This window comes from Paenilisteria portnoyi (assembly GCF_014322795.1).
Lineage (GTDB): Bacteria > Bacillota > Bacilli > Lactobacillales > Listeriaceae > Listeria_A > Listeria_A portnoyi.
Genome location: NZ_JAASTT010000024.1, coordinates 1 through 57671 on the forward strand (window position 1 = coordinate 1; position 57671 = coordinate 57671).

At 42.2% G+C, this 57671-nt stretch carries 52 protein-coding genes (1 of these 52 running past the window's edge); 34 read left to right on the plus strand and 18 right to left on the minus strand.

All coding sequences use genetic code 11. The annotated features are described in order from the left end of the window. Positions 1-921: 921 nt before the first annotated feature. The 4 genes from HCJ66_RS13895 (at position 922) to HCJ66_RS13910 (ending at position 4936) form a co-directional block, all read left to right on the plus strand. On the plus strand, positions 922-1674 hold the full coding sequence (locus HCJ66_RS13895) for a DeoR/GlpR family DNA-binding transcription regulator (protein WP_187133681.1): 753 nt from the start codon (positions 922-924) through the stop codon (positions 1672-1674). Then, positions 1671-2582 (plus strand): 1-phosphofructokinase, encoded by a 912-nt coding sequence (pfkB, locus tag HCJ66_RS13900; RefSeq protein ID WP_187133682.1) that lies wholly within the window; start codon positions 1671-1673, stop codon positions 2580-2582. Before HCJ66_RS13895 ends, pfkB begins: the two co-directional genes overlap by 4 nt. Before the next feature lie 19 nt (positions 2583-2601). Next, on the plus strand, positions 2602-4479 hold the full coding sequence (locus HCJ66_RS13905) for a PTS fructose transporter subunit IIABC (protein ID WP_187133683.1): 1878 nt from the start codon (positions 2602-2604) through the stop codon (positions 4477-4479). A gap of 106 nt (positions 4480-4585) precedes the next feature. Then, the gene (locus HCJ66_RS13910) at positions 4586-4936 is read left to right on the plus strand and encodes a helix-turn-helix domain-containing protein (protein ID WP_187133684.1); all 351 of its coding nucleotides are present in this window, start codon (positions 4586-4588) and stop codon (positions 4934-4936) included. Between the two features lie 43 nt (positions 4937-4979). Here the strand turns inward: HCJ66_RS13910 and HCJ66_RS13915 are convergent, their stop codons facing one another. Further along, positions 4980-5633 carry a competence protein ComK gene (locus HCJ66_RS13915; protein ID WP_187133728.1) on the minus strand — a complete coding sequence of 218 codons (654 nt, stop codon included), beginning with the start codon at positions 5631-5633 and terminating at the stop codon, positions 4980-4982. 269 nt (positions 5634-5902) lie between these two features. Between HCJ66_RS13915 and HCJ66_RS13920 the strand changes: the two genes are divergently transcribed. The 6 genes from HCJ66_RS13920 (at position 5903) to HCJ66_RS13945 (ending at position 15687) form a co-directional block, all read left to right on the plus strand. After that, complete coding sequence (locus HCJ66_RS13920) at positions 5903-6139, plus strand: IDEAL domain-containing protein (protein WP_187133685.1); 237 nt, start codon at positions 5903-5905, stop codon at positions 6137-6139. Positions 6140-6301: 162 nt separating this feature from the next. Continuing rightward, the gene (gene addB, locus HCJ66_RS13925; protein ID WP_187133686.1) at positions 6302-9778 is read left to right on the plus strand and encodes a helicase-exonuclease AddAB subunit AddB; all 3477 of its coding nucleotides are present in this window, start codon (positions 6302-6304) and stop codon (positions 9776-9778) included. Beyond that, positions 9775-13500, plus strand: coding sequence for a helicase-exonuclease AddAB subunit AddA (gene addA / locus HCJ66_RS13930; RefSeq protein WP_187133687.1), 3726 nt, complete (start codon positions 9775-9777; stop codon positions 13498-13500). The genes addB and addA overlap by 4 nt, the downstream gene beginning before the upstream one ends. 2 nt (positions 13501-13502) lie before the next feature. Further along, the gene (locus HCJ66_RS13935; RefSeq protein WP_187133688.1) at positions 13503-14363 is read left to right on the plus strand and encodes a fumarylacetoacetate hydrolase family protein; all 861 of its coding nucleotides are present in this window, start codon (positions 13503-13505) and stop codon (positions 14361-14363) included. A gap of 24 nt (positions 14364-14387) precedes the next feature. Continuing rightward, entirely contained in the window at positions 14388-14747 is a 360-nt protein-coding gene (locus HCJ66_RS13940) for a YisL family protein (RefSeq protein ID WP_187133689.1), read from the plus strand. A 34-nt stretch (positions 14748-14781) separates the two neighbouring features. After that, positions 14782-15687 (plus strand): YitT family protein, encoded by a 906-nt coding sequence (locus HCJ66_RS13945; protein ID WP_187133690.1) that lies wholly within the window; start codon positions 14782-14784, stop codon positions 15685-15687. Positions 15688-15929: 242 nt separating this feature from the next. On the opposite strand, the gene HCJ66_RS13950 is transcribed toward HCJ66_RS13945, so the two are convergent. Further along, a complete protein-coding gene (locus HCJ66_RS13950) occupies positions 15930-16739 on the minus strand; it encodes a Cof-type HAD-IIB family hydrolase (protein WP_187133691.1) in 810 nt (269 codons plus the stop codon). Between the two features lie 161 nt (positions 16740-16900). On the opposite strand from HCJ66_RS13950, the gene yjfP reads away from it, so the two are divergent. After that, positions 16901-17653, plus strand: coding sequence for an esterase (gene yjfP, locus HCJ66_RS13955; RefSeq protein WP_187133692.1), 753 nt, complete (start codon positions 16901-16903; stop codon positions 17651-17653). Positions 17654-17714: 61 nt separating this feature from the next. Next, positions 17715-18023, plus strand: a complete 309-nt coding sequence (locus tag HCJ66_RS13960) for a metal-sulfur cluster assembly factor (protein ID WP_187133693.1) — start codon at positions 17715-17717, stop codon at positions 18021-18023. A 73-nt stretch (positions 18024-18096) separates the two neighbouring features. Here HCJ66_RS13960 and HCJ66_RS13965 read toward each other — a convergent pair whose 3' ends face one another. Then, entirely contained in the window at positions 18097-18450 is a 354-nt protein-coding gene (locus HCJ66_RS13965) for a PTS lactose/cellobiose transporter subunit IIA (protein WP_187133694.1), read from the minus strand. A gap of 149 nt (positions 18451-18599) precedes the next feature. Between HCJ66_RS13965 and HCJ66_RS13970 the strand changes: the two genes are divergently transcribed. Together HCJ66_RS13970 and HCJ66_RS13975 are read left to right on the plus strand one after the other, a co-directional pair. Further along, positions 18600-18797, plus strand: a complete 198-nt coding sequence (locus HCJ66_RS13970) for a hypothetical protein (RefSeq protein WP_181677935.1) — start codon at positions 18600-18602, stop codon at positions 18795-18797. An 833-nt stretch (positions 18798-19630) separates the two neighbouring features. Then, positions 19631-20149, plus strand: a complete 519-nt coding sequence (locus HCJ66_RS13975; RefSeq protein WP_187133695.1) for a type 1 glutamine amidotransferase domain-containing protein — start codon at positions 19631-19633, stop codon at positions 20147-20149. A 35-nt stretch (positions 20150-20184) separates the two neighbouring features. Here HCJ66_RS13975 and HCJ66_RS13980 read toward each other — a convergent pair whose 3' ends face one another. From HCJ66_RS13980 to HCJ66_RS13990, 3 genes are all read right to left on the minus strand, one after another. After that, positions 20185-20448 (minus strand): hypothetical protein, encoded by a 264-nt coding sequence (locus HCJ66_RS13980; protein WP_187133696.1) that lies wholly within the window; start codon positions 20446-20448, stop codon positions 20185-20187. A gap of 122 nt (positions 20449-20570) precedes the next feature. Then, positions 20571-20993, minus strand: a complete 423-nt coding sequence (locus HCJ66_RS13985) for a DUF805 domain-containing protein (RefSeq protein WP_187133697.1) — start codon at positions 20991-20993, stop codon at positions 20571-20573. A 128-nt stretch (positions 20994-21121) separates the two neighbouring features. Next, positions 21122-22411 carry an NCS2 family permease gene (locus HCJ66_RS13990; RefSeq protein ID WP_187133698.1) on the minus strand — a complete coding sequence of 430 codons (1290 nt, stop codon included), beginning with the start codon at positions 22409-22411 and terminating at the stop codon, positions 21122-21124. Positions 22412-22605: 194 nt separating this feature from the next. On the opposite strand from HCJ66_RS13990, the gene HCJ66_RS13995 reads away from it, so the two are divergent. Together HCJ66_RS13995 and HCJ66_RS14000 are read left to right on the plus strand one after the other, a co-directional pair. After that, positions 22606-23253, plus strand: coding sequence for an HAD family hydrolase (locus tag HCJ66_RS13995; protein WP_187133699.1), 648 nt, complete (start codon positions 22606-22608; stop codon positions 23251-23253). Between the two features lie 34 nt (positions 23254-23287). Further along, the gene (locus tag HCJ66_RS14000) at positions 23288-23578 is read left to right on the plus strand and encodes a hypothetical protein (RefSeq protein ID WP_187133729.1); all 291 of its coding nucleotides are present in this window, start codon (positions 23288-23290) and stop codon (positions 23576-23578) included. 230 nt (positions 23579-23808) lie between these two features. Here the strand turns inward: HCJ66_RS14000 and HCJ66_RS14005 are convergent, their stop codons facing one another. The 3 genes from HCJ66_RS14005 to HCJ66_RS14015 all read right to left on the minus strand — a co-directional run bounded on the left by HCJ66_RS14005 (position 23809) and on the right by HCJ66_RS14015 (position 27198). Then, entirely contained in the window at positions 23809-24948 is a 1140-nt protein-coding gene (locus HCJ66_RS14005) for a pyridoxal phosphate-dependent aminotransferase (protein ID WP_187133700.1), read from the minus strand. Between the two features lie 68 nt (positions 24949-25016). Beyond that, positions 25017-25739 (minus strand): ATP-binding cassette domain-containing protein, encoded by a 723-nt coding sequence (locus tag HCJ66_RS14010; RefSeq protein WP_181676113.1) that lies wholly within the window; start codon positions 25737-25739, stop codon positions 25017-25019. Continuing rightward, positions 25732-27198, minus strand: a complete 1467-nt coding sequence (locus HCJ66_RS14015) for an ABC transporter substrate-binding protein/permease (protein WP_187133701.1) — start codon at positions 27196-27198, stop codon at positions 25732-25734. The genes HCJ66_RS14010 and HCJ66_RS14015 overlap by 8 nt, the downstream gene beginning before the upstream one ends. Positions 27199-27465: 267 nt before the next feature. Between HCJ66_RS14015 and HCJ66_RS14020 the strand changes: the two genes are divergently transcribed. After that, on the plus strand, positions 27466-27912 hold the full coding sequence (locus tag HCJ66_RS14020) for a hypothetical protein (RefSeq protein WP_187133702.1): 447 nt from the start codon (positions 27466-27468) through the stop codon (positions 27910-27912). 63 nt (positions 27913-27975) lie between these two features. On the opposite strand, the gene HCJ66_RS14025 is transcribed toward HCJ66_RS14020, so the two are convergent. The 3 genes from HCJ66_RS14025 to HCJ66_RS14035 all read right to left on the minus strand — a co-directional run bounded on the left by HCJ66_RS14025 (position 27976) and on the right by HCJ66_RS14035 (position 30267). Further along, positions 27976-28494: a hypothetical protein gene (locus HCJ66_RS14025; protein ID WP_187133703.1), complete on the minus strand. Its 519-nt coding sequence runs from the start codon at positions 28492-28494 to the stop codon at positions 27976-27978. 138 nt (positions 28495-28632) lie between these two features. Further along, a complete protein-coding gene (locus tag HCJ66_RS14030; RefSeq protein ID WP_187133704.1) occupies positions 28633-29634 on the minus strand; it encodes an inorganic phosphate transporter in 1002 nt (333 codons plus the stop codon). Positions 29635-29646: 12 nt separating this feature from the next. Beyond that, positions 29647-30267 carry a DUF47 domain-containing protein gene (locus HCJ66_RS14035; protein ID WP_036079902.1) on the minus strand — a complete coding sequence of 207 codons (621 nt, stop codon included), beginning with the start codon at positions 30265-30267 and terminating at the stop codon, positions 29647-29649. 479 nt (positions 30268-30746) lie between these two features. Between HCJ66_RS14035 and HCJ66_RS14040 the strand changes: the two genes are divergently transcribed. From HCJ66_RS14040 to HCJ66_RS14050, 3 genes are read left to right on the plus strand one after another with little or no spacing between them, the layout of a single operon-like run. Continuing rightward, positions 30747-31616, plus strand: coding sequence for an aldo/keto reductase (locus HCJ66_RS14040; protein WP_187133705.1), 870 nt, complete (start codon positions 30747-30749; stop codon positions 31614-31616). A 55-nt stretch (positions 31617-31671) separates the two neighbouring features. Continuing rightward, positions 31672-32298 carry a DNA alkylation repair protein gene (locus HCJ66_RS14045; RefSeq protein ID WP_246438705.1) on the plus strand — a complete coding sequence of 209 codons (627 nt, stop codon included), beginning with the start codon at positions 31672-31674 and terminating at the stop codon, positions 32296-32298. Between the two features lie 12 nt (positions 32299-32310). Beyond that, the gene (locus HCJ66_RS14050) at positions 32311-32697 is read left to right on the plus strand and encodes a VOC family protein (protein WP_187133707.1); all 387 of its coding nucleotides are present in this window, start codon (positions 32311-32313) and stop codon (positions 32695-32697) included. Positions 32698-32739: 42 nt separating this feature from the next. On the opposite strand, the gene HCJ66_RS14055 is transcribed toward HCJ66_RS14050, so the two are convergent. The 3 genes from HCJ66_RS14055 to HCJ66_RS14065 form a co-directional block, all read right to left on the minus strand. Beyond that, entirely contained in the window at positions 32740-34062 is a 1323-nt protein-coding gene (locus HCJ66_RS14055; RefSeq protein ID WP_187133708.1) for a hemolysin family protein, read from the minus strand. 501 nt (positions 34063-34563) lie between these two features. Beyond that, a complete protein-coding gene (locus tag HCJ66_RS14060; RefSeq protein ID WP_187133709.1) occupies positions 34564-35448 on the minus strand; it encodes a cation diffusion facilitator family transporter in 885 nt (294 codons plus the stop codon). Positions 35449-35542: 94 nt separating this feature from the next. Then, on the minus strand, positions 35543-35962 hold the full coding sequence (locus tag HCJ66_RS14065) for a low molecular weight phosphatase family protein (RefSeq protein ID WP_187133710.1): 420 nt from the start codon (positions 35960-35962) through the stop codon (positions 35543-35545). A 359-nt stretch (positions 35963-36321) separates the two neighbouring features. Here HCJ66_RS14065 and HCJ66_RS14070 point away from each other — a divergent pair, with 359 nt between their 5' ends. From HCJ66_RS14070 to HCJ66_RS14085, 4 genes are all read left to right on the plus strand, one after another. Continuing rightward, positions 36322-38460 (plus strand): PBP1A family penicillin-binding protein, encoded by a 2139-nt coding sequence (locus tag HCJ66_RS14070; protein WP_187133711.1) that lies wholly within the window; start codon positions 36322-36324, stop codon positions 38458-38460. A 323-nt stretch (positions 38461-38783) separates the two neighbouring features. Beyond that, positions 38784-40142, plus strand: coding sequence for a class II fumarate hydratase (gene fumC, locus HCJ66_RS14075; RefSeq protein WP_187133712.1), 1359 nt, complete (start codon positions 38784-38786; stop codon positions 40140-40142). A gap of 97 nt (positions 40143-40239) precedes the next feature. After that, the gene (locus HCJ66_RS14080; protein WP_187133713.1) at positions 40240-41373 is read left to right on the plus strand and encodes a DUF445 domain-containing protein; all 1134 of its coding nucleotides are present in this window, start codon (positions 40240-40242) and stop codon (positions 41371-41373) included. 72 nt (positions 41374-41445) lie between these two features. Then, on the plus strand, positions 41446-41799 hold the full coding sequence (locus tag HCJ66_RS14085; RefSeq protein ID WP_036070534.1) for a YlbF/YmcA family competence regulator: 354 nt from the start codon (positions 41446-41448) through the stop codon (positions 41797-41799). A 56-nt stretch (positions 41800-41855) separates the two neighbouring features. Here HCJ66_RS14085 and HCJ66_RS14090 read toward each other — a convergent pair whose 3' ends face one another. Continuing rightward, positions 41856-42290, minus strand: a complete 435-nt coding sequence (locus HCJ66_RS14090) for an NUDIX domain-containing protein (RefSeq protein ID WP_187133714.1) — start codon at positions 42288-42290, stop codon at positions 41856-41858. A 161-nt stretch (positions 42291-42451) separates the two neighbouring features. Between HCJ66_RS14090 and HCJ66_RS14095 the strand changes: the two genes are divergently transcribed. The 3 genes from HCJ66_RS14095 to yhaM are packed head-to-tail and all read left to right on the plus strand — an operon-like array spanning position 42452 to position 47484. Continuing rightward, a complete protein-coding gene (locus HCJ66_RS14095; protein WP_187133715.1) occupies positions 42452-43690 on the plus strand; it encodes a metallophosphoesterase family protein in 1239 nt (412 codons plus the stop codon). Continuing rightward, complete coding sequence (locus HCJ66_RS14100) at positions 43687-46494, plus strand: ATP-binding protein (RefSeq protein WP_187133716.1); 2808 nt, start codon at positions 43687-43689, stop codon at positions 46492-46494. The genes HCJ66_RS14095 and HCJ66_RS14100 overlap by 4 nt, the downstream gene beginning before the upstream one ends. Positions 46495-46545: 51 nt before the next feature. Then, complete coding sequence (gene yhaM, locus HCJ66_RS14105) at positions 46546-47484, plus strand: 3'-5' exoribonuclease YhaM (protein ID WP_187133730.1); 939 nt, start codon at positions 46546-46548, stop codon at positions 47482-47484. Positions 47485-47594: 110 nt separating this feature from the next. On the opposite strand, the gene HCJ66_RS14110 is transcribed toward yhaM, so the two are convergent. Continuing rightward, a complete protein-coding gene (locus HCJ66_RS14110) occupies positions 47595-47984 on the minus strand; it encodes a tautomerase family protein (RefSeq protein ID WP_187133717.1) in 390 nt (129 codons plus the stop codon). A 20-nt stretch (positions 47985-48004) separates the two neighbouring features. Next, positions 48005-48757, minus strand: coding sequence for a DeoR/GlpR family DNA-binding transcription regulator (locus HCJ66_RS14115; protein ID WP_187133718.1), 753 nt, complete (start codon positions 48755-48757; stop codon positions 48005-48007). Positions 48758-49052: 295 nt separating this feature from the next. On the opposite strand from HCJ66_RS14115, the gene iolA reads away from it, so the two are divergent. The 7 genes in view from iolA to iolG are tightly spaced (at most 39 nt apart) and all read left to right on the plus strand, a layout consistent with a single transcriptional unit that may run on beyond the window. Continuing rightward, positions 49053-50519 carry a methylmalonate-semialdehyde dehydrogenase gene (gene iolA / locus HCJ66_RS14120; RefSeq protein ID WP_187133719.1) on the plus strand — a complete coding sequence of 489 codons (1467 nt, stop codon included), beginning with the start codon at positions 49053-49055 and terminating at the stop codon, positions 50517-50519. A gap of 16 nt (positions 50520-50535) precedes the next feature. Next, positions 50536-51345 (plus strand): 5-deoxy-glucuronate isomerase, encoded by an 810-nt coding sequence (iolB, locus tag HCJ66_RS14125; protein WP_187133720.1) that lies wholly within the window; start codon positions 50536-50538, stop codon positions 51343-51345. A 16-nt stretch (positions 51346-51361) separates the two neighbouring features. Continuing rightward, complete coding sequence (gene iolC / locus HCJ66_RS14130) at positions 51362-52339, plus strand: 5-dehydro-2-deoxygluconokinase (protein WP_187133721.1); 978 nt, start codon at positions 51362-51364, stop codon at positions 52337-52339. A gap of 20 nt (positions 52340-52359) precedes the next feature. Continuing rightward, positions 52360-54270, plus strand: coding sequence for a 3D-(3,5/4)-trihydroxycyclohexane-1,2-dione acylhydrolase (decyclizing) (gene iolD / locus HCJ66_RS14135; RefSeq protein ID WP_187133722.1), 1911 nt, complete (start codon positions 52360-52362; stop codon positions 54268-54270). Positions 54271-54291: 21 nt separating this feature from the next. Beyond that, positions 54292-55191 carry a myo-inosose-2 dehydratase gene (gene iolE / locus HCJ66_RS14140; RefSeq protein ID WP_187133723.1) on the plus strand — a complete coding sequence of 300 codons (900 nt, stop codon included), beginning with the start codon at positions 54292-54294 and terminating at the stop codon, positions 55189-55191. Then, the gene (locus tag HCJ66_RS14145; RefSeq protein ID WP_187133724.1) at positions 55188-56624 is read left to right on the plus strand and encodes a sugar porter family MFS transporter; all 1437 of its coding nucleotides are present in this window, start codon (positions 55188-55190) and stop codon (positions 56622-56624) included. Before iolE ends, HCJ66_RS14145 begins: the two co-directional genes overlap by 4 nt. Before the next feature lie 39 nt (positions 56625-56663). Further along, positions 56664-57671, plus strand: the 5' portion of a protein-coding gene (iolG, locus tag HCJ66_RS14150) for a bifunctional inositol 2-dehydrogenase/D-chiro-inositol 1-dehydrogenase (RefSeq protein ID WP_187133731.1). Its footprint extends 39 nt past the window's final position; only the first 1008 of its 1047 coding nucleotides appear in the window; the start codon lies at positions 56664-56666; its stop codon lies beyond the right edge, outside the window.

The window sequence follows — 57671 nt, forward strand, 5'->3', positions numbered from 1 at the left end:
TTAAAAATGAAAAATCATAAAATTGGATTCGTCTAATTTCGAATAAAAAGCGACTTATGAAATTGGTTCAATTTAAAATTATTCTGTATAAATGTGAATTCTATATAATCCACGTTTTTTTGCCAAATATCTCTTCTGAAAACATGCAATAAAAGGTTTTCATCGAACGCGGAAAGGGTTTGGAATTGGGGCTAGCGATGGTATCTGCTGTCCACCCGGTTGCAATACGCTTCCTCATAAGTGCTTTCGTTTCTGAATCGAGGGGAATAGCCTTATGTCTACATTTTATGGGCTTTGGTAGGTTTCGTTAAGTGTATCATCCCATGTCTCTTTTTGTGTCTCGTTTAATTATAGAATTCAGGTAATAACGTTGTAGAATGTACTAGATCTTGATATGTTACAAGCATGAAGTATTTATTTTTGTTAGATATTCGTATAAAATAGTTAGAATAATTTGTTTTTAAAACAATACTCTACAATTTATAAATTACATGCTTTTAGATTGATTATTTATGGCGGTGGAAAGACATGGATTCGACACATTTAGCAGAAATTATCCATAAAATACGGAGTTTTTGTTGTTATTTTATGGATAAAAGACACGATGTGACATCTTTATTTACTAGCACATTATAAAGTGTGAGTATATTGGTTAAAAAGTAACCTTTCAAATCCATTCAAACAGATATTAATGTGAAATATTATACGTGTTTTTTTATTCTATGCTACATATAATGCAAAGATTTAAGAGACATAGAAAAAACGAGAGTAAAGTCATGTATATAAAATATCTTTAAAAAGGATAATATTTCAAAATAGAGGACTAAAGATTATTTGTGCTTATTCAATGATTCTTTTTGAATGATTTTGGTTGACTTTGGACGTATATGGTGGTATTCTTTTGAGGAATGGAGGGATTCTATGTTGAATGCAGAGCGGCATAAACTCATAATGGATCTTTTGAAGCGTAAAGGTACAGTTAAATTAAAGAATTTAATTGAAGTGTCAGATTCTTCGGAGTCTACAATACGTCGCGATTTAGCTGAATTAGAAAATTTAGGAGTGTTGAGGAGAGTACATGGAGGGGCAATACTTAGTCAAGCTAGAACTATTGAGATGAGTATGCTAGAGAAATCAGTCAGAAACGTTCGAGAAAAAAAGCAAATTGCTAGATTGGCAGCTTCAACTGTTGTTGATGGGGATTGTATTTATTTGGATGCAGGTTCCACTACATTTGAAATGATTGATTTTTTAGTTGGTCGTGATATTACGGTGGTTACTAATGGGTTGATGCATGTGGAAGAACTCGTTAATTTAGATTTAAATGCGTACATTTTAGGTGGGAAAATGAAAGCGAAAACAAAAGCCATCATTGGGGGAATTGCTTTAGATAATATCATGAATTATCGATTTGATAAATCTTTTATTGGTGCAAATGGTATCCATATGGTAGATGGGTATACAACGCCAGATATGGAGGAAGCCCTATTAAAGCGCCGATCTATGGAGCTTTCTGATGAAACTTTTATTGTGGCTGATAACTCTAAATTGCATCATAGTCATTTTGCTAAGATGTTTGATTTGGAAGCCGCTGTGTTGATTACTAATAGCATAAATGAGGAAGAAAAGTTAAGTTTGATGAAAAAAACAAGTGTTATGGAGGTGCTAGATTGATTTATACAGTGACATTGAACCCGTCGATTGATTATATTGTGGAGGTTGATGATCTTGAATTAGGTCACTTAAACCGAATGAAAACTAGTATTAAGTTACCAGGAGGCAAAGGAGTTAATGTTTCTAGGATACTTAATCAATTAAGGATTGATAATTGTGCTTTAGGCTTTTTAGGTGGTTTTACGGGTGATTTTATTCAACAGTGGTTGGAGAATGAGGGGAGTACAAGCAGGTTTACACATATTGCAGATGACACACGAATTAATGTTAAGTTGAAACATGGTGAGGAGACTGAAATAAATGGATCTGGACCAACTATTAACTCTGCTGAAGTTGTAGATTTTTTTCAACAATTTGATGCTATGAAAAAGGGAGACATTGTTGTTTTATCTGGCAGTATTCCACCTTCTCTGGGCTCTGATTTTTATAATAGAATCATTGCAAAGTGTGAAGCTCAGGATATAGAGTTTATGATTGATACGACTGGAGCTAGTTTATTGGATACTTTAAAAAGGGGACCATTTCTTATTAAACCAAATCATCATGAGCTCGCTGAGTTATTTGGTGTAGAGCTAAATGGCATAGAGGATATCGTTATTTATGGTAAAAAGTGTTTAGAGCTAGGGGCTAAGCATGTGATTGTATCGCTTGCTGGTGATGGTGCCTTGCTTTTTGTAAAGGATAAGGTGTATCAGTCTAATACTCCGATTGGACAAGTGAAAAATTCTGTCGGTGCAGGGGATTCGATGATTGGTGGTTTTATTGGTACTTATATGGAAACAAATGATGTTCTAAAAGCATTTCGAGTCGCAGTAGCTACTGGTAGTGCAACTGCTTTTTCTATGGATTTGGCGACATATGATGCTATTCAAAAATTAATTCCAAAAGTTAAAATTTCAGAGATATGATAATTGGGAGGCTTACATTATGAAAATAACTGATATTATGAGTCAAGATACGATGATACTTTCCTTGAAAGCAACGACAAAAGAGGCTGCAATAGATGAAATGATTGCAAAACTGGCTGAAAATGAAAAAATTAATGATGTATCTCTTTTTAAAAAGGAGATTATGAAGCGAGAGCAAGAAAGTTCTACCGGTATAGGTGATGGTATTGCAATGCCTCATGCTAAAACAAAGGCAGTAAATACACCAACAGTAGTATTTGCTAAAAGTGAAGCTGGACTAGATTATGAATCATTAGATGGGCAACCTGCGTTTTTATTCTTTATGATTGCGGCAACTGATGGGGCGAATCAGACACACTTAGAAACACTTGCTGCTTTATCACGCTTACTTATCCATCCAGATTTTGTTGGAAAATTACGTAATGCAGCATCTACTGAAGAAGTAACAGCTTTATTTGATGAGGCGCAAGGAGAAAAAGAAGCATCTGATGGTATTGCGTACAGTGATATTTCTCGGGATAAGCCCTTTGTAGTTGCAGTAACAGCTTGTCCTACAGGAATCGCACATACTTATATGGCTGAGGACGCGCTGAAGAATAAGGCAAAAGAGATGGGTGTTGATATTCGGGTAGAGACAAATGGCTCGGATGGTGCAAAAAATAAATTGACAATTGATGAGATTGAACGTGCCAATGGTGTTATCGTTGCTGCGGATAAAAAAGTAGAAATGGCTAGATTTGATGGGAAGCATGTTCTAGAAACGCCTGTGAGTGATGGCATTAGAAAACCAGAAGAGCTTATTAATAAGGCAATTGCAAAAGAAGCCCCTGTATACCATCATAGTGGTGAAAAAGATAGCTCTGTTGGGAACGGTCAAAAAGTTTCGATTGGGAGTCGCATTTATAAAGATTTGATGAATGGTATTTCACACATGCTACCATTTGTTGTTGGTGGAGGTATCCTCTTAGCATTTTCTTTCTTGTTAGAACAGTATTTCCCGAGTGCTAAAACTTTTACAGATATGTTAGGTGCGATTAGTGGTGGAGAAACTGGGGCCTTTATGTTCCTTATTCCAATACTAGCTGGTTTCATTGCGATGAGTATTGCCGATCGTCCTGGTTTAATGCCAGGTATGGTTGGTGGTTTGTTAGCAGCGACATCGGATGCTGGTTTTTTAGGCGGACTACTAGCTGGTTTCTTAGCGGGTTATGTTGTACTTGGGTTGAAAATCCTCTTTTCTAAAATGCCTAAAACATTGGAAGGTTTAAAGCCTATTTTAATTTATCCTGTACTAGGATTACTTATTACCGGGGGATTAATGTACTTTATCTTTGATCCTATTTTCGCGACAATTAATGAGTTCTTGGTGGATCAACTGCAATCATTAGGGACAACAAATGCGGTTATATTAGGAACAGTGTTAGGCGGAATGATGGCTATTGATATGGGTGGCCCATTTAATAAGGCTGCCTATACCTTTGCAATTGGTGTATTTACAACGACTGGTAATACTGATGGTGCATTTATGGCAGCTGTAATGGCTGGTGGGATGGTTCCACCACTTGCTATTGCGATGGCTACGACGATATTTAAAAATAAATTTACATCCGATGAGCGGCAAGCTGGTTTGACAAACTATGTGTTAGGATTGTCATTCATAACAGAAGGGGCTATTCCTTTCGCAGCAGCAGATCCGTTGAGGGTTATTACGTCATGTGTGCTAGGTTCGGCAATTGCCGGAGGTTTAACGCAGTTCTGGCAAATTAATGTTCCTGCACCACATGGGGGGATATTTGTTGTAGGACTAGCTAACCATCCTATGTTGTTCTTGTTATCGATCCTTATAGGAACAGTCATTTCCGGGTTGATATATGGTTTTTGGAAGAAAGCAAAATAATAGAAATAACTGCTCTAGTGATAGGGCGGTTTTTCTTTGGTATGCACTAATAGTCGAAATAACTCTCATTTATTGCTATAATGAACGTATAGGAAGGGGTGAGGGTATGGACTTTGGAGAAAAATTAATATTGCTTCGAAAGAAACATCGATTGACACAGAAGCAGCTAGCAGAGAGGATTGGTGTAACATCTTCTACAATTAGCAAGTATGAGAATGATAATCACCGACCACCGATATTTATTCTTGCTAAGTTGGCAGATGAATTAGGAACAACAACAGATTTTTTGTTGGACGATGTGGCTGGTCTTAGAGAGAAAAATTCGGTGAATGCTTTTCCGTTAATTGGGAATCCTGAATTGGAAAAGTGGTACTTAGAATTACCCTACTCCTATTCGGAAGAAGAATTATTGCTTTTGAAAAGAATTTCAGAGGCTTTAGGAAATCGAAATAGTTAATTTAAGGCAGTCACAAACCGGAAAAAAGTGACTGCCTCGTTTTTTATTTATCTTCTTTGTTTTTTTTATCCTTTTTTTGCTGTGGAATATCTGGGTAACTGAAGTCAATGAAATGTTCGTTGACATCACTTATTTCTTCAAGATTGTAAGGCTCTCTACTCTCTGCTGCTAAAGAGATAGGTGGGAATAAGAGATTGGAATATGGGTACTCCGTCTCTACACTACGCATTTTTTGAGAAAATTTCATGTGCAGCATAGAAACCCTAGCCATTTGATTATTGAATGTAGCAAAAGATACAGATATTTTTATTTTTTGCTTATTATTGAATCGGATTGTTGTGCAATTATAATTAGAATCGTAATATTCTGAGATGTGTTGTGGGAAAATCCAAATACAATCGTCTCTTCCAGCTGAAGTTGTTGGGAATGCATACGTGAAACTAACAGGATCAATCATAATTGGTGGTTTGTGTGTGACGCCTGTCAAGAAGCGTGTCCCTTCTCTTCGTCCTTCATAACTAGAGCCGAAATATTGGCAGCTTGTTTTAATTAGAAATAATGGGGTAAAACTAGATATACGATGATCGTTTAATTCAAAGACTTCTGATTGAACCCCTGATTTTGTTTTTAGAGGCAGGATTATCATGGTATGGGGATTAACCTCATACACTGGCGTTTTCATTTTCTTGGACATAATGTCACTCCTTTTGATGTATATAAGTAGTGTAAATGCACCGAGTTAAGATTATGGAATATCCGGTTTGTTTTTGAAAATTCTTAGGTACACCTACTTTGAAGCTATCTGTCTATGGTTCATCTCATTTGCTAGCTTGAGTATAGCACAGCTAATTCTCGAAGTCACTATTTTTTCTAAAAATTCTATTTTTATAAAGAATATGACTTTTTAACCCCTTATTTCTATTTTTTCATAGTGGCAATAAAAAAATTAAGAAGGAGTGATCAGTCATGGAAATGCGAGATTTTTCAAGTTCATTAGTTAATCAAGTTGGAGTTCTAAAAGGAGAAAAAGAGTTAGTGAATACATTTATTGAGTGCTACATGACAATGCTCCTTGATGAACACCGGATGCAGCAATTGAAAGATGAAATCGATACTGCTCTTGACAATAATGATAAAGAGAAATTTTATCTTTTGACAGAGAAATTAAACGGAATGCAGCAGGAAATGCTTGCTTTTAAATAAATGAGGTGAGAACTAGGGTCAAAGCGGCTCTAGTTTTTTCATGTGTCATTTGTTGAAATTCGATTATAGTGATAGACTGAGATTAGGATTTTAAATTAAGTCTGGTCTAGTTGGATAATATGTGTTATGATATAAAACAAACATACGTTCGGTGGTGGTGGAATGAGTTTACAGTTTATTATAGGGCGCGCAGGTACTGGGAAAACGACATTAATTATGGATATGCTGGCAGAGAAAATTAATAGCAGAAAAGAGAAGCATAATTGTATTTTCTTAGTTCCAGATCAGATGACTTTGCAAACGGAGACGGTTTTTTTTGAACGGGAAGAAATTGCGTGCTTATTAGATGCGCAGATTTTTAGCTTCAATCGTTTGGCTTGGCGTATTTTACAGGAAAGTGGTGGACTTGCTAGGACTTTTTTGACGGATTCGGGATTAGAAATGGTCATTCGCAAAATAATGATTGAGAAAGAAGATGAGTTACAGCTTTTTGGACGGAATGCTTCGCAAAAGGGCTTTATTAAAGAGTTGGAGCAGGTTTTTAAAGAGATGAAACAGTTTTGTGTTGAGCAAGAACAGCTACAGGGATTTGATAGTCAGACCAGCGCAGATTTGAATAATAAAATGGCGGATATAGCTGTGCTTTACGAGGCTTACGAGCGTGTATTGGCTGGGAAATATTTAGAGAATGAGGATTATTTGAGACTACTTGCTGGTGCGATTTCAGGGAATGTTTTTTTAGCGGAGAGTGAGATTTTTATTGATGGGTTTCATGAATTTTCGCCACAAGAGTACTTGATTTTAAGTGAAATCCTTAGTGTTTGTAAAAATGTGACGATTACATTGACATTGGATAAAGCTTATAGCATGAACAATTTGCAATCGTATAATTTATTTCAATTAACGGGGACGACATATGTTAAGTTAAAAGAAATCGCGCAGAACAAAGCTTGTGATGTCTTACCAGATATCATTTTAAAAGAAAATACACGCTTTCGAAATAGTGATTTAGCTTATTTACAGGCAAGTTGGGGCGATTTTTCTGTGGCACCATTTGAGGGTGCTACACCAAGTCTTTCTGTTGATGAGGCGAACAACCGGCGGGCGGAAATTGAGGGGGTTGCAAGGCGTGTCAGAGAGTTGAGCGCAGAGGGGTATCGTTATCGAGATATGGCTATTTTGCTTCGAAATACAGAGGCATACGAGACCATTTTGAAGGCTTCTTTGAGTGCGAATGATATTCCTTATTTTATCGATAAGAAACGCACGATGGCTAATCATCCTATGGTAGAGTTTCTTCGTTCTAGTTTAGATGTGATTCGGACTAATTGGCAATATGAGGCTGTTTTTCAGGCTGTTAGAACAGAATTTTTCTTCCCCTTAGATGTGAGTAGTAGTGCCTATCGTGGGAAGGTAGATATTTTTGAAAATTATGTATTAGAGAATGGGATTTACAATAAGCGTAGGTGGATGGATAAGCGGCCTTGGGGCTATCGGAAAATTCGCGGCTTAGATTTGAATCAAGGTGTGCAGACGGATGATGAAAAGGCGAAAGAGGCAACGATTAATGAAGTAAGGGAGCGAATAAAAGCACCGCTAATGATTCTGGAGACGCGATTGAAAGTTGCTGACAATGGTGTGGGACTGGCGAGTGCACTTTTTGAATTTATGCTGGATGTACAGGTTGATAAACGGCTAGATATGTGGCGTAAACGCGCGGAGGAGATGGATGAGCTTGAGTTAGCAAAAGAGCATGAACAGGCGTGGAAGTCTGTTATTGCCTTGCTAGACGAGTTTGTAGAGGTGATGGGGGATGAAGAACTATCGCTAGACGTTTTCTTTGATATTATAAATACAGGATTAGATGCTTTGGATTTTGCCTTGTTACCACCGTCTTTGGACCAGTTAATTATAACGGATATGGATAATTCAAGATTGCTGAATATGAAAATTATTTTTGCGGTGGGTATTAATGATGGCGTTTTACCAATGAAGAAAATAGAGAGTGGCATTTTATCGGATGAAGACAGGGAGTATTTAAATCAATCGGGAATTGCTGTTCGACCTAGTGGTAAGAGCATGCTTTCAAGTGAAGATTTTCTTGCGTATCGCTTATTTACGTTACCTTCAGAGCGTTTATTTATTAGTTTTCCTAATGCGGATGAGAATGGGAAGGAAATGTCTGAATCAAATTATATTAGGCGAATTGAAGCCATTTTTCCTGAGGTTAAGAGAGGGCTTTATTTGAGTGATCCTTCTTTATTGAGCGACTCAGAACAGGCGTCTTATATATCTACCCCTAAGTCTGCGATAGCGCTTTTAACTGCGCAAATGCAGTATAAGAAGAAAGGGTATCCTATGTCTCCTGTTTGGTGGGATGCGTATTCATTTTTTCAATCAGATGAGGAGTGGAGAAGTTCTGCTCTGCAGATTTTAGAAAGTTTATTTTATCAAAATAAGGCTAAAAATATTTCAGAAGAAGTTGCAACTTCTTTATTTGGTGAGAATATTCATGCAAGTGTTTCTAGAATGGAACGTTTTTATAGTTGTCATTTCCAGCATTTTGCGCAACATGGTTTGAAACTAGAGGAGCGGGCTCATTTTAAATTGCAATCTGTGGATATTGGTGAGATATTTCATGGAGCGATGGAATGGATATCGGCAAAGTTGCGGGAAAATAATTTGGAGTGGGGACAATTATCGGTGGAGCAATGTATGGAACTTGCGACGCTTGCTATGAAGTATTTGGTGCCTAAGTTGCAACATGAAATATTACTTAGTACGAAGCGACTGGAATATATTCAATATAAGCTTTTGAATATTATTATTAGAGCCACGCGGGTGTTGAATGAACAGGCTAAAATTAGTCGGTTTAAGCCGGTTGGATTAGAGGTTGATTTTGGGGTGAAAGGTGAAATACCTCCTTTGAAATTGCCACTTAATGGTGGACGTGAACTCATACTACAGGGACGGATTGATAGAATTGATGAGGCTGAGCAGGACGAGCGTACATTTTTAAGAATTATTGATTATAAGTCAAGTTCGCATGATCTACCAATGACGGAAGTTTATTATGGATTGGCTTTACAGATGTTGACGTATTTAGATATTGTTGTGGCGAATTCAGCTAAACTTATTGGGAAAGTTGCAGAGCCAGCAGGAGTGCTGTATTTTCATATGCATAATCCGCTTATTAATGCGGATAAGGAATTAACGGAAACAGAGCTTGAGAAGGAATTATTGAAGAGCTTTCGGATGAAGGGATTAGTGCTAGATGATGCATTGGCAGTATCACTTATGGATACGGAACTTGAGGCTGGGAAAACCTCTGCTGTGATACCTACTGGTTTGAAAAAGGATGGGAATTTTAATGCACATTCGGCAACTGCAACAAAAGCAGAGTTTGATACGATGCGCGAGTACGTTCGCCACCAGTATACGAAGGCGGGGAATAAAATTATTGACGGGGAAGTAGCGATTAATCCTTATAAATTGAAGGAACGGACGCCTTGTCAACTCTGTGCGTTTCGATCGGTTTGTCAGTTTGATGCATCGCTTGAGAACAATCAGTATCGTAAATTAGAGAATCAAAGTAGGGAAGATATTTTGAGAAAGATGCGTGAGGAGGGGCAAGAATGAAGAGGGGAATTCCGATAAAGCCAGAGAATGTTACGTGGACAGATGATCAGTGGAAGGCGATTTATGCAAGTGGGCAGAATGTTCTTGTTGCCGCAGCTGCTGGATCAGGAAAGACGGCTGTTTTAGTGAATCGTGTCATTGAGAAGATTGTTGATCCTGATGAACCAATAGATGTAGATCAGTTGCTCATTGTGACATTTACGAACGCTTCTGCTGCTGAGATGAAGGCGAGAATTGGTAAGGCTGTGGAGAAGGCTTTATTGGAGGATGAGTCCTCTTCACACTTGAAGCGGCAAATAGCTTTGCTTAATTATGCTTCTATCTCGACCTTGCATTCATTTTGTTTAGATGTCATAAAAAAATATTATTATTTAGCGGATATTGATCCAGAATTTCGGTTGATTGAACCGATTGAAAGTGCGATGGTACGTGATGAAGTGATGGATAAACTATTGGAGGAGCATTACGGAAATGCCGAGAATATCGCATTTTTTGAGTTAGTGGATACTTTTTCTGGTGACCGTTCAGATGATGATATTGGGCAGGTTGTTGGGGCACTTTATGATTTTTCAAGAGCGCATCCTGAACCAGAAGCTTGGCTGGATGAGATTGTTGCTAACTATGCTGTTGAAGATGTAACGGATGTTACTGTGTTGCCATTTTATACGATTATTGAGAAGCAATTGGCGATGACGTTGCGGCAGGCAGAGCATTTTTTGAAGCATGCGATTTTCTTATGTAATGAGTCGGCTGGACCAGAGCCGTATTTAGTGACGCTTGAGAGTGATTTGGAACAGATTAAATATTTGATGCAAGCACTGCATCAGGATTGGGAGCAGTTGACGAGTGCTTGGAAATCTGTTAAATTTCAGCGGATTGCTACTTTGAAAGATAAAGAACTGTATGATGAGGTCATGGTGAATCAAGTGAAGAAGCTTCGTGACCAGGCGAAGAAGACGGTGACAGAAGCAGGAAGTGAGTGGTTTTCGCGAGATGGTGTTCATTATATTTCAGATTTGCTAAAAATGAAGCCTACGATTGTGACTTTGATTGAGCTTACGAAAGAGTTTGCTATTCGCTTTTATAAGGAGAAAGTTTCGCGGGGGATGCTGGATTTTAATGATCTAGAGCATTTGGCGTTACGTGTTTTAAGTGACCCTGAGCAGGAAGGAGCGCCATCTAGCGCTGCATTGGGATATCAAGAGAAATTTAAAGAGGTTTTGATTGATGAATACCAGGATACAAATATGGTACAGGAGCGGATATTGTCTTTGGTGACGGCGGATACGGAGGAAAATGGTAATTTATTCATGGTTGGGGATGTGAAGCAATCTATTTATCGTTTTCGGTTAGCGGAACCTGGTTTGTTTTTAGCGAAGTATAAACGTTATTCGGGGACTGGTGATGGAACTGGATTGAAAATTGATTTGTCTCAGAATTTTAGAAGTCGTTCGGATGTACTGGATACGACGAATTTTATTTTTAATCAGTTGATGGATACGGAAGTTGCCGAAATCGAGTACGATGAACAGGCAGAACTGGTTTTAGGGGCTCGTTTTCCAGAATCGGATAATACGCAGACAGAGCTTATTTTGATTGATATGGAGCAGGATGAAAAATCTGATGAGGCGGATGAGCTGACTCCTGAAAAACTGCAAAAAAGGCAAGCCGAGGCGCGTTATATTGCAAAGCGGATTGCTAGATTAATTGATGAGAAGACACCAGTTTTTGATAAAGGGTTGAAACAACAACGTCCGATGGAGTATCGGGATATCGTTATTTTATCGAGGGCGTTGACAAGTGCGCCTGATATGGAGGATGCGATGAAGGAATTGGATATTCCCTTCTATGCCAATAATAATTCTGGGTATTTTGAGGCGACGGAGGTTGCTATTATGATATCTCTGCTCAAAATTATTGATAATCCGTATCAAGATATTCCACTTGCATCCGTATTGCGCTCGCCTATTGTTAATTTGGATGAGGACTCATTGGCTAGAATCCGAGCTATCGGAAAAAATAAGCCGTATTTTGAAGCGTTGGAGAAATATGCCCTTTCTGAATCAGGGGAATTGGCTTCGCAGTTGCAGGCTTTTTTACGACAATTAAGCAAATGGCGGGAATTATCTATGCGTGAAGATTTGGCAGATTTGATAGCGGAAATTTTCCAGGAGACGCATTTTTATGATTTCGTTGGTGGGTTGCCAGGTGGAAAGCAGAGGCAAGCTAATTTACGGGCGTTGTTGGATCGTGCTAATCAGTATGAGAAGACAGCATTTCGTGGGTTGTTTCGGTTTATTCGATTTGTGGAGAGGTTGCAAGTAAAGGGGCAGGATTTAGGAACTGCCAAAACGTTGGGTGAGAAGGAAGATGTAGTCCGAATGATGACGATTCATGCGAGCAAGGGGCTGGAGTTTCCTGTCGTATTTTTATCTGGATTGGATCGCAAATTTAATATGCGGGATATTTATAATAAATATTTGTTTGATAAAGACTTTGGGTTTGCCACGAGGTATAATGATCCTGTGAGGCGCTTAGTTTATCCATCAATTATGCAACAGGCAATAAAGTATAAAAAGGTTGCTGAGATGATGGCGGAGGAGATGCGAGTTCTATATGTAGCGTTAACTCGTGCTGAGGAGAAATTAATATTGGTTGGGACGGTACCGAGCCTTGAGAAGTCTGTTGCAGAATGGGAGCAAAACTTGGTAGAGACGGAGTGGATATTACCAGCAAGTGTTAGGTTTCAGGCGAAAAATTATTTGCAGTGGGTGGGTAGTGCTTTCGTGAGGCATCCCAATTATATGGAGCAGATGGGGAGTGGAAATAGTTCGGGGACAGTTCGGTTGCCTACCAATATGCGACTTTTATTTGAGAAACATAATTACCAGGAGTTTTTAACGGTGGATGTGGATGCTAAGCAGGACTTGAGCTGGTTGGATATAGTGAAGAATGGGAAGAGTGCGGTAGAGCAATCGCCGTATTTTGAACAGATTCAAGAGCGTCTTTCATTTCAATATGGTTATATAGAAGAAACTGGAATTCGTTCTAAGCAATCAGTGACAGAGGTGAAGCGTCAGTTTTCGGTTGCGGATAGCTTTAGTGATACGCGATTTACAAGAAGTACGCAACCAGTGTCATTTGATAGGCCTAAGTTTTTACAAGAGAAGAAGTTGACGGCAACGGAGCAAGGGACGGCGATGCATACCGTGATGCAGGCCCTTTCTTTGGCGACGGCGCCAACTGCGCCAACAATAGAGGCATTGCTTGATGAGCTTGTTTCCAAGGAAGTTATGAATGAGGAGCAAGTGGCGACGATACAAGTTGATTTTATATTGAACTTTTTTGATACGGAGCTGGGGCAATTGATGCTTGCGAATCGGGATTGTGTGTTAAGGGAAGTACCCTTTAGTTACAAAATTCCTGCCAATCGTATACACCCGGATGTTGATACAACGGAACAGATTATTGTTCAAGGGATGATTGACGTTATGATAGAGCTTGATGACCAGCTTATTATTATCGATTACAAGACAGATCAGGTTACTGGGAAATTTGAAAATGGCTGGGTTGGGGGAGAGGCTATTTTAAAGAAGCGGTACCAGGTTCAGATGGATATGTACAAAGAAGCAATTGAGAAAATTAAAGGTAGACAAGTGGATCATGTTTATTTATACTTTTTTGATGGGGATCATGTTTGTGAGCTGATAGGGGGAAATTAGAAATGAAGTGGATTAGCTTTAAAATTAATGGTAGGGAGTCCTTTGGTATTGTTAAGGGAGATAGAATCATTGATATTAGCGCGTTTTTTGCAGAGTCTGAATGCCCGCGTACATTGGTGGAGCTTATTTCACAACCAGAGAAATTGGTCCATATTGAGAAGCAGCAGGAAGCAATGCATGGTGCAATTCCATGTAAGGATGTGCAGTTTTTACCGGCAATTATACCACCGAATAATGTGATGGCGGTTGGGAAGAATTATCGGAAACATGCGATTGAAATGGGAAGTGTTGCGGATATTCCTGAGGCGATTATTATTTTTACAAAAAGTAGTAATACGCTGGTTGGGCATAAAGGAACGATTCCTTTACATGCGGATGTGGCTAGTGAGCTTGATTATGAAGGGGAGCTTGCGGTTGTGATTGGCAAGGCAGTGACAAATATTTCGGAGTCAGAGGCTTTGGATGCGATTTTTGGATACACGATTGTGAATGATGTGACGGCGCGCGATTTACAGGTAAAACATAAGCAATTTTATTTGGCGAAAAGCTTGGATGGTAGCTGTCCAATTGGTCCTTATGTGGTTACGAAGGATGAAATTGCTGATCCGGGCTCGTTGCGGATTCAGACGTGGGTGAACGGGGAGAAGAGACAGGACGGTACGCTCGATCAGCTTATATTTCCTATTGCAACGATTATTTCGGATTTGTCTAAAGGCCATACGCTTATGCCTGGGGATGTTATCGCAACGGGGACGCCTGATGGGGTTGGTAAAGCAATGAAACCACCGCGCTTCTTAAATGAAGGAGATACTGTTACGGTTACGATTGAAGGTATTGGAACATTAGAGAATCAAGTTATGTAAATAGAAGGGAAATGGGGAATTTTTATGTGGTTATATATTCATTTAATTTCATGGGTTGGTATTGTTGTTTTCACCTTAGTTGCGTTGCTTATTTATAAGAAATCGGCAAAAGTTTTTACTATTATGCAAATGTGTAATCGGGTACTTTATATTACGGTTATTTTAAGCGGTATTATGATGGTACAGTATAGTTTTAGTGAACATGTTGTTGTATCTATTTTTAAAATATTGCTTGGATTAGCAACAATTGGTGTTGTGGAAATGTTACTTATCTATCGGAAAAAGGGGAAACCATCGAACCTCTTTTTCACCTTGTTTATCGTGTGTGTAGTCGCAACAGTGAGTATAGGATTTTATTTATCTGGAGGAAGACCGCTATTTTAAGCGTGCTTAATTTTTTTGAAAGTGGGAAATTGGGTTGAATCAACAGCAAATTTATATTGATGGTACGAAAAAATTTTTTATTGCGGTGCTTGCGGCATTGCTTAATGCAATTGGAATGAATTTTTTCTTAATTCCTGCTCATGTTTATGCAAGTGGCTTGACGGGGGTTGCACAGCTGACTTCTGATTTATTACAAGATGGTATTGGGATTAGTCTGTCAACGGGATTGCTTGTCTTACTGCTAAACATACCGGTGGCGGTGTTGGGCTGGTTTAAGGTTGGCCGGGCGTTTACGGTGTTTAGTTTTGTTACGGTTGCTTTTATGTCGTTATTTTTGATTGTCATACCGGTACAAGAGGTTTCTTCGGATATTTTGTTGAATGCTATTTTTGGTGGGGTCATTTCTTCTGTAGGGATTGGTCTTGCGCTTAAATTCGGAATTTCTTCGGGAGGGCTTGATATTATCGCGATGTATATTACGATTAAGACGGGGCGCTCTTTTGGAAAGTATTTTTTGCTGATGAATGGCGTTATTATTCTGATTGCTGGCTTTACATATGAATGGACGTTTGCCCTTTATACGTTGATTTCGCTATATGTTTCGAGTCGAGTGATTGATACGATTCATACGAGACATCAGAAACTGACGGCGATGATTATGACGCAGAATCCAGAAAATGTGATTAAAGGGATTCAGGATAATATGTTTCGCGGAATTACAGTTGTGGAGGCGATTGGAGCCTATTCAAGAGAGAGCGTGACGATGCTTGTGATTGTGATTACGCGATATGAGCTGTATGATTTAACGCATGTTGTTCAAGCAGTTGATCCTCGATGCTTTATTAATGTTGTGGAGACTGCTAGCGTGTTTGGAGATTTCCGTTCAGAAGCTGATCAGAAAATGGAGATGGAGATGTATAAGACTAGAATGCATCAATGATGAAAAAAGCCAAAATAAGCACGCACCGAGTGTATGGTGGACTTATTTTGGCTTTTTTGTGGATGCTTTTATGATTGCCCATACGGCCATGAAAGCGATGAACCAGCAGATAATAATGATAATTGCTAACATATAGCTAACACATCCTTTTTTCTTTCTAGAATTTTATTATATCATTATTTAGGTATATGAAAAAGGCTGACTCAGTGATTTGATGGAGTCAGCCTTCTATAATATAGATTTTAAACGCCTAAATTTTCTTCTAAATAAACTGCGATACCATCCGCTTCATTGGATAGCGTCACTGTATTCGCAACATTTTTAAGTGGCTCAATTGCATTACCCATCGCAACTCCAACGCCGGCATAATCAAGCATTTCGAGATCGTTATCCTCATCGCCAAAAGCAATGATATTTTTACGATCGATGCCTAGGAAACGGCTGGCTGCTTGAACCCCAATCGCTTTGTGAACGCCGAATTTTGTCATTTCCATTGCAGGCCATTCAGCACCCCAGTTGCGGTACGTCACGATGTTTGAGAGGCGAGTATCCATATGATCACTGACTTCTTGCAACATTTCATGACTCGCAAAGAATAGTAAAGATGTCGGATCTGTTGTAATGGTGTTTCGCAAATCACCGATGAAAACATTATCTTTACCTTGCTGGAACATGTCGGGCACGCTAGCATTTCGTTCGCGCAAGAACACGCTATCTTGTACTTCCGCCGCAATATTATCAAGCGCATAATTTGTCGAAAAATCGAGTAGTTCGCGTGCTGTTTTTAAGTCAATTGCTTGGTGATAAGCGTTACTGAATTTAATATCGCGTGGGTGATGGAATACGGCACCATTAAAATTCACAATGGGTGTATCGAGGCCCAATTCATAATAATACATATGGCTCATGCGGTAAGGTCGCCCCGTCGCAATCATGACTTCATGGCCTTTTGCACGCGCATTTTCCAACGCTTTTTTTGTTCGATCCGAGATGGTTTGGTCGCCTTTTAGAGCGGTTCCATCCAGGTCGAGAACGATTAATTTTTTTGTCATATATGTCTCCTCATTCTTTCCATAATTCGTATATCTAGTCCCCGTTTTGATAAAGTGATAGAATAGATAGTATACCTTCATGATAGACGTTCGGGCGCGCTTTGTAAACGCCTAAGTACTTTACAGAAATTTAATAAATTACATGGAAATGAGGCCTACCAATGATTCAAGTGGAACATAAGTGGATAAAAGAAATTCCGGTCCTACATATTTATGATGCAACAAACGCGACCGAAAAGTTACCAACTGTCTTTTTTTATCATGGTTTTCAATCGCAAAAAGAATTGTATTTACCGTACGCTTATTTGTTGGCGCAACGTGGGATGCGTGTCATTTTGCCGGATGCGCCGATGCATGGCGAACGAAGTGGGAATGAGTCGGAAACAGAGCAGGCGATTTATTTTTGGGATACGGTTCGTGGGAATATCGATGAATTGCCTTTGTTAAGAGACGCCTTAGATGCGGAGGGGTTAGTGGATACGTCGAGGCTTGCTGTCGGAGGTTTTTCGATGGGAGCGATTACGAGTTACGGGATGTTAGCGCAGTATGATTGGCTCAAAGTGGGTGTGTGCCTTGCTGGGAGTTCGTACTATGGTCATTTCGCGAAGGCGCTTGCAGATGGTGTAATCAAACAGGGCATCGAGTTTCCTTTTGACGTGGATGCGCGGATTCGTGAATTGGCACCGTATGACCTTAGTGCTGCCCCTACAAAATTGAAAAATCGCCCTTTGATGATTTGGCATGGGAAAGCGGATGACGTGGTGCCGTTCCAATATAGTGAGAAGCTATACGAGGCGCTGGTTGAGGAAGATATGTCGGATAACGTGGCTTTCATGGTGGACGAAAAGGCAAAACACAAAATCTCGATTGAGGGCATGCTTGCTGGTGTCGGCTTTTTAGAAGAAAAATTATAATGAAAATCATTCTCAACTATGTTACAATAATGAGAGAAAATCAAAAGGAGGCTACTACTTCATGGATGCAGAACTAAAAGAAAATTTGATGGGTGCGTTAGAGCAAGTAATTGATCCAGAGCTAGGCATTGATATTGTCAATATTGGTCTGGTTTACGATGTGGACTTGGATGAGGAAGGACTTTGTACAGTGACGATGACGTTAACAACGATGGGATGCCCGCTTGCTGGTGTTTTGACAGATCAAGTACGTGTCGCGATGTCAGATATTCCAGAAGTGAAAGATACGAAGGTTGACCTTGTGTGGACGCCGGCTTGGACGAAAGACCGGATGTCACGTTATGCTAAGATTGCACTAGGTATTCGATAAAAAAGAAAAAGATACGTGGATAAGGTTAACCGTCATCGATTTAGGATGCAGCAGACTTATCTTCGTATCTTTTTTAGTTGTTTGCTTGTTCTAATTTTGCGATGCGTGCTTCGAGTTCGCTTTGATGCTCGTATTGGCGAACGATTTGTTTGGCTAAGTTAAGCTCGGCTTGCGCTGTCATCAAATGATCTTGCCCGTGGACTAATAAAAAGGACGGCGTTATGTCATTATCTGAGCTCCGACGCGAAACTAATTTGGTTTGCCAAGCATGTCCTTCTAAAAATTGTACTTCTGCCTTTTGCAAATGAGATGTTGCCTCTTCGAAATGATAGTTTTCAGCGGCCGCAATAGCAGCATAAGCTTCTTTTCGTGTATTTCCGCCATGAAGAATCAATTTTACAGCGGCTTCTTCCGTATGAATATCCATTTTTTCACCTCATTTAAGCTATTTATCTTATTGTAGCAAAGCGTGCGAGTAATTGCTATTATTAGGTTAATCAGCCTATGGTACGATGACATGATGCGCGAATTCGATATATAATATAACTATCAAATTGATCGAAAAGAGGGATATCCATGGAAGAACGATTATATGATCTTGAGGATAAAGTGCAGGATTTAGAGTTAGAAGTGTTGAGTCTACGCCAACAAGTAAATGAGTTAGAGCAAGCGAAATCGACGAGATCACATAAAGGTAATTGGTCATGGGGATTGTTTGCGCTAATCCCGATCGTAGCAATTATTTGTAATATGATTGTAGAACTAGTAGACTAAATAGAAGAAGATGATTCCCTAATCTGATTGGGGAATTATTTTTTGGAATTTTGTTCGTATCTGTTCGCACCATAATCCGAAAAATTGTACCTGAAATTATATGTAATACCTTAATATAGCTAAAAGAATTGTTAATTAAGCACATTTTTCATCATTTCACATAGAAAAGGCTATAAAACAGATTATTTTTGTCACAAAAATTACACAGTTTGTTCTCTTGCTTTTTTCGCTTAATAAAAGTAGAATATATATATACCTTGCATTTAGTGTGAGTTCTTATTTCGACAAAAGTATACAGCCCTTGTTTATTTTTGTGGGGATAAGACCCTATCATGGTTATAATGGAATTCGGTGTATCCATCTTCCAAATGTTAAGCACTTGTGTTTATCATATGATTTCGCACCGATAACCGTTATTTGTTTTCATTCATCTCATTTGCCATGTAGTTTTCGTTTGTGCCTCATCCCGTTAAGCATAAACATTCGAACATGATGGCCTGCCTAGTCAATTGACTGGGTCTTTTTTTTTGTTGAGGCTGTTTGAACAAAGTGAGTTACAGCCGCAATATGCATGAGAGCAGAGCGAGCGTGTAATCCATCCCGGCTGTTCAAAGCCTAATCTCCGCCTTACGCCAAATAATGGTTAAGGCAACTTTATTTTGTTTAGAGCTTTATCCAATCAAGGATAGAACATAATTTTACAATCATTATCACTAGCCTTCCACAAATCGTCATGAGCAACCACCCCAACAGTCCCTCACAAGCAGATTACTTCAAGCACGTCACCTCTATTGGTATACTTGAAACAAGCAATAATTGAGGAGGACGATAACATGACACTACAAGGTAAAAAAGTAATCGCTCTAATCAGCGAGGATTTCGAGGATTTAGAATTATGGTATCCCGTATTACGAGTTCGCGAAGCTGGAGCAGAGGTTCATTTAGTCGGAGAAGAAGCCGGCGTTGTCTACCACGGGAAGTATGGTGTTCCGGCAACGAGTGATTTTAGCTTTGATGATATAAAAGTGGAAGACTATGACGGGATTTTAGTTCCAGGAGGCTGGTCGCCAGATAAGTTGCGCCGCTTCGATAAAGTACTGGAATTTGTACGCTACTTTGATAAGCAAAAGAAACCGATTGGCCAAATTTGTCACGCTGGCTGGGTGCTTATTTCAGCGGGAATCCTAGATGGCATCAACGTCACAAGTACGCCTGGTATCAAGGATGATATGACGAATGCTGGTGCGATTTGGCATGATGAAGCAGTTATTACGGACGGTCACATTATTTCGAGTCGCCGCCCACCAGATTTACCGGATTATGTACCTGCATTCATCGCAGCATTTAAATAAGCAGCAAAAAAAAGAGCTAGAACACGGCTCTTTTTTCATGTGAAGTAATAACTAATTATGAAACCGATGAAAGATGGAATCGCGGCAACGGCGAGTAGGATGCTCCATCGTAATTGAATTTTTCGGTTTGGGTTTTGCGATCTTCCTACTGACACGAGCGCCGAGCAAACGATGGACGCCAAGATTAAGACCATCAACACGAAAGAGAATAGTGACGACATGCTGTATCCGGTCGTTAGTAGGCTGAAAATGATAACTAGTACGGCAATTCCGATACCGCTAAAAAATGCTTTCCACAAATGGCTCACTCTTTTCTATTCAATATCTCTTTCCTTTATAGCAGATATGGCAGGCAAATGTCTAATGATATGAAAAAAGTCAAACAAAAAAGGACGGAATTTACTTACACCCTTGTCATACATTAAAAATCGAAATCGTCACTGAATGCTGGTTCACTAGGCATACACATGAAAATAATCATGATAATACTACCTACAAATGGAATCAAGCTGAGTAAAACAAACCAGCCGCTTTTGTTAGAATCGTGCAGACGACGGATCATTAAGGCCAACATTGGAATAAAAGTAGCTAACTCATATAAAACGAGCAGCACTAGGATTAGCAACGTTGAACCAGATGTCATGACAAAAGCAAAATCTCCAGTTGCGTCACTTACCGATGATGTGGCTGCTGTAAACACGGTGAAAACTAAGATAAATATGTAAAAAATACTGATGATAATAGCGTTCCATAAAATAACATACCAATAAGCAGAACGTGAGGAACGTCCAGTGAAATTCACATAATTTTTCCAAAAAGATAGATAAGCTTCTAGAAATCCCAAGATAACCCCCCCCCTTCTAAGATGTTAAATTCCAGTATAGCATGATTCGGAGTGGATTTGTTTGTCAGAATGGTGAATAATTTAAAAAGCTGTACGCCAAATTTGAATTGGAATACAGCTTTTATATTTTAATGAGGTAAGAAAGCGACTAGAATGAAGAACAGAATCGCGATGACGATGATGAACCAGTTGAGTTCGCGCCATTTACCAGTGAAGATTTTTAAGATTGGATAGGAGATGAAGCCGAATGCTAAACCGATGGCAATGCTTGATGTGAGCGGCATTGCAAGGATAACTAGGAAAGCTGGGAAGGCTTCGTCGAGTGTGTCCCAATCGATTTCTTTTACAGCGCCAATCATCATGCTACCAACGATAATGAGTGCTGGTGCAGTAATCGCTGAAATGCCGGATACTGCGCCGACAAGTGGGGCGAAAAACGCGGAAACTAGAAATAATCCAGCAACGGTAAGCGTCGTTAAACCTGTACGTCCTCCTGTTGCAACACCTGCGGAAGACTCGATGTAGGCGCTGGTTGGTGTTGTCCCGAACATAGAACCAACACTTGTCGCGACTGCATCTGCGAGTAAGGCGTGTTTGGCATTTGGCAAACTTTCACCTTTCATGAGGCCGGCTTTTTTAGCAACACCAATCATTGTTCCTGTCGTATCGAAAATCGTGATTAAAAGGAAGGACAGGACAACGCCGTAAAGGCTGTATGTGACAACATCGCCGAACGCGTGGATAGGATTTGTGATGACAAGGTCGGGCATCGATGGCATTTTGACAAAGCCATTGAATTTTAGTTCACCGGTGAAGAAAGCGATAACCCCAGTCGAAATCATCCCAATAAACAGTGCACCTTTGACGTTAAGCGCTAGGAAAATCAGCGTAATTAGAAGTCCAGCAATAGCAAGTAGGGCTTCTGGTGAATGAAGATCGCCAAGTCCGACTAGATTGGAATCGCTTTTTACGATAATTCCTGTCATACGGAAGCCAAGGAATGCAATGAAAAGACCGATACCAGCCGTGATTCCTGCTTTTAGAGTATGCGGGATTGCTGTGATTAATTTCTCCCGGAACGGTGTTAAAGATAATAGTAAGAAAATAATACCTGCTACGAAAACGGCTGTAAATGCGGTCGCGTAGTCTAATTTTTGGGTTGTGACGACGGTGACGAAATAGGCATTCATCCCGAGCCCTGGTGCGATTGCGATTGGATAGTTGGCGAATAGGGCCATCCAAAGTGTCCCGATGACAGCTGAGATAATCGTTGCCATGAAGACTGTGTTAAATGGAACGCCTGCTGCTGAAAGGATTGCTGGGTTTACAACGATGATATAAACCATTGTTAAAAATGTTGTAAAACCTGAGATAACCTCTGTTTTGACGTCTGTTCCGTGAGCTTTTAGTTGAAACATGAAATTCCACTCCCTTTTATAGTTAAAAAGATAATTTTTCGTCTTATTACGAACATTTTGAAACCACAACTACAATAATATTCGTTTTTCTACTAAAATGCAAGCTTATTTTAGGAAGTTCTATTCTTTTTAAGGATGAAACGGTTTCATATGTTATAATGAAGGTGTTGAAATATGATAGCTGGAGGAATTTCATGAAAGCATTTGTTTTTGATTTTGATGGTACGATGATTGATACCGAAGCAGTTTGGTTTGACGAGACACAGAAGTATCTACAGGCGAACTATGGCATGGGTTTGCCGATGGATGTGTATGAGCAAGTGGTTGGGAGTACTGACGATCCGTTACTTCTTTATATGGCGGAACAAACGAATGGCAAATTTGATGCTGCGGCTTTTCAAAAATACATAGACTTACAAGTGCATAATGGTCGTGATAAATTGGAAATGCGTGATGGCTTCATGCGTTTGTTCAACTATGCCAAAGATAATGGTTATAAAATTGGTTTGGCGACTAGTTCCGCGCGTGCTTGGGTGGACCCGATTTTGGATAAATTCGGCATTTTGGATGATTTTGAAACGATTCAGACGGCGGATGATGTGGAAGTTATTAAACCTGATCCCGCGCTTTATCGTCAAGCGGTGGAGGCACTTGGTGTGAAGCCGGAAGAAGCGATTGCTGTGGAAGACTCGCGGAATGGTTCGTTATCGGCGGTTGGCGCAGGGCTACATGTGATCGTTGTGAAGAATGAAGTGACGAAGGGCATCGTTTTCCCAGAAGGAACGAGTGTATATGATTCGTTCGCGGATGTGGATTTGGATGCATTTTTAGCGGGTAAATAGAGTTAGAGGAGTGATTGAAATGATTGAAAATACGATCAAAGAAGTAGAGTTATTTGAGCAAATGACGCATGGTGAGCCAGTGCTTTTTGTGACGGCAATTGGTTATATTATTGGGATTACGGATATTCCGGATGAAATTCCGCATAGTGTTGTGAAGTTACAGGATGTGTATATCAATTGTGTGTCGGCGTCGAGGGTGAATCGTTTTTCGAAAGGTTTGACGGTTTCGGTGGATCAGATTATTGCGTTTAATGTGTTGACGGAGGAAGAAATGCAACGAATGATTACGAATTGGCAAGTTTCCATGGCTCCAACCATCGGCTAATGCTCTCAGCGGAGCGACAAACGCTCATCTCCGTCGTTAAAAGTTCCGTTCCGGTGCTCATGTACAGTCGTACACTCCGCTCCGGTACTCGCTTTTGCCTAGGATCTAAGCATTTGTCGCTCCGCTGAGGTTCGGCGGCACGGACGTGGATTTTTAGGGGAGTATAATTTTTTTGTAAAGACAAGAACTAAGACCATGCGCAAAGCTATGGTCTTAGTTCTGTTTGTTTTTTAGAATTTTAGTTTGGCTAGGCGGTCGAAGGCTTCTTTTAGGACGTCCAAGTTCTGTGTCGCTGCTAGGCGGACGTAGTTGTCGCCAGTGTCGCCGAACGCTAAGCCTGGGATTAATAGGACTTGGGTTTCTTTCAAGACATACTCGCAGAACGGGACGGAAGTCATGCCGGAGCCGCTGATGTTAATGAAGGCGTAAATCGTGCCTTTGACGGGGTGGATCGATAAGTATGGTATCTCGGCGACGCGTTTTCCGACGTATTCTAGCCGTTCTTGGAAGGTTTTTGTGACGGCTGGTATAAACTTCTCGGCGTTGTTTAGAGCGTGTACAGCAGCTCTCTGGGACGGTGATGGGGCAGAGAACGTGATGCCTTCATTGATTGCCTTTACGGCTTGGATAATATACTCGCCCGCAATCATATAGCCAATCCGCCAACCGGTCATCGCAAAATTTTTCGAGAGGCTACCTAGCGTAATGGTGTGCTCTGGCGCGAATTTTGCCATTGGGGTGAATTTTTCGTAGAAACTGAAGCCATCGTAGACTTCATCGGATAAGATGTAAAAATCGTGATTCTTCGCAAGTGTAGCGATTTCTTCAAATATTTCTTTGGAAAAAACGGCTCCTGTTGGGTTATTCGGTGAATTTAGAATCAGTGCTTTTGTTTTGCTCGTAATCGCGGCTTTTAAAATATCTAAATTGATCGCAAAATCGTCTTTTTCATAGGTTGGAATGAAGACGGGAACGCCGCCCGCAGCCAGAATTTGATCTTTATAAGGCGTGAAGTAAGGTTCGTGGATGATGACCTCGTCGCCGGGATCAATGATGGCTTGAAGTGCGAGGTACATCGCGTGGCATGCGCCGACTGTTGCGCGGATCTCGCTGGTTGGGAATTGTAAATCGTAGGTGCGGTCGTAAAACCCTGAAATGGCTTCGAGTAATTCGATGTCACCAGACGCCTCGGTGTATTTGGTTTGGCCATTCTTCACGTCTTGGAAGGATGCCTCGATGATTTCTTGGTCGGTAATCAGGTCCGGATCGCCAATCGAAAAGTCAATCAGGTTAGGCGTTGTTTTCGCGATTGTCGTGATTTGAGATAAAATATTGACGGGTGCTTGTTGATATTTTTTAGCTAATTTCATTTTAAAAAACCTCCATATGTAGATAAAAGTGGAATGCAGCTTGAGTTTGCATTCCACTTTTTCACCTATTATAACACTTTTCCTAGGAAACTTTGTGTTCTTTCGTTTTGTGGACTTGTAAAAATTTGTTCTGGTGTTCCTTGTTCTTGGATGTAACCGCCGTCCATGAAGATAACGCGATCGGCTACTTCTTTTGCAAAGCCCATTTCGTGTGTGACAACGACCATCGTCATGCCTTCTTTGGCCAAGCTCTTCATAACTTGCAACACCTCGCCGACCATTTCTGGATCGAGCGCGGACGTTGGTTCATCAAAGAGCATCACATCTGGATTCATTGCCAAGGCGCGCGCGATGGCAACCCGTTGTTTTTGTCCGCCAGATAGGGAGGATGGGTAGCTGTTTGCTTTATCAGCGAGACCAACTTTATCAAGCAAGGACAAAGCATGTTTTTTCGCGGTCTCAGCAGATTCACCTTTCACTTTTAGCGGTGCCAGAGTCAGATTATCGAGCACAGTTTTATGTGGAAATAGGTTGAAGCTTTGGAAAACCATGCCCATCCGTTGACGCAAATCATTGATGTTGACGTCTTTGTCCGTGAGGTTGGTACCTTCGAATTCGATGACGCCGCCAGTTGGTTGCTCGAGTAAGTTTAAGCAGCGCAGGAAGGTACTTTTTCCAGATCCTGAGGGGCCGATAACAACGACCACCTCGCCTTGCGCTACTTCTATATCAATGCCTTTTAAAACTTCTAATTTATCAAAATGTTTTTGTAGTTTGGTTACTTTAATCACTTGTTCTCATTCTCCTTTCAGCAACGCCTAGAAGTCTGGATAGACCAAACGTTAGGATGAAGTAAATCACGGCTGCGACTGCGTATGGAAGCACGGCATTAAAGCTAGCTCCTGCAACGACTCCAGACATAAACATCAACTCGGTAATACCGATAATGGACACGATGGACGATTCTTTAATAACGGTAATAAATTCATTGCCGAGCGCTGGTAAAATGTTTTTAATCGCTTGTGGCAAAATGATATAGCGCATACTAGCGACTTTCGTCATACCAAGGCTACGTGCGGCTTCTTCTTGTCCTTTATCAACGGCCATAATTCCGGCACGAATGATTTCCGCGACATAAGCGGCACTGTTCAGTGATAGGGCGATACAACCAGCAACAATCGCTGGCAGGTTAAGTCCGCCAAATACGGCAGTTGTCCCAAAATAAACAAGGAAAATTTGAACGAGCAATGGTGTCCCACGTACAAATTCAATGTAACAATTTGCTGGCCAACGTAACCATCTTGTTTTCGCTAGTTTCATGAGAGCGAGCAGAGCACCGATGATAGAACCGAAAAGAACACCGACAGCAGCGATTCCAATCGTATAAAGTGCACCTTTCACATAATAAGAACCGTATTGCGTGAAGAAGTTACCATCTTTAAACATGGCTTTGTTGGCTTCTTCTTTGTATTCTTTTAATAAATTCTTGTCCTTGATTTCTTGAAGAGAGGTATTGACGCTCTTTTGCAGTGATGTTGTTCCTTTGTTCATCGCAATGGCGGTTTGTTTTGTTCCATTCACAAATTGCACATCGGAAATCATCAGGTCATCGTATTGTGAAATGTAAGCATCAGCAACGGGACCTTCCAGTACAACGGCGTCCAGTTTTTTCTGCTGTAATTCAAGCATTAATGTGGTTACCTTAGATAGTGACTTCACTTTTGCGCCTGTTAGTTCGTCTTGTGCGAGTGCTTCTTGTGTCGTTTGTTTTTGTGCGCCGACTGTGGCACCTGCGAAATCATTGGTTGTTTTAAATTTATCTTTGTCTGTTTTCCGAATCACGACTTTTTGTTGTACAGTCATGTATGGATCGGAGAAATCGACTTCTTTTAGACGTTCTGGCGTTGGTGACATACCTGAAATAATCATGTCGATTTTGTTTGTTTTTAAGGCTGGGAGTAGGCTGTCAAAATCCATTTCTTTAATGTCTAGCGTAACACCCATATCTTTGGCGATTTTTTTAGCGATACTAATATCGAAACCGACAAATGTATCTTTTCCTTTAATAGTTTTGTGAAATTCATATGGCGGATAATCGGCGGATAGGCCGACAACGAGTCTGCCGCTTTCCTGAACATCTGATAGTGACGTGTCTTTTTCCGCTGCTAAAACGGGAGAAAAGCTAGCAAATACCATCATTAGTATAAAAAATATAGCGGTTAATTTGAGATAAAACTTCCCTTTAATCATGAGTACACTCCTTTATAATGTATATCATCTCGGTAGTTTATGCATTTTAATGAATAACTATTAAAGATGAACATAGAATTTATAACTTCTTTCGATAGATATAATAATACATGTTTTTGAGTAATTATGCAAGAGCATTTTTAATAAAAATATAGAAAAGATGGTGAGTGTGGTTTTCGTTTGGCTAGGTTGTTGCTGTCGTGTTATATTGTGGGTAAGGATATTATACCGTGGATTGGAAAATAAATAAAAAGGTGGGATTCGAAAATGGAGAAAGAATTTGAGCTTGTTATGCAGGAAGTTGAATTTCCGAATGATTCTAGAGGGGTATTTGATGGGACGCTTTTGTGTTTGGAGTTTTTTGTGGCTAAGGATAAAGCGGCCTATGATGCAGAAAGTGGCGAGCCGATGCTACGCAGGGAGGATCGACGTCTTGTGAACCGATTGATTCAGGGCGAGTTTAAGGTGTTTGAGCAGCGGATGGAAGAGGAGCAGGATATTCGGCCGTTACATCATTTGGATGCACTTTTTCAGGCGCTCGAAGTTGGTCTTGGCGCGCTGTTTTTACCAGAGCAGGAGATTGAGTTTGCGAATGTTGGGATCGATGGCTTTATTCAGGTGTATAATAATCCGGACGTGCAGTCGAAACATGCGGACGCGATTCTGGCGAAGATGTTGGGGAGTTTGGACGGGGAAATGGATGAGCCGTTTTAATCTGGTATAGATTTAAAAAAACGCGGATGCAATCAGTTTTTAGCTGGTCGCATCCGCGCTTTTTTAAAATTCTTCTTTTATCAGACGAATAATGAAGAAAGATAGTAGGAAGAAGGCGGGAGGCAGGATTTCATTTTCTTGATATTCAATGGTTACAGCGCTGCCGGATAAGGATTTATCAGCTGCGATATGGCAGATATCTGTATGATCAAGTAATATTTTTATGGCACCTTTTGCCTCAGGCTGGATAATATCGATACGATGATCTTGCTTTAGCCCGCGAATATGAAGGCTATGGTCACTGCCAGTAATTTCTTTGAGTGAAATATCAAAACTTGGCTGCATATTATGGTACACAATGGACGATCCGTCTTCCCCAAGCCAGCCAATTTCGATAGTCAGTGTTGCGAGTTCTTTCTTTGTTTCATCGTTGGAATAGCTGTACAGGGGGTGATTATTTTGAAAAGAGATTCGTGATGAAATTTTTTCAATGGTTCCAACGATTTCTTCGTTTTCGTTCTTTACTTCGATAGGGTTGCTTTTTCTTAGGACTAGTGGTTTTTGGAAGTGAAAGCTTGGCATAATATTATTCATCTCCTGACGTAGTATCCAATTTTTAAGTAAACGCTTTTTACGGTCTTATAGAATCCTATTCCCTTTATTTAGTAGTGAAAACATAAAAAAACTCGCCTCTGTTGTCCAGATACGAGTTTTTTGAAATTATACTAGGAAGAAACGTAGTACGTAATAAATGGCTGCAGCAAGTGCGGCTGAGATTGGCAACGTGATAATCCAAGTGATGATCATGCGTTGTGCCGTGTCCCATTTAACGCCTTTCACACGGTGGGCTGTTCCAACACCAAGGATGGATGAGCTGATTACGTGTGTTGTACTTACTGGCAGATGAATGAATGTCGCACCGAAAATGATGAATACAGAACTTAAATCTGCTGCTACACCACTCACTGGTTTGATTTTCATGATTTTACCGCCAACTGTTTTGATGATTTTCCAACCACCGATCGATGTACCGACGGCCATCGCGATCGCACAGGATACTTGTACCCACAGTTGAACGTCATCGGTATGTTGAAACCCGTTTGCGATCAAAGCCAGTGTGATGATACCCATTGATTTTTGGGCGTCATTGGTACCGTGTGTGTAAGATTGGAGTGCCGCGGTTCCGACTTGAATGTAGCGGAAACGGCGGTTTGTTGATGATAGGTTTAAATTCTTTAAGAATACCTTGAACAGGCTATAGATTAGGAAACCAACACCAAATGCTAGGAATGGAGACACGATAAGGCCGATGATAATCGTTAAGAAGCCTTTATATTCGAGTGCGCCAAATCCTGCTGCGGCAATGGCTCCACCAGCGATAGAACCAATTAAAGCATGGGAGGAACTACTTGGAATACCGAAGTACCAGGTGACCAAGTTCCAGGTAATTGCTGATATGAGCGCTGCAAGAATAACAAGGTCGCCATGTGGTAAGGAGAATGGATCGACAATGTCTTTTGTAATTGTCTTGGCAACCCCTGTGAAGGAAATCGCGCCGACAAAGTTCATCACTGCGGCAAGTATAATTGCATGTTTCGGTTTTAATGCTTTTGTTGAGACACTGGTTGCAATCGCGTTGGCTGTGTCATGAAATCCGTTGATAAGGTCAAACGCTAGTGCTGCAATAACAATGACAATCGTTATAAATAACATACCTTCCATTTAGCCGGCCCCTTACGCGTTTTTCATAACAATTGATTCAAGCGTATTGGCTACACTTTGACAACTGTCTGCGATTTCTTCAAAATTCTCATACACTTCTTTCATCCGAATTAGGCGGATTGGGTTTTCTTCGTTTTGGAATAGTTGAATCAGAGACTCGCGATATACTTCATCACAAATTGATTCGTAGTTTTTTATTTTAATAGCTAATGTGCGTACGTCTTTTAATTTTTTATCAAAAACGAGATCTACTGCTTTTTCAATTTCAACAGTACTTGCTTCAATCGCATCAATGAATTTTTGCATGTAGTCGTCAAATCGTTTGATATGACAGATTTCGAATGTGAAGGCGATTTGTTCAAAGCCGTCCATTACGTCATCTAATCGGTTTGTTAGCTCTAACATGTCTTCGCGCTCGATTGGCGTGATGAAGGCATCATTTAGTTCTAAAATCATTTTGTGAACCAGTGAATCACCGTGTGTTTCATATTCCTTCATCTTCTCGGAAAAAGTATGTAAGTCTTCCCCAGTTTCGATGTTGTAAGAAGCGAAGTAGTTTGCGCCCTCACGTAGGTTTACTGCCATGTCATGTAATAATGAAGCAAAACGGTCCTTTTTGTTTTTAAAAGCCATTTTTTAATTCCCCCGATCTTTTTTGTGTGATTTTTCCCAGTATAATAGGGCCCACTTTTTCGTTGATGTCTAGTGAGCGGATGTTTACAAAAATAATACAGAAAAAAATCATAACAAGGATAGAAATTTACTACATATTCATACTAACATAGGATGGAGCCAATAGGTATCTTTTTTTTAGAGTAAAATAGGTAGAAACTAGTTGAAATCGGTTACAATTGTTATTTAGCGGGTTTTTACGATGTGTATCCGTTTGATAATTTTTTTAGCAAAGACGGTGGATTTTTGTTTATAGTGGAAGGGGCCATGAATGAAAGTATTATTTGGAAAAAAGAATTGTTAGTTTTTTCACGTAGTTTTACATTTCAAGTTGCATTTTAATGGATAAGGAAAGCGTATTTATGTATACTAACGGTAAGTATTAATGAAAGAAAATGCGGCGAATATCGATTAAACTACAAAAGCAGGAGGTTTTATCAATGGTCAATTCCTTTCAATCACGTTATCGTTTAAATAATGGTGTGATGATTCCTTATCTTGGCATGGGTGTATTTCAGGTGACAGATCAGCAACACGTGGCTGGTGCAATTGAGAAGGCGCTCGAATTTGGCTACCGTTCGTTTGATACGGGTGCGGTTTATAACAACGAAAAGCTAGTCAGACAAGCGATTAGCCGTAGTGACGTACCGCGGGATGAGTTATTCATTAGTTCTAAAATTTGGAATGGGGATCAGGGCTATGATAAAGTTTTGACTGCCTTTGAACATACATTGGAAAATTTGGGCGTAGACTACTTAGATATGTATTTGATTCATTGGCCGCTGACGGAAGTGTATACGGAAACTTGGCGGGCGATGGAGCGTCTGTATGATGAAAAAATGGTACGTGCGATTGGTGTGGCGAATTTTAAGGAACATCATTTGGCGAATTTGGCTGTGAAGGCGAATGTGAAGCCGGCGATTGATCAAGTGGAAACGCATCCATTATTGCCACAAAATGAATTGCGGGCGTATTTGGCGGAGCACGGGATTGCGCATGGTGCTTGGTCGCCGCTTGCAAAGGGTGCGTTATTTCAAAATCCGGTGATTGGAGAAATTGCGGCGAAACATGGCGTTCATGTGGATCAGGTGATTTTGCGGTGGCATATGGAACGGAAAACGATCACGATGACGCGTTCCATCAGTGGGAAACGGATGCTTGAGAATGCACAATTGTTTAACTTTTCGTTGGATGCGAGCGATATGAAGCGGATTGGTCAGTTAGAAAGCGGAAAACGTGTCGGGCCAGATCCGGATGATGTGGAGTTCATGTTGGCGAGTATGGAGAAGGAACGCGCGATGTTTTCTTGAAATGATGTGTCGGGAGGTTCAGATGGATAATTATACGAAGCAATTGGTTTTATATATGAAAGAACATGCAGAACCTGAGGAGAAACAGGCGATGGAGCAGTATATGCGAAACCAATTTGTTTTTCTTGGGTTGCGAAGTCCTAAGCGACGTGTGATTTATCGGGATTTTGTGGCGGAACATGGGAAGCCGCAAGATGCTATTGCCATTGCGAAGGAGCTTTATACGCAGTCGGAACGGGAATTTTATTATATGGCGATTGATATTTTGACAAAAAATGTGAAGAAACAATCAGTGGATGCCGTGGATTTTTATGAGCTGTTGATTAGGACGGAACCTTGGTGGGATACGGTGGATTTATTGGCGAGTACGCTTGTTGGGGGCCATTTTGCGTTGTATCCGGAATTGATTGAGAAGTACAATGAGAAGTGGATTGACGGGGACGATATTTGGCTGGCGCGTACGGCGATTTTGTTTCAGCTGAAATATAAGGACAAAACGGACGCAGAGCTGTTATTTGCGAACTGTGCAAAATGGTTAGATTCGGATGAGTTTTTTATTCAAAAGGCGATTGGTTGGGCGTTGCGTCAGTATGCGAAGTTTGATGCGGATGCGGTGCTTGCGTTTGTTGCGTCGCATGATTTAGCTTCTCTAAGTCGGAGAGAGGCATTGAAGCATTTTTAGGAGGAGAGCGAATTGTTGCATCATGTGGAGATTAATGTTTCGAATTTGAAAGAGGCGCGGTTGTTTTGGGATGATTTGTTGCTGCGGCTTGGTTATTCGCTTTATTCGGAGTGGGACAAGGGCGTTAGTTGGATTTACGGGGAGGCGTATTTGGTATTTGTACAGACGGAGGAGCGCTTTCTTGATGCGGGATATCACCGGGGGCATACGGGATTAAATCATTTGGCGTTTCACGTAGCGACGCGGGCGGATGTGGATGATTGGACGGAGCGTTTTCGTGAGCAGGGGATTCCGATTCTGTATGAAGACCGCCATCCGTTTGCGGGAGGCCCGAATTATTATGCGGTTTTCGCGGAAGGTCCGGATAGAATGAAAGTAGAATTAGTCGCCAGAAAATGAAAAATATCCCGAAATCCGGTAAAAATGGATTTCGGGATATTGTTATTCTTCTGGTGCTTCTTTGTGCTTCTCTTTTTTGAAAACTTCGATGTAGGAAATGTGATGTGGTTCGGCTTCTTTTACGCGGAAAATGTAGCCATTGTTTTCAATCTCATCGCCAATTTCGACTTCGTAGTTATGTGTTAGGAACCAGCCGCCGATTGTATCAACTTCTTCTTCTTCAATGTCTGTACCAAGCATGTTGTTTACTTGATCAATCAGGACTTTAGCGTCGATAATGAAGTGGCCGTCCTTAATTTTACGGATTTCTGGAATTTCATCAGCGTCAAATTCGTCGCGAATGTCACCAACGATTTCTTCGACAATATCCTCAACTGTTACAAGGCCAGATGTTCCGCCGTATTCGTCAAGCAGAATCGCGATATGCGAGCGTTCGCGCTGCATCCGGATAAGTAATTCTTTAATGGGAATCGTTTCGATAACGCGGATGATTGGTTTTACGTAAGGATCAATGCTAAACAATGGATCGGAACCATTTTCGACGTATGCAGAAAGGATTTCTTTCAGGTTTAGTACGCCGATGATGTGGTCTTTGTCGCCTTCAATCACGGGATAACGGGTGTAGCGCTCGTATTTCATGATATCGGATAGATCGGCAATCGTGCCACCTGTATCCACGGTAACGATTTCTGTACGCGGAATCATGACTTCTTTTGCCATTCGTTCGTCAAAATCAAAAATCTTATTTACATAGCTAAATTCGGATTGGTTAATTTCACCGCTTTTGTAGCTTTCGCCAACGATAATGCGCAATTCTTCTTCTGTATGGGCAATTTCGTGGTCGTTCGCTGTTTCTAAGCCGAATAGTTTCGCGATGACAACCGCTGACTCGTTTAAAAGCCAGATGAATGGGAACATCACTTTGTAGAAAATATGCAATGGGCGTGCAACAGCAAGTGCAACAGCCTCCGTTTTGTCAATAGCAAGTGTTTTTGGCACGAGTTCCCCAACAACAACATGTAAGAACGTGATGAGGATGAACGCGATGGTAAAGGAAAGAATGGATGTAACCGAGCTTGGCAGTTCAAACATCACAAAAAGTGGGTGAAGGGCTGCTTCGACGGTGGATTCCCCTAGCCAACCAAGTCCAAGGGAACTGATTGTGATACCTAACTGACAGGCAGAAAGGTATGCGTTCATGTGTGCGTAAATATGTTTTGCCAATGTAGCGCGTTTGTTACCTTCTGAAATTAGTTGGTCCAAACGGCTCGGACGCATTTTTACGATGGCGAACTCGGTCGCGACGAAAAATGCGGAAATTGCAATTAGTAAAACGATAATTAAAAATTTAGTGGTTAGTATCAATGAATGGCCACTCCTGATAAAGCACCAGAAATGGCGAACACCTCCTATGGGTTCTAAAGTTTTTTATGCTGTATTTGTGTTTGTTCCGGAAGGTTTATCCATTCGGCAAGGAAACACGAGACAGCAAGGATTTATATTTATTGTTTCTTTTTATATGGTTTTTTAGTTTGTCTGCCCCACTGTGTTTTTCCCTCCCAACAATTTTGAATAGAATATACTTAATCTAAATTATAAGTCAAATGCATGAATAAGACAAGTGAACAAGAAAATGTCTCAGCGGGTTGACAAACGCTTATTTTCGTCGTTAAAAGCTCCGTTCCAGTGCTCGCGTATTCTAGTACGCTCCGCCCTTGTACTCGCTTTTGTCTAGAAACTAAGCAAATGAGGATAGCAGATAAATGAGATTTCTCTGCATATTGGAGTACTAACTCATTTCATGTCGAAGAACTCCAACAACCCGCTGAGGTTCGGCAAGGAATCGTGAAATGAATTTGTTCCTATTTAATCAGTTGTTTGTGTGTCGAAATAGGGTTCGATGTGGACGAGTGTGTAGGCGTTTGGGTAGGTGTGGCGAATCGCTGTTTCGATTTGCTCTGTGATGGCGTGGCTTTCGGCGACGCTGAGTTCGGCTTTCACGGAAATCGTAGCGTCAATCCAAATGCGGTTACCGTTCATGCGGGCTTTGATATCTAGAATTTCATGGACTTGGGGGACGCCTGCGATGATGGTATGGATATCCTCAATTTTACCAATATCAAATCCATCAGTGAGTGTGTGTGCAGCGTCGTAAAAGATTTTCCAGGCGGTGTAGATAATGAGTACACCAACGAGGAATGCGGTGACGTTATCGAGCCAGGAAATGCCTATAATGGCACCGGTAATCCCGATGAAGGTTCCAAAACTGACGTAAGCATCGGATCGGTTATCGTAGGCTGCGGCTTTGACGGCCAAACTATCGACTTTTTTCGCGAGATTATTATTAATTAGGTAGACGATATACATGACTACGCCTGAAAATAGAGCCACGATTGCGGTAAGCGCGGAAGGCGTTGCGAATTCTTGGTGAACAAATGCCAGAAACGCTTGCCAAATAACTTGGAGACCAACGAGAAACATGATGAAGGAGGCAAGTAAGGAGCTGATGGTTTCTGTGCGCCTGTGACCGTAGAGATGATCTTCGTCTGGCGGTATACGTGAAATTTTCAGACCAACAAGTAGGGCCACAGAAGCGATAATGTCGGTTGTGTTATTTAAACCATCGGCTTGCAGTGCGTCGGAATGACCGACAGAACCAATGACAATTTTGAGTGTGGCTAGGAAAATGTAGACGATGATACTGAGCCATGCGCCTCGTTCTCCTCTTTTTAAATCTTCATAATTCTCCATCTGACTTCACCTCGTTTCCTTCATTATACGTTAGATAATAAAAATCTCGCTAGCAGGGCGTATCGAAATACGATTGCTAGAGAGATCAGAAATTTTATAATAGTGCTTTTTCTAAACCTTTAACGGATGCTGCAATATTGTCGCAAACTTCTTGGTAATAAGCCCACTTTACGGGTTCATCAGGACTTTGTTCGGGATCTTTTATATCCCAATAAACAATTTTGTCGCGAAGCTCGTCTGGAAATCCAGGGGCGAGTTCGGAGGCAGCATCATAAATCGTGACGATTAGATCAGCCTCGCTTAATAATTTTTGACTAGGAGTTACGGGCATTGTTGCTGGTGGTTCCATGGCGTATTCCAAAAGGGCATCGGCGACAAATGGGGATGTCTGTGTATGACACCAAGAGCCGCTAATAAATTGGGCGTTGCTGATGGCGAGTTTTGAGGCCCAAGCTTCCGCCATGGAACTGCGAATGTGTCTTTGTGATAAGAAATAAATAAGTTTTTTCTTCATGCTCCAAATCCTTTCTTGCTCTTTAGACTGAAAAAATGCGAGTTTTGCGTTATTCTATACAAGTCTAATGAAAGCAGGTAATAACGCCTGTGTGAAGAACGGCGATGATTTCATATACGATTCATTCATTTGGCCTTTCCCGTTAACAGTAGATAAATACCCCGTCTGAAAAGACAAAAACCTCATTTTCAAAATAAAATTAAAAAAGCGTAAATATTGTTACGAAATTGTGTATAATTACAAGGTGGACATAGAAATCGGTCTAAAGTTGGTGGTGCAAATCAGGCTTTTGCCGTAAAATGGGTGTATACAGCTGAGTTTAACTTTATCAAACTAATGTAGAAAGCTAGGAGATATGCGTGAATAATGAGAACAAAACTATCTTGACCTATTTAAAAAGCTTCTTTCTCTTTCTAAAGAAGTGGTTGGGGATCGGTTGGAGTAAATTCCGCCGTTTTTGGAAGAATAAGCATATCGGGAAATTTTTAACACTTATCGGTTTGACGTGTATACTGATTTTTATCGTATCACTGGTCATTGTGGCAAAATCAGCCGACATCGATGCTTTAAAAAAGGGACTTGAAACGACGACAGTCATTTATGATAAGGACAACGACAAGGCGGGCGAACTTTCCGCGTCGGATGCTACGTTTGTGAGCATTAAAGATATTTCTCCGAATCTACAAAATGCTGTTATTTCAATTGAAGATAAACGGTTTTATGAACATGGTGGTTTCGATTTGAAGGGGATTTTCCGATCTGTTTGGGGACTTGCTTCAACAGGAAACATCACGGGTGGCGGTAGTACCATTACCCAACAGGTAGCGAAGAATGCACTTTTAACGCAGGATCAGACTTTTACGCGAAAAGCAAAAGAGTTATTTATGGCGCGTGAGATCGAGAAGACGTACACGAAGGATGAAATTTTGGAGATGTATTTGAATACGTCCTACTTTGGAAATAATGAGTGGGGTGTGGAGAATGCGGCGAAGAAATATTTCGGAACGACTGCTTCTGATTTAACGATTCCACAAGCTGCAACAATTGCTGGTCTTTTGCAAGCTCCGTCTGCCTATGATCCTTATACGCATGGAGATAAAGCAGTAAATAGACGCAATATCGTGCTTGGTGCGATGTACACAAATGGTAAGATTACGAAGGAACAAATGAAGGAATATCAGGCAACGAAGCTTGTGCTGACAGATAAATCGAATGACCCGGATAACTATCACTATCCTTGGTATACCGATGCTATTATCAATGAAGCTTTGAAGGAAACGGACCTGACGCAAGACGATATCATGAAGCAAGGCTATCAAATTTACACGGAGCTTGATCAAAACTACCAAGCAGCATTGGAGAGCACATTTGAAAATGACAGTTTGTTCCCATCTAATGCCGCGGATGGTACGCTTGTTCAAGGTGGAGCTGTACTGATGGATCCTGAGAGTGGCGGTGTTCGTGCGCTTGTCGGCGGCCGTGGGAAACATGTTTTCCGTGGATTTAACCGCGCGACGCAAATGAAAGCTCAACCGGGTTCAACTATGAAGCCACTTGCGACCTATGTTCCAGCGCTTGAAGAAGGTTGGAAAGTAGATGACATGTTGCAGGATAAGAAGACAACGTACGGTAAATACACGCCAACCAATGTTGGTGGTGTTTATCGCGGCGAAGTGCCAATGTATAAAGCTGTAGCGAAATCGATTAATGCACCAGCAGTATGGTTGTTGGATAAAATTGGCCTACAAAAAGGTGTCGATTCTGTGAAGCGTTTCGGGATTCAATTGACGAAGGAAGATGAGTATCTAGGCTTAACGCTAGGTGGCTTGAACAAAGGTGTTTCACCAGTTGAGTTAGCAACGGCTTATGCGACATTTGCAAACGATGGCGCGAAACCAGAATCACACATTATCCGCAAAATTGTTGATCCAACAGGTAAAGTAGTGTATGAGAATGAGGCGTCTACGAAACAGATTATATCTAAGAAGGTTTCGACGGATATGACTTCGATGCTGATTGATGTTATTAATAATGGTGGTACTGGTGAAAATGCAGGCGTTTCAGGTTACGAAATGGCTGGTAAAACTGGTTCGACACAAGTACCATTTACGACAGATGGCACGAAAGATCAGTGGTTCGTTGGTTATACACCAAACTTAGTAGGCTCTGTCTGGATTGGTTTTGATAAAACAGATGAAGCGCACTATTTGAAAACGACGAGTTCTGATGGGGTAGCATCGCTTGCGCATTACGTGATGAAGAGCGGGTTGAAGTATCAAAAACCGGTAGACTTTGGAACGAAGAGCGCATCTGCTAAGACAGAAGAGAAGAATCAAGAGAATGCTGTAACAGAGCAAGCTGGCGATTTCTGGGGTTCTATTAAGGATTCTGCGAAAGGTGCAGGCGAAACCATCAAAAAAGGCGCTGATAAAGCGAAAGAAATTGGTGGACAGATTGCAGATGGGTTTAGTAATATACTTGATTCATTTGGAAATTAGTCGCTCAGGGGGCCGACAAACGCTCATTGTTGGGGTTGTTCGAAGTAAAACGAGTTACAGCCCCAATATGCATGAGAGCAAAGTGAGCATGTAATCCTTTCCGTTAAAAGCTGTGTTCCGATGCTCATGTACAAATCGTACATTCCGCTTCGGTACGCGCTTTTGCCTAGGATCTGAGCATTTGTCGGCCCCCTGAGGTTCGGTGGGAAGACGTAGGGAAGAGGTATTTTAAAGAAGTTTGACTCAGAGCGTGGATTGTTGCTTTGGGTCTTTTTTGTTGGTAGGATATAGGGAAGTACATAGTTTTGAAGGGGGATTTTTTGATGGTGAGAATGGAGCGGGATACGATTGGTGAGATTGCGGTTGCTGGGGATAAGTTCTGGGGGGCGCAAACGGAGCGGAGTCGGTTGAATTTTAAGATTGGTGAGGAGAAAATGCCGGATGAGATTGTGAAGGCTTTTGCGCGGTTGAAGAGGGCGGCGGCTTGGAGTAACGCGGATCTTGGGAAGTTGAGTGTGAGTAAGGCGCAGGCGATTGCGACGGTTTGTGAGAGGATTGTGGCTGGCGAACTGGATGCGCATTTTCCGTTGGTGGTTTGGCAGACGGGGAGCGGGACGCAGTCGAATATGAATGTGAATGAGGTCGTGGCGCATGTGGCGGGCGATTCTGTACATCCGAATGATGATGTGAACATGTCGCAGAGCTCGAATGATACTTTCCCGACGGCGATGCATATTGCAGCGTATACGGCGGTTGTGGAGCAGTTGATGCCGGAGCTTGAAGCGATGCGGCGCGTGTTGACAGAGAAGAAGGAAAAATATTGGCGGATGGTCAAAATTGGACGGACGCATTTGCAGGACGCAACCCCACTGACGCTGGGCCAGGAGATAAGCGGTTGGGAGAGCATGATTGCGCACGCAGAAACGTTTATTTCGCAAAGTAGTGATCATTTGTTGGAGCTTGCGATTGGAGGCACGGCGGTCGGTACTGGGCTGAATGCGACGGTGGATTTTGGTGATCGGGTCGCGAAACATTTGGAGGCTGATACGGGATATCCGTTCCGCTCAGCATCGAATAAATTTTATGCCTTGACGAGTCATAGTGAGCTTAGTTTTGTGCATGGGGCTGTGCGGGCGTTAGCGGCTGACTTGATGAAAATTGCGAATGATGTGCGGTTTTTGGCGAGTGGACCGCGTAGTGGGATTGGTGAGTTGACGATTCCAGCCAATGAGCCTGGAAGTTCGATTATGCCTGGAAAAGTGAATCCGACGCAATGTGAGGCGTTGACGATGGTTGCGGCGCAAGTGATGGGCAATGATACGACTATAAATGTGGCGGCGAGCCAAGGGAATTTTGAGTTGAATGTGTATAAGCCTGTCATTATTTATAATTTTTTGCAGTCGGTGCGTTTGCTTGCTGATGGGATGCGGTCGTTTAGGGAGCATTGCTTGGAGGGGTTAGAGGCGAATGAAGCGGTGATGCAGGAGTTAGTTGACCGGTCGCTGATGCTTGTGACGGCGCTAAATCCGTATATTGGCTATGAGAAAGCGGCGAAAATTGCGAAGGCGGCGTTTGCGGAAGATTTGTCGTTGAAAGAGGCAGCGATTCAGTCAGGATTTGTGACGGCTGAGCAGTTTGATGCGTGGATTGATCCGCTTAAAATGACGAACTTAGAGGGATAATCATACTTTAGGCTGAACTTTGTACGAAACCATTGTGTCGCTGGCTAAAATGCCGTAAGATAATAGCACTACATGGAAATTAGAGGGTGATGCTATTTTGAGTGCTTGGATGACGATTTTATTTATGGTGATTGTTGGGGCATTTATCGGCGCTGCGACGAACTTTATCGCGATTCGGATGCTTTTTAGGCCGTTTGAGGCAAAATATATTGGTAAATGGCGAATTCCTTTAACGCCAGGTGTTATTCCGAAGCGTCGTGAAGAATTGACTGTGAAAATCGGTGAAGTTGTCGCGGAACATTTGTTGACGAACGAGGCGGTGCAGGCGAAGCTTTCTGAGGAAGAACTGCGCGCGGAGTTGATCGTGACGGCAAACGCGCTGGTTTGTGAGAAGTTGGCGATTGAGACGACGCCGAGGGAACTTTTGGCGCAGTGGGATATGACGGCTATTGGAGACACGGCGCATGACAAAATCGCGACGGTTTTAAAAGGACAGCTGGATCAGTTTTTTGTGAAGCGTAATGAGTTGGCGGTGAAAAATGTGTTACCGGATGTGGTGCACGATGAGTTGGCTCGAAAAATTCCGGCGATTTCGGCGCAAACATTAGAGAAGATTGGGATATTTACGGCGAGTGATGCTGGTAAACTTCAGATTAAGGCGATGATTGAGCGGATTTTGGCGGAACGTGGGAAAATTGGCGGTATGGTCGGGCTTTTCTTGAATAATGATACCTTTGTGACTCGGATGCAAAAAGAGGTCGTGAAATTTATCGGAAAGCCGGAGACCGAGGCTGTTTTAGAGGCATTGATCGTATCGGAATGGCAGCAGTTTTCGGAGCGTGCTTTGGTGGATGTGATGCCGCTTGAGAAGCAGGAGCAGTTTTCCGAGCAGTTGATTGCGGAGATTATGCGAACGGTGCAACTAGAGAAGTGGATGGATACGCCGGTTCAGGATTGGGTTCGTCCTTATGAGCAGGATATTTTGGATAAAGTGGTGCCTTTTTTGGTGGATGCGGTGTTGCAGTTTGCGAGTGAGCATAGTGCAGAGGTAATGGAGCGTCTGGAAATTGGGAAGATGGTGCAGCATCAGATTGAAGCTTTTTCGTTAGGTGAGATGGAACAGATTGTGCTTGATATTTCTGGGAAAGAGCTGAAAATGATTACGTATTTAGGCGGTTTTTTAGGAGGATTTATCGGGATACTTCAAGGGATTATTGCTATTTGGTTTTAATCTTTGCCCTTGTCCGCGAAATTTGATATAGTGGGGAAGGAAGAAAATTTCGTATATATGGAGGAACATAAAATGACTATCAATATTTATGACATTGCGAATGACTTAGAACGTGGTATTCGTGAAACAGAACAATTTACGAACTTGAAGCAAGCGTATGCGGATGTGAATGCTGACGCTGAGGCGAAAGTGAAATTCGACCGTTTCCGTGAAGTGCAAGTAACGATTCAAGAGAAACAAATGAGTGGTCAAGAAATCGATGATGAAACGATTGATTTGGCGCAAGAAGTTGCTGAAGAAGTACAAAGTAACGCGGCAATTACGAACTTGATGGAAAAAGAGCAAGCGATGAGTTTGATTATCAATGACTTAAACCGCATCATCATGACTCCGTTACAAGAATTATATGATGTAAAAGAAAAATAAGAGTGAGGAAAACGCCGTATGAAAGCTACCAATTAGTGGCTTTTGTACGGCGTTTTTTATTTCTGCAAGATTTCAGCGGCTTTCAGGGCAGCTGGTGTCGCATTTTTGTCTGTGAGTAAATTCATTGGCACCCATTGATAACTAAGCATTTTCGTCGGTTCAACTTGGAAAATGAGCGGAACGGCTTTTTCAGCTGAAAAATCAACGCTCATGTAGAAAAGAGCTGTAATGTGTTGCAAAATCCGTTTATCAAGAAATGGATAGCCAACAAGGAAATCGTAGACGCCGAGGTTGGCTGTGATATCAGGTTTTCCACCAATTTCGGCTATGTTTCGTTTGAGACAATCCATCAGTGTTTCGGCATCGTTTAGTTTGCCCCCAGGTAAATCCCATTTTTGCTTGTAGGGGTCCTTTTCTCGTTGTATCATGAGTAGTTTTCCGTTATCTTCTGCGACGCCATATACGCCAAAACTTCGGTGCCAATTGCCCATTGTTCTTACCTCCTGTGATGTTATTATGTTTAGAATAGCATGTTTTCTTTATAAATGGGAGGTTTTTTAGAAAAATTATCAAATTTTAAGTGGGAATTCATTGTGTGATAAGGGGTTTCAAGGTATAATAGAACATATATTCGTAATTTAGGAGGGCTACAATGAAAGAGATACGATTTGTACATATGGCAGATTTACACTTGGATAGCCCGTTTTTAGGCTTGAAGCAGTTGCCAGATGCGGTTTTTAGGCAGTTAAAGGATAGTACGTTTGTGTCGTTTACTAAGGCTGTGGATGTGGCGATGGAAGAGAAGGTTGATTTTGTGATTATCGCTGGAGATATATATGATGAGGAAGATCAGAGTATTAAGGCGCAGGCTCGATTTTATCGGGAAATGGGGCGTCTTAAGCAGAGTGGGATTCCAGTTTATATGATACATGGAAATCATGATTATGTCGCGAAATATCAGGATCGCTTGCAATTGCCTGATAATGTGACGGTTTTTGATACGGAATTGGAATGTCATACGTTTCTTAGTACGCTGGGGTATAAGGTGAATTTGTATGGATTTAGTTACGGAGAGCGGCATATTCGTGAAGCGGTTTATGTGAGGTATGAGCGTGAAGGTGAAGCTGATTTCCATATTGGTTTGTTACATGGTTCGGAAATGACGGGAAATCCAGTGCAGGATGTGTATGCGCCGTTTCGAGTGAATGATATGAAACAGATGGATTATTGGGCGTTGGGTCATATTCATATGCGGCAGGTTTTATTGGAGGAACCGATGATTTATTTCCCGGGAAATATTCAGGGGAGACATCGTAAGGAAACTGGTGAGAAAGGTGTGACGCTTGTTTCGTTGCGTGAAACGGGAGCGGAGTTGACGTTTGTTGATACGGCGCCGATTATTTGGGAAGAGAAGACATTGGAGATTCAGACGGAGGTTGATTTTTCGGGACTTTTTCAGTTGTTGATGCAAGCGGTGAAAGAGGCTAGGCGACCGGATAAGGCAGTTTTATTATCGTTGGTTGTAAGATCGGAAGTTGCGCTTAGTAGTGATGTGAAGCAGCGAATGGACGGTGGTGAATGGCTGGATATGTTGCAGGAGCTTTGGATGGATGAGCCTAATTTTGTTTGGGTGATGCGTGTGAGTTATGAAGTGGCGAAGCTGGATACAGATTGGTTAGCTACATCGGGGCTTCTGAATGAATGGGAGCTAGCGAAAGAGGATTTGAAGCAGGAGAGTGCATTTTATCAGGCTACAGAGAGTTTATTTTCGAACGGGGCGACAAATCGATTTTTGGAGGATTTTGGAGAAACGGATCGAGAAAGGCTTGTGGAGGAATCGGCAAGTTTACTTGAAAATATGTTGGAACAGTTAAAGGGTGACATCAAATGAAGATTAGTGCATTGGAAATTATCGGATATGGTAAATGGGAAGGTAAGAAAATAGAAGGATTGCAGGATTTTCAATTGTTTTTCGGAGCGAATGAAGCTGGGAAGTCGACAATTATGGCTTTTATTCATAGTATTTTATTTGGTTTTCCGACGAAACAGCAGAGTTTACCGCGAATGGAGCCGAAGAATAAAGGGGCGTATGGTGGGAAACTTGTGCTGGAGGATACGATATTTGGCCGGGTGACGGTAGAGCGATTGCGTGGGAAGGCGACGGGTGACGTCACAGTATATTTTGAGGATGGCTCGACTGGCACTGAGGCTTATTTGGAGCAGATGCTTGGTGGGATGGACCGAACGCGCTATCAGTCTATTTTTTCGTTTGATATTCACGGGTTGCAAAATGTGCAGAATTTGAAGGAAGTGGATTTTGAGCGGTATTTATTGGCAACGGGGACGATTGGTTCAGATGTGTTGATTCGAGCGGAGGAGCGGTTGCAGAAGCGTTTGGATGAACTTTTTAAGCCGAGTGGGAAAAATCCGAAGTTGAATCAGCAGCTGTTGAAGGTGAAGCAGGCGTTTGTGACATACCAGGACGGAAAGCGAAATAATCAGCAGTATTTGCGTATTGTGGAGGAGCTGGAAGAGGCGCAGGCTGGTGTTTCGCGGACGTATACAGAGCGACAGGCGTTAAGAATGGAGATTGATCAGGAGGAAGCGTTGCTCAAAGTTTGGCCGGTCTATGAGGAATGGCAGTTTTTGCGGAAGCAGATGGAGCAGTTGGGCGATCTGGATTTTCCAGCGAATGGGATAGTGCGATTGGAGCATTTGGAGGCGCGGGAGAAGGAGTTGAACGCGCAGCTTATTCAGTGGCAGGAACGATTGGTGCAACTTGTGGAGCGGCAGCGGACGAATGATTTGTGGAGTGAGTCGGATGCGGAGAAAATGGATGGCTTGCTTGAGACGTGGCCGCTTTTTCAGGAATGGCAGAGGCGTGCTGGCGAGTTAGAGCAGGATATTCGTTATTTGGATCAGAAGGAGGCGCAACAATTTACTTCGTTGGAAGCGGTGAAAGTGATTCCGGAGGACGAGGATATTTTGGCGATGCGCTTGGATGTTTCGGTGGAGCATAATTTGACTGGTTTACAGCAGGAGTCCGAGCAGAATCGGGTGCAGATTGCGGAATTGGAACAGCAGCAGGTATGGAAGCAACATGAGTTGGAGCAACTTCAGAAGCAATGTGAGGATTTGGAGCAGGGTTTGTGGTCTTCGGCAAAATTTCAACAGGTGCAACAACAGTTGGAGCGGCGTGAAACGAGAAAACGAACGGTGTTACCTGTCCCAGTGATTGGCTTTGCTTTGTTGTTTTTGCTGAGCTTGATTTTGGCGGGTGTGTTGCAGTGGGTTATTTTGTATGGTGTCGGGGTGCTATTTTTTGTTGGGATGGTATTTTCTTGGCTTGGATTTATACGGAAGCAAGATGGGAAAGCGTCTTATGATCCAGCGGAATATGGTGCTTTTATGGAGCAGAAGCAGGCGAGAGCGGCACTTAAGAAATGTTATGATGGGATGGATAACTTGGCGCTACAGGTGGAGCAGAATGAGCGACGTTTGAGAGAATTGCGGGTTGTGGATGCGGATTTGGATGCTAAATGGCAGGCGTATCGTGAGCTGTTTTTCTTACCTAGTGATTTTTCTGGGAAGCGGTTGGAGAGCATTTTGTTTGTGTGGCGGGAGGTTAAGCAAGGGATTGAGAACAAGAGAAAGGCTGCGAAAGATGTGCAGGTACTCCGCGGGAAAGTGGTGGAATGGGAGTCAAAACTAGAGGAATTGGTGCAGCAATTGAATCTGGAATCGTTGCCTGTGGATGAACAAGTGATGTTTCTGAAAACGAAGCGGAAGGCTCGGAAATCGTTTGTAGCCGAGATTGCGAAGTCGCAGGAGAAAGAGGAACAATTGCGGAATCAGATTGCTATTTTGGAGCGGGAAAAGGCTTCGATAGCACTTGATAAGTCGGAATTGTTGAAAGCAGCGAATGTGAAGAATGAGGAATTTTTCCGGCAGAAGGGGTTGCAGGTGGAGCAGCAGTGGAAATGGCAGGAACGGGCCGTGTTGCTTCGGGCGCAGATTACGGATTCGCATTTGGAGAGCTTTTCGGGGATTCAGCAGGAGAGTGAGATTAGTGCTCAGGTGTTGGAGCGTAAGGACCGGTTACGGGTGTTGGATACGGATTTGGATCGTTATCGCAAGGTGATTGCGGAGAAGGAATTGGCGCGTGAGACGCTTGAGGACGGGCAAAGTTTCTCGGATCGAATGCAGTATTTTTATTCGGAGCAGGAGTCTTTTCAGGATTTGGCGAAGGAATGGATGCGTGTGAAGTTGGCCAAGGAAATGGTTGGTCAGATTATGCGTAAGTTGCAGGAGGAGAAGTTGCCGAAAGTGTTGACGCGTGCGACGCATTTCTTTGATGTGCTTTCGATGGGAAACTATAAATTGGTTCGGTTCTCGGAGAATAGGCTACAGGTGGAACGGTATGATGGGGTGCGTTTTTTCCCAGAGGAGTTGAGTCAGGCGACGAAGGAACAGCTGTATTTGGCGATTCGTTTTGCGGTGATTCAGATGCTGCATGGGGAATTACGATTGCCGATTATTATTGATGATAGTTTTGTGAATTTTGATGAGGATCGTTTGGAAGAAATTATGGTATTATTGCAGGAGATACGGCGGGATAATCAGGTGATATTTTTTACGTGTCATAAACCGCTTAGTAAATATTTTTCCAAGGAAGAGCAACACATGCTATACTAAAGGGGTAAAGTAGAGGCGAAAATGGAATCGGAGAAAGTAGGCGATCTGAAGATGGATAAGAAATTACTGGATTATGAAGTTGGAGAAGGGCTTGATTTGTTTCTATTAATAAAATCGAGTACGAAGGGAATCGCGAGCAATGGTAAGCCTTTTTTATCGTTAGTTTTACAGGATAAATCGGGGGAATTAGAAGCGAAACTGTGGGATATATCGGACAGTGATGAGGAGAATTATGCGAGCCAAAATATCGTGAATATTGTTGGGGAAGTGCAGAATTATCGTGGTAGAAAGCAGTTGAAAATTCGCCAAATTAGGCAGTCATCAGGTCTTGATGGTGTGAGTATTGGGCAGTTTATGGAGACGGCGCCAATTGACAAGGCGGAGATGAGTGAAGAAGTAACGAAGTATATTTTTGAAATGCAAAATCCGAATTTACAGCGGATTACGCGCGCGCTTTTGAAGAAGTATCAAGATGATTTCTTTGATTATCCGGCGGCTGTAAGGCATCACCATGAATTTGTTTCGGGACTTAGTTTTCACGTGGTATCGATGTTACGCTTGGCGAAATCGATTGCGGATTTGTATCCGACGGTGAATCGTGATTTATTGTATGCTGGTGTGATTTTGCATGATCTGGGGAAAGTGATTGAGCTTTCTGGACCAATTTCTACTACATACACACTGGAAGGGAATTTGATTGGTCATATTTCGATTGTGGTAGAAGAAGTGAGCAAGATGGCGGATGAGTTAGGAATTGAAGGTGAGGAAGTTGTGATATTGAAGCACGTTCTTTTGAGTCATCATGGGAAAGGTGAGTGGGGAAGTCCTAAACCACCACTTGTGAGAGAAGCCGAGATTTTGCATCAGATTGATTTGATGGATGCGTCGATGAATATGATGGATAAGGCGTTGCGTCACACGAAACCAGGGGAATTTTCAGAGCGGGTGTTTGGATTGGATAATAGGTCGTTTTATAATCCGAACTTTTGAATGGAAACGTTGAGATAATTGGTTTAACCTCGGCATACAAATATTTAAAATAAGACAAGTCATGCGTATAAAATTAGCTTTTCAGCTGTTTTTATACGCATGACTTATTTTTATAATTTTCCAGTGATAAACTGCGCTTCGCCTAAACCGAAACTCCAGTCTGCATCTTCATTCTCCGTAATCGAAATCATCAAATCGGTTGATGGAATCCCGCAAATAGAAGCGAGTCGTTCTGCCGTCAGTGCGTATAATCGTTGTTTTTGTCCTGCGGTACGCTTCTTGCTCACAATACTTAATAGTACAAATTTTTCTGTTCGCTCGTATCCAAGTCCTGTATCCTCCATGATCATTTCGTACGGTTCATGTTGGTGGACTACTTGATAGCGGTCACTCGCAGGTACGTCGAACGCTTCTACCATCGCATCATGCGCGGTATCTAGCAATTTTTTTACGTCCGCGGCATCGCGTCCTTTAATTAAATCAAATCGTAATAATGGCATTTTAAAATCTCCTCATTCTATTATTTGGTCGCGATTTGGATATTATGTTCTTCACAAAAAGCAGTGTATTCTTCTGAAAGTGGTTGCGCGGTAACGATTGTACTTACATCCTCCAGTGGGCAATAAGTAAGCAATGTGGACTTATCGTATTTGGATTGATCAGCGAGTAAAAAGATGTCTTCAGTTTTGCTCACAATTCGCTTTTTAATCTCATATTCGAGCAGGTCCGAGTTTGTTAGACCGTGTGAAATCGAGACCCCAGTTGCTGCCATGAAAGCTTTATTCACGTTGTATTTATCAATCGTATTAGAGTCGTCCATGCCAACAAATGACTTGGTTTTGCGCTTGTAGTTGTTACCGATAATGATCAAATTAATATTTTCCAGGGTCGCGGCAGCGTTGATAATATCCAGGCTATTCGTCAGCAATGTGACCTTGATTCCTTTTGGCAAAAATTCGATGATGTTGCGTGTCGTTGTACCGGAATCGATGAAAATGATTTCGTCTTCTTCTATATACTTGGCAGCAATTTCTCCGATGATTTGTTTCTCTTCTTGGTTAGAATGATCGCGATTCTCAAAAGGAATCAAACGGTCGGATGTTGTAGTGACGCCACCGTACACTTTTTGAATGGTGCCTTTTTCGCGGATCTTATTAATATCGCGACGAATTGTATTCTTGGAGACGTTGAAGTGCTCACATAATTCGTCTAGGGACGCCGTGCCTTTTTCTTGAATAAACTCTTCCACTAATTGGAGTCTTTTTTCCTTCATTTGTCATTCTCCTATCCGGTTGGTAACTTGGTTAAATTTTAACACATATTCAAAAGTTAATCAACATGTAACAATAATATGCGTTTTTTGATGTCTTTCCTTGGTTTTATAAGGAATATTGGTTATCTTTTGATAGGGAAACGCAAATTCATGGTTGACATTTACTCATCGTCAGTATAGAATATAATCAAGATGTAACCAAGAGATGACTTCTAAACGGTTATCTTTCGGTCGAATTAGCTCATCTTTTACGATTGGAATTATGAAAGCGTTTATATATGAAGGAGGAAATGGAATGGCAGAGGTTAGAAAGCTGAAAAACTTTATAAATGGGGAATGGGTAGCGAGCAAGACGAAAGTTTATGAGGATGTGTATAATCCGGCGACAAAGGAAGTTGTGGCGCAAGTACCGATTTCGACGCGTGAGGATTTTGATTATGCGGCGCAAGTAGCGGCAACTGCTTTTGAAAAATGGCGGAATATTGCGGTTCCTCGCCGAGCTCGGATTTTATTTAATTATCAGCAGTTGTTACTCCAAAATAAAGAAGAGTTGGCACGGCTGATTACGCTTGAAAATGGGAAGAATTTGACGGAGTCGCTTGGTGAAGTGCAACGTGGCATTGAGAATGTGGAGTTCGCAGCTGGTGCACCGACACTTATGATGGGAGATTCGCTGGCATCGATTGCAACGGATGTGGAAGCAACGAATTACCGTTATCCGATTGGTGTTGTTGGTGGGATTGCGCCGTTTAACTTCCCGATGATGGTGCCATGTTGGATGTTCCCAATGGCGATCGCGGTCGGCAATACGTTTATTTTGAAGCCTTCGGAACGAACGCCTTTATTAACCGAAAAAATTGTGGAGTTATTTACAGAAGCGGGACTTCCAGACGGCGTATTCAATGTTGTTTACGGTGCACATGACGTGGTGAATGGTATTTTGGAACATCCTGAAATTAAAGCGGTTTCGTTTGTTGGATCTAAACCAGTTGGTGAGTACGTTTTTAAAAAAGGAAGCGAGAACTTGAAGCGGGTGCAGGCTTTGACGGGTGCGAAAAATCATACAATCGTGCTTGCGGATGCGAACATGGATGATGCGCTTACGAACATTATCGCGGCGGCTTTTGGTTCTGCGGGCGAGCGGTGCATGGCATGTGCGGTCGTGACGGTGGAAGAATCGATTGCGGATGAGTTTATCGCTAAGTTAAAGGAACGTGCGAGTCAAATCAAGATTGGTAACGGCCTCGATGATGGTGTTTTCTTAGGCCCAGTGATTCGTGCGGAGAATAAACAACGGACGCTTGATTATATCGAAAAAGGAATCGCGGAAGGTGCGAATCTGGTATATGATGGCAGAAGTGATGCGCTTGATAATGGTTATTTTGTGGGACCAACGATTTTTGACGATGTGACAACCGATATGACGATTTGGAAGGATGAGATTTTCGCGCCGGTTCTATCGATTATTCGGGTCAAAAACTTGAAAGAAGGAATCGCGATTGCGAATGAATCGGAGTTTGCGAATGGGGCTTGTCTATTTTCGACAAATGCTTCGGCGATTCGGTACTTCCGTGAGAACATCGATGCTGGAATGCTTGGCGTGAACCTTGGTGTGCCTGCTCCGATGGCTTTCTTCCCATTCTCTGGTTGGAAATCTTCTTTCTTTGGAACGCTGCATGCGAACGGTAAAGATAGTGTAGATTTTTATACTCGTAAAAAAGTGGTAACCGCGCGTTATCCAAAACCGAATTTTGATGAATAGGGAGATGTGATCGAGGATGGTAAAATTACTTCGGAAACCAGAAACTGCGAATAAAGTCGTGCAAGATGTGGCGATTGGTGGAGATTCTCCGCTAAAATATGTCGGCTTTAAAATGATTGATTTAGCGCAGGGTGAGACGTATGAGGAGTCGCTTGGGAAATTGGAAGTTTGTGTTGTAGCGCTCACTGGAAGAATAACGGTGACGGATCATGACGCGACTTTTGCGAATATTGGGCGTCGATCAAGTGTTTTTGAGCAGGTACCGACGGATAGTGTTTATATCTCCAATGATCGAGCGTTTCGAGTGACGGGGGAATCGGATGTGGCGCGTGTGGCACTGTGCTATGCGCCATCAGAAAAGCAATTGCCGACAACTTTGATTCCTGCGGAGGCAAATTCGACCGAACAGCGCGGAAAATATAATAATAAGCGGACGGTGCATAATATTTTGCCTGATTCGGTGACGACAGCGAATAGTTTGTTGGTCGTGGAAGTGTATACGGAAGGCGGCAACTGGTCGAGCTACCCACCGCATAAGCACGATCAGAATAATTTGCCGGCGGAGTCATTTTTGGAGGAGTCGTATTATCATGAGATGAATCCGCCGCAAGGTTTTGTTTTTCAACGGGTTTATACAGATGATCGATCGATTGATGAGACGATGACGGTGGAAAATCGCAATGTGGTGCTTGTTCCGGCGGGGTATCATCCAGTTGGTGTGCCCGATGGCTATACTTCTTATTATTTAAATGTGATGGCGGGACCTGTGCGGACATGGAATTTCCACAATGATCCGGCGCATGAATGGATTTTAGATCGAAAATGAGGAGGAGAAACGTGAGATGAAATATCAATTTGATGATTCGAAAAAATATGATGTTATCGCAGTGGGGCGTGCTTGTATCGACTTGAACGCGGTAGAGTATAATCGTCCGATGGAAGAAACGATGACTTTTTCTAAATATGTGGGTGGATCGCCTGCGAATATCGCGATTGGGACGGCGAAATTAGGCTTGAAAGTTGGTTTTGTCGGCAAAATTCCAGATGATCAACATGGCCGTTTTATTGAACAATATATGCGAAATGTCGGTGTGGATACGTCAGAAATGATCGTGGATAAGGATGGACATAAGACGGGGCTTGCGTTTACGGAGATTAAGAGTCCAGATGAGTGTAGCATTTTAATGTATCGCGATCAGGTAGCCGATTTATATTTGCAACCAGATGAGATCAATGAAGATTATATCAAAAATACAAAAGCGCTCGTGATTTCAGGTACGGCGTTGTCGCAAAGTCCTTCTCGTGAAGCAATTTTGAAAACGGTTCAATTGGCGCGTCAGCACGATGTGAAAATTGTTTTTGAATTGGATTATCGTCCTTATACGTGGAAAACAACGGAAGAAACGGCGGTTTATTATCAGCTGGTTGCTGAGCAGGCGAATATCGTTATTGGAACGCGCGATGAATTTGATATGTTAGAAAATCATGTTGGTGGTGAAAACGCGGCCACCGTGACGGCGCTATTTGAGCATACGCCAGAGTTGATCGTGATTAAACACGGTGTGGAAGGTTCATACGCCTACACGAAATCAGGCGAAACGTTCCGCGGCAAGGCTTACATGACGAAGGTTTTGAAAACATTTGGTGCGGGAGATTCCTATGCTTCGGCGTTCCTGTACGCGCTCATCACTGGAGAGTCGATTGAAACAGCGCTGAAATTTGGAAGTGCTTCGGCTTCGATCGTGGTTAGTAAACATAGTTCATCTGAGGCGATGCCAAGTGTTTCGGAGATTGAAGATTTGATTGCGGCACAAGTTTAAAAAAAGAGGTGGAAGATAAAATGGGAACGATTCGCCTAACAACGGCACAAGCTTTAATAAAATTTATCAATCAGCAGTATGTCGCGATTGACGGCAAAATTACGCCATACGTCGAAGGGTTATTTCAAGTTTTTGGACATGGGAATGTGGTCGGAATCGGCCAGGCATTGGAAGAAGATCCAGGTCATTTGAAAGTGATCCAAGGAAAAAATGAGCAAGGAATGACGCATGCAGCGATCGCTTTTGCGAAACAAAACTTGCGGAAAAAGATCTTCGCCATCTCCACATCGGCAGGTCCTGGATCGGCGAATCTAGTGGCGGCGGCTGGGACGGCATTTGCGAATAATATTCCCGTATTGCTTTTACCAGCGGATACATTTGCGACGCGACAACCGGATCCAGTTCTGCAACAATTGGAACAGGATTATAGTGCAGCGGTGACAACGAATGACGCGCTGAAGCCAGTTTCTCGGTATTGGGATCGGGTGACGCGTCCCGAACAGTTGATGAGCAGTTTGTTACGCGCTTTTGAAGTGATGACGAACCCGGCAACATCAGGTCCTGCAACGGTTTGTATTTGTCAGGATACGGAAGGCGAGGCGTACAATTTTGATGAAGCGTTTTTTGAAAAGCGGATTCATTATATCGATCGCAAAGCACCGACGGAACGGGAACTTGTTGGGGCGCTGGAACGGATCAAGGAAAGTGAACGACCTGTGATCATTGTTGGCGGAGGCGCGCGTTATTCGGAAGCTCGTGAGGTATTGATCGCTATTTCGGAAAAATATAATATCCCGCTAGTGGAGACGCATGCTGGGAAATCAACGGTAGAATTTCAATTCAAAAATAACCTAGGCGGGACGGGAATCCTCGGTACAAGTGCTGCCAACTCGGTGATTCGAAACGCAGATTTGGTGATTGGAATCGGCACACGATATACGGATTTCACGACATCGTCAAAAACGGCTTTTAATTGGGATAAAACACGCTTTTTGAACATCAATGTGAGCCGCCCGCAAGCGTATAAATTAGATGCTTTCCAAGTGGTGGCGGATGCAAGAGTGACACTCGAACTTCTTGCTGAACGACTCGGTAATTATGAAACAGCGTATGGCTCGGAATTGGCAACTTTGAAAGCAACTTGGCTTGTTGAGCGCGATCGCCTTGCTAATGTAACGTTTAAGCGTGATAATTTTGATCCAGAAATTAAGAATCAATTCTCACAAGAAGTTTTAAATGAATATTCGGATGCGCTAAATACGGAATTATCGCAAACGGCAGCGTTCCTTGCAATTAATGATACAGTTGCCGAAGATAGCATCGTAGTTGGGGCGGCTGGCTCTTTACCTGGTGACTTGCAACGACTCTGGAACCCACTCGTTCCAAACACGTACCATTTAGAATACGGATATTCGTGCATGGGGTATGAAATTTCCGGTTCACTTGGTGCCAAACTCGCTGCGCCAGAACAAGAAGTATATGCGATGGCGGGTGACGGCAGTTTCCTAATGCTTCATTCCGAGCTTATCACGGCACTGCAATATAACCACAAAATCAACATTTTGCTGTTCGATAACTCTGGTTTTGGCTGTATTAATAATCTGCAAATGGAGCACGGCAGCGATAGTTATTTCTGTGAATTTAGAACGGCGGATAACCAGATTATGAATATCGATTACGCTAAAGTAGCAGAAGGTTATGGCGCGAAAACTTACCGTGCTAACACAATTCCTGAGTTAAAAGCGGCACTTGAGGATGCTAAAAAGCAAACGGTTTCCACGCTGATCGAAATGAAAGTCCTACCGAAAACGATGTCAGATGGCTATGATGCTTGGTGGCACGTTGGCGTTTCAGAAGTTTCCACGAAAGATAGTATTCAAAAAGCGCATGAAGCTATAGAAAAGAAATTGGAGAAAGCTAAAAAATACTAATACCATAGGGGGTATTTGCTCATGATTACATGGGGAATCGCGCCGATCGGCTGGCGCAACGATGATATACCGGAAATTGGAGCAGGAAACACGTTGCAGCATCTACTGAGTGATATCGTAGTCGCTGGTTTTGAAGGCACGGAAGTTGGCGGTTTTTTCCCAGAAGCGGACGTTCTAAATAAAGAGCTCGCGCTTCGGAATTTGAGAATCGCCGGGCAATGGTTTAGCAGTTTTATCATTCGTGATGGTGTCGATTCGGCAAAAAAAGCGTTTACGGAGCACTGTGCTTACTTGAAAAAAGTGAACGCAAATGTCGCGGTTGTATCGGAACAAACGTACAGTATTCAAGGATTAACGAAGAACGTTTTCACGGAAAAACCACATTTCACCGAACAAGAATGGGCGCAATTATGCGAGGGACTCAATGAACTTGGTACGATTGCTGATGCGCATGATTTGAAACTGGTTTACCATCATCATTTAGGAACTGGTGTCGAGACGCTTGCAGAAGTGGATCAACTGATGGCTGGTACGGATCCCGCGCGCGTTCATTTGCTTTACGATACAGGTCATATTTTCGTCGCGGAAGGCGATTACATGGCGCTGCTTGAAAAACATATCGATAGAATCGCACACGTTCATTTTAAAGATGTAAGAAAAGACGTGATGGTTGCGTGTAAACAAGAAGGGCTCTCCTTTTTGCAGTCGTTTTTAAAAGGCATGTTCACCGTACCTGGCGATGGTTGTATTGATTTTGTTGAAGTATATAATCGCTTGCAAAAATTTGGATATAGCGGCTGGATCGTCATTGAAGCAGAGCAAGATCCCGCTGTTGCCAATCCTTTGGAGTACGCCTTAATTGCTAGGAAATACATTGATGAGAACTTGCTACAAGCAAAAATAGGGGAGCGATCGATATGAAAAGTCCAGAACAAGCGGGTCCAGAAGTAGCTTTGGAACAGGCGCCAGCGAATAAACGAACGCCGAAAGCTTACTTGCGACTAATCACAATTATTTCAACATTTGGTGGTTTGTTATTTGGTTACGATACAGGTGTTATAAACGGAGCGCTTCCCTACATGTCAAAAGCAGGTCAACTGAATTTATCGCCTGCCGGAGAAGGTATTGTGGCGAGTTCCCTCCTATTTGGAGCTGCATTTGGTGCCATATTTGGAGGTAGATTATCCGATCGGAGTGGTCGTAGACGAAATATCATGACGCTGGCGATTATCTTCTTCGTCGCAACACTTGGTTGTACGTTTGCGCCGAATATGGGTGTCATGGTCATTTTCCGTGTGTTACTTGGGCTTGCAGTCGGCGGAGCTTCGGTAACTGTACCAACATACTTAGCAGAAATGTCCCCCGCGCATAGACGTGGGCGGATGGTAACGCAAAATGAATTAATGATTGTAACCGGTCAATTGCTTGCCTTCACGTTTAATGCCATCATTGGAACCACGCTTGGTGAAGATGGCAACGTATGGCGTTACATGCTTGTGATTGCAACGATTCCAGCCGTTATTCTGTGGTTCGGAATGCTGATCTTACCAGAAAGTCCACGTTGGCTAGCTTCCAAAGGTAAAATTGGCGATGCCTTGCGCGTGTTACAACAAATTCGAGAAGAAAATGAGGCGAATAAAGAGTTAACAGAAATCAAAGATAACATCGCCGCTGAAAAAGAAATTCAAAAAGCGACATTCAAAGATTTGAGCGTCCCTTGGGTGAGGCGAATCGTCTTTATCGGAGTCGGAATCGCGATTGTCCAGCAAATTACGGGCGTCAACTCGATCATGTACTACGGCACTGAAATTTTGCGAGATGCAGGGTTTGGGACCGAGGCAGCGCTGATTGGGAACATTGCGAATGGCGTCATATCTGTGGCCGCGACCTTCCTCGGCATTTACTTGCTTGGAAAAGTAGGACGGCGACCGATGCTAATCACAGGACTTATAGGCACGACTTGCGCGCTACTCCTAATTGGAATTTTGTCGATGTTGCTACAAGGAACCGAAGCGCTACCATACGTAGTTCTAAGCTTGACGGTCACATTCCTTGCGTTCCAACAAGGCGCGATTTCACCAGTAACGTGGCTAATGCTGTCCGAAATTTTCCCGCAACGATTACGCGGAATAGGCATGGGAACAACCGTATTTTGCTTATGGATTACGAATTTTCTCGTTGGTTTTTCATTCCCTATTTTACTGGCAAACGTTGGCCTATCCGTCACATTCTTCATGTTTGCAGTACTCGGCGTTTTTGCGATTCTTTTCGTTAAAAAATACTTACCAGAAACAAAAGGTCATTCTTTAGAACAGATCGAATATTATTTCCGGAACTATATTAAATTCAAGTAAATGAAAGCGCTATAAACCTATGAATTGGAGGAATAAATGATGAATTTACGATTTGGAGTTATTGGAACAGGTGCCATTGGACGCGAACATATTAAACGGATTAGCCACACGCTAGCAGGTGCTGAGGTCGTTGCTGTAACCGATGTCAACCAAGCTGCCGCACAACAAGCCGTTGAAAATTTTAACTTAAATGCCAAAGTATATCCAGATGATAAAGCGCTAATCGCGGCTGAAGATGTCGATGCGATCCTCGTTTCTAGTTGGGGACCAGCGCACGAAGAGAGCGTACTTGCGGGCATCGAAGCAGGGAAATACATTTTCTGTGAAAAACCGCTAGCAACAACAGCAGAAGGCGCACGCCGTATTGTCGACGCGGAAATGAAACACGGAAAACGCTTGGTGCAAGTGGGTTTTATGCGCCGATACGATCATGGTTACGTCAAATTGAAAGAAGCGATTGACGCGAACGAAATCGGTGAGCCGCTAATGATTCGCTGTGCCCATCGAAATCCTACTGTGCCAGAAACCTATTCAACCGATATGGCCGTGACGGACACGCTGATTCATGAAATCGATGTTTTACATTGGCTTGTAAATGATGACTATGCCAGCGTTCAAGTCGTGTATCCGAAGAAAACCAAACATGCGCTACCGCACTTACGCGATCCACAAATTATGATTATTGAAACAAAAGGCGGCATCTCGATTACTGTGGAAGTTTTCGTGAATTGCCAATACGGTTACGACATTCAGTGTGAAGTGATCGGCGAAGAAGGCATCGTGAAATTACCTGAGTTCTCCAACATCATCACTCGCAAAAGTGGCAAGCTGAGCCAAGACATTTTGATGGATTGGAAAGAACGATTCCTAGAAGCTTACGATATCGAAATTCAAGACTTCATTGATTCCATTCACAAAAGCGGCGCACCACAAGGTCCAACATCATGGGACGGCTATGTTGCATCTGTCACAGCCGCTGCATGCGTGAAAGCCCAAGAAACAGGGGCAACCGAATCCATCGAACTTGACGAACGACCAGCATTCTAC

What these genes read in the sequence shown, in the direction of transcription:
- HCJ66_RS14015 (WP_187133701.1), bottom strand. Translation starts at nt 27,198, where the DNA reads ATGATTAAAGGGAAGTTTTATCTCAAATTAACCGCTATATTTTTTATA.
- HCJ66_RS14100 (WP_187133716.1), top strand. Translation starts at nt 43,687, where the DNA reads ATGAAGATTAGTGCATTGGAAATTATCGGATATGGTAAATGGGAAGGT.
- HCJ66_RS13920 (WP_187133685.1), top strand. Translation starts at nt 5,903, where the DNA reads ATGGAAATGCGAGATTTTTCAAGTTCATTAGTTAATCAAGTTGGAGTT.
- HCJ66_RS14065 (WP_187133710.1), bottom strand. Translation starts at nt 35,962, where the DNA reads ATGAAGAAAAAACTTATTTATTTCTTATCACAAAGACACATTCGCAGT.
- HCJ66_RS14090 (WP_187133714.1), bottom strand. Translation starts at nt 42,290, where the DNA reads ATGGGCAATTGGCACCGAAGTTTTGGCGTATATGGCGTCGCAGAAGAT.
- iolC (WP_187133721.1), top strand. Translation starts at nt 51,362, where the DNA reads ATGAAATATCAATTTGATGATTCGAAAAAATATGATGTTATCGCAGTG.
- iolB (WP_187133720.1), top strand. Translation starts at nt 50,536, where the DNA reads ATGGTAAAATTACTTCGGAAACCAGAAACTGCGAATAAAGTCGTGCAA.
- HCJ66_RS14035 (WP_036079902.1), bottom strand. Translation starts at nt 30,267, where the DNA reads ATGGCTTTTAAAAACAAAAAGGACCGTTTTGCTTCATTATTACATGAC.
- HCJ66_RS13950 (WP_187133691.1), bottom strand. Translation starts at nt 16,739, where the DNA reads ATGACAAAAAAATTAATCGTTCTCGACCTGGATGGAACCGCTCTAAAA.
- HCJ66_RS14045 (WP_246438705.1), top strand. Translation starts at nt 31,672, where the DNA reads ATGAAAGAACATGCAGAACCTGAGGAGAAACAGGCGATGGAGCAGTAT.
- HCJ66_RS13935 (WP_187133688.1), top strand. Translation starts at nt 13,503, where the DNA reads ATGAAGTGGATTAGCTTTAAAATTAATGGTAGGGAGTCCTTTGGTATT.
- HCJ66_RS13960 (WP_187133693.1), top strand. Translation starts at nt 17,715, where the DNA reads ATGGATGCAGAACTAAAAGAAAATTTGATGGGTGCGTTAGAGCAAGTA.
- HCJ66_RS13895 (WP_187133681.1), top strand. Translation starts at nt 922, where the DNA reads ATGTTGAATGCAGAGCGGCATAAACTCATAATGGATCTTTTGAAGCGT.
- HCJ66_RS13965 (WP_187133694.1), bottom strand. Translation starts at nt 18,450, where the DNA reads ATGGATATTCATACGGAAGAAGCCGCTGTAAAATTGATTCTTCATGGC.
- HCJ66_RS14005 (WP_187133700.1), bottom strand. Translation starts at nt 24,948, where the DNA reads ATGAAATTAGCTAAAAAATATCAACAAGCACCCGTCAATATTTTATCT.
- fumC (WP_187133712.1), top strand. Translation starts at nt 38,784, where the DNA reads ATGGTGAGAATGGAGCGGGATACGATTGGTGAGATTGCGGTTGCTGGG.
- HCJ66_RS14095 (WP_187133715.1), top strand. Translation starts at nt 42,452, where the DNA reads ATGAAAGAGATACGATTTGTACATATGGCAGATTTACACTTGGATAGC.
- HCJ66_RS14025 (WP_187133703.1), bottom strand. Translation starts at nt 28,494, where the DNA reads ATGCCAAGCTTTCACTTCCAAAAACCACTAGTCCTAAGAAAAAGCAAC.
- HCJ66_RS13995 (WP_187133699.1), top strand. Translation starts at nt 22,606, where the DNA reads ATGAAAGCATTTGTTTTTGATTTTGATGGTACGATGATTGATACCGAA.
- HCJ66_RS13905 (WP_187133683.1), top strand. Translation starts at nt 2,602, where the DNA reads ATGAAAATAACTGATATTATGAGTCAAGATACGATGATACTTTCCTTG.
- HCJ66_RS14115 (WP_187133718.1), bottom strand. Translation starts at nt 48,757, where the DNA reads ATGAAGGAAAAAAGACTCCAATTAGTGGAAGAGTTTATTCAAGAAAAA.
- HCJ66_RS14030 (WP_187133704.1), bottom strand. Translation starts at nt 29,634, where the DNA reads ATGGAAGGTATGTTATTTATAACGATTGTCATTGTTATTGCAGCACTA.
- iolA (WP_187133719.1), top strand. Translation starts at nt 49,053, where the DNA reads ATGGCAGAGGTTAGAAAGCTGAAAAACTTTATAAATGGGGAATGGGTA.
- HCJ66_RS14085 (WP_036070534.1), top strand. Translation starts at nt 41,446, where the DNA reads ATGACTATCAATATTTATGACATTGCGAATGACTTAGAACGTGGTATT.
- HCJ66_RS14145 (WP_187133724.1), top strand. Translation starts at nt 55,188, where the DNA reads ATGAAAAGTCCAGAACAAGCGGGTCCAGAAGTAGCTTTGGAACAGGCG.
- HCJ66_RS14060 (WP_187133709.1), bottom strand. Translation starts at nt 35,448, where the DNA reads ATGGAGAATTATGAAGATTTAAAAAGAGGAGAACGAGGCGCATGGCTC.
- iolD (WP_187133722.1), top strand. Translation starts at nt 52,360, where the DNA reads ATGGGAACGATTCGCCTAACAACGGCACAAGCTTTAATAAAATTTATC.
- HCJ66_RS14110 (WP_187133717.1), bottom strand. Translation starts at nt 47,984, where the DNA reads ATGCCATTATTACGATTTGATTTAATTAAAGGACGCGATGCCGCGGAC.
- HCJ66_RS13910 (WP_187133684.1), top strand. Translation starts at nt 4,586, where the DNA reads ATGGACTTTGGAGAAAAATTAATATTGCTTCGAAAGAAACATCGATTG.
- yhaM (WP_187133730.1), top strand. Translation starts at nt 46,546, where the DNA reads ATGGATAAGAAATTACTGGATTATGAAGTTGGAGAAGGGCTTGATTTG.
- HCJ66_RS14040 (WP_187133705.1), top strand. Translation starts at nt 30,747, where the DNA reads ATGGTCAATTCCTTTCAATCACGTTATCGTTTAAATAATGGTGTGATG.
- iolE (WP_187133723.1), top strand. Translation starts at nt 54,292, where the DNA reads ATGATTACATGGGGAATCGCGCCGATCGGCTGGCGCAACGATGATATA.
- addB (WP_187133686.1), top strand. Translation starts at nt 6,302, where the DNA reads ATGAGTTTACAGTTTATTATAGGGCGCGCAGGTACTGGGAAAACGACA.
- HCJ66_RS14020 (WP_187133702.1), top strand. Translation starts at nt 27,466, where the DNA reads ATGGAGAAAGAATTTGAGCTTGTTATGCAGGAAGTTGAATTTCCGAAT.
- addA (WP_187133687.1), top strand. Translation starts at nt 9,775, where the DNA reads ATGAAGAGGGGAATTCCGATAAAGCCAGAGAATGTTACGTGGACAGAT.
- HCJ66_RS13975 (WP_187133695.1), top strand. Translation starts at nt 19,631, where the DNA reads ATGACACTACAAGGTAAAAAAGTAATCGCTCTAATCAGCGAGGATTTC.
- HCJ66_RS13990 (WP_187133698.1), bottom strand. Translation starts at nt 22,411, where the DNA reads ATGTTTCAACTAAAAGCTCACGGAACAGACGTCAAAACAGAGGTTATC.
- HCJ66_RS13940 (WP_187133689.1), top strand. Translation starts at nt 14,388, where the DNA reads ATGTGGTTATATATTCATTTAATTTCATGGGTTGGTATTGTTGTTTTC.
- yjfP (WP_187133692.1), top strand. Translation starts at nt 16,901, where the DNA reads ATGATTCAAGTGGAACATAAGTGGATAAAAGAAATTCCGGTCCTACAT.
- HCJ66_RS13970 (WP_181677935.1), top strand. Translation starts at nt 18,600, where the DNA reads ATGGAAGAACGATTATATGATCTTGAGGATAAAGTGCAGGATTTAGAG.